This window comes from Acidovorax sp., assembly GCF_047607405.1.
In the GTDB taxonomy this organism is placed as follows: Bacteria; Pseudomonadota; Gammaproteobacteria; order Burkholderiales; family Burkholderiaceae_C; genus Acidovorax.
The window spans coordinates 1-56,166 of record NZ_JASGDA010000098.1; the positions used below are offsets into that span (position 1 = coordinate 1).

56 protein-coding genes (1 of these 56 only partly in view) are annotated in these 56,166 nt (G+C 66.5%); 10 read left to right on the forward strand and 46 right to left on the reverse strand.

Annotated elements, in window-relative coordinates:
* The 4 genes from QM569_RS11490 to petA all read right to left on the reverse strand — a co-directional run.
* On the reverse strand, positions 1-181 hold a 181-nt coding region (locus QM569_RS11490), incomplete at its 3' end, for a glutathione S-transferase N-terminal domain-containing protein (protein ID WP_181244592.1).
* A gap of 100 nt (positions 182-281) precedes the next feature.
* Positions 282-1,037 (reverse strand): cytochrome c1, encoded by a 756-nt coding sequence (locus QM569_RS11495; protein WP_414987442.1) that lies wholly within the window; start codon positions 1,035-1,037, stop codon positions 282-284.
* A gap of 20 nt (positions 1,038-1,057) precedes the next feature.
* Positions 1,058-2,473: a cytochrome b gene (locus QM569_RS11500; protein ID WP_414987366.1), complete on the reverse strand. Its 1,416-nt coding sequence runs from the start codon at positions 2,471-2,473 to the stop codon at positions 1,058-1,060.
* A gap of 18 nt (positions 2,474-2,491) precedes the next feature.
* Positions 2,492-3,091: a ubiquinol-cytochrome c reductase iron-sulfur subunit gene (gene petA, locus QM569_RS11505; protein WP_414987367.1), complete on the reverse strand. Its 600-nt coding sequence runs from the start codon at positions 3,089-3,091 to the stop codon at positions 2,492-2,494.
* 134 nt (positions 3,092-3,225) lie between these two features.
* On the opposite strand from petA, the gene mscL reads away from it, so the two are divergent.
* On the forward strand, positions 3,226-3,654 hold the full coding sequence (mscL, locus tag QM569_RS11510) for a large conductance mechanosensitive channel protein MscL (protein WP_414987368.1): 429 nt from the start codon (positions 3,226-3,228) through the stop codon (positions 3,652-3,654).
* On the opposite strand, the gene pdxA is transcribed toward mscL, so the two are convergent.
* Both pdxA and QM569_RS11520 read right to left on the reverse strand, forming a co-directional pair.
* On the reverse strand, positions 3,644-4,657 hold the full coding sequence (gene pdxA, locus QM569_RS11515) for a 4-hydroxythreonine-4-phosphate dehydrogenase PdxA (RefSeq protein ID WP_414987443.1): 1,014 nt from the start codon (positions 4,655-4,657) through the stop codon (positions 3,644-3,646). The two genes, mscL and pdxA, sit on opposite strands and share 11 nt — an antisense overlap.
* A 61-nt stretch (positions 4,658-4,718) precedes the next feature.
* Positions 4,719-5,474: a Nif3-like dinuclear metal center hexameric protein gene (locus QM569_RS11520; protein ID WP_414987369.1), complete on the reverse strand. Its 756-nt coding sequence runs from the start codon at positions 5,472-5,474 to the stop codon at positions 4,719-4,721.
* A gap of 70 nt (positions 5,475-5,544) precedes the next feature.
* On the opposite strand from QM569_RS11520, the gene QM569_RS11525 reads away from it, so the two are divergent.
* Positions 5,545-6,699, forward strand: a complete 1,155-nt coding sequence (locus tag QM569_RS11525) for a S1C family serine protease (protein ID WP_414987370.1) — start codon at positions 5,545-5,547, stop codon at positions 6,697-6,699.
* 65 nt (positions 6,700-6,764) lie between these two features.
* On the opposite strand, the gene tatC is transcribed toward QM569_RS11525, so the two are convergent.
* From tatC to galE, 10 genes are all read right to left on the reverse strand, one after another.
* The gene (gene tatC / locus QM569_RS11530; protein WP_414987371.1) at positions 6,765-7,556 is read right to left on the reverse strand and encodes a twin-arginine translocase subunit TatC; all 792 of its coding nucleotides are present in this window, start codon (positions 7,554-7,556) and stop codon (positions 6,765-6,767) included.
* Positions 7,557-7,617: 61 nt separating this feature from the next.
* Positions 7,618-8,091, reverse strand: a complete 474-nt coding sequence (tatB, locus tag QM569_RS11535; RefSeq protein ID WP_414987372.1) for a Sec-independent protein translocase protein TatB — start codon at positions 8,089-8,091, stop codon at positions 7,618-7,620.
* Between the two features lie 10 nt (positions 8,092-8,101).
* Positions 8,102-8,332, reverse strand: a complete 231-nt coding sequence (gene tatA, locus QM569_RS11540; RefSeq protein ID WP_414987373.1) for a Sec-independent protein translocase subunit TatA — start codon at positions 8,330-8,332, stop codon at positions 8,102-8,104.
* Positions 8,333-8,367: 35 nt separating this feature from the next.
* Complete coding sequence (locus QM569_RS11545; RefSeq protein ID WP_414987444.1) at positions 8,368-8,724, reverse strand: histidine triad nucleotide-binding protein; 357 nt, start codon at positions 8,722-8,724, stop codon at positions 8,368-8,370.
* Between the two features lie 21 nt (positions 8,725-8,745).
* Positions 8,746-9,747 carry a patatin-like phospholipase family protein gene (locus QM569_RS11550; protein ID WP_414987374.1) on the reverse strand — a complete coding sequence of 334 codons (1,002 nt, stop codon included), beginning with the start codon at positions 9,745-9,747 and terminating at the stop codon, positions 8,746-8,748.
* Positions 9,740-10,126, reverse strand: coding sequence for a DUF4870 family protein (locus QM569_RS11555; RefSeq protein WP_414987375.1), 387 nt, complete (start codon positions 10,124-10,126; stop codon positions 9,740-9,742). The genes QM569_RS11550 and QM569_RS11555 overlap by 8 nt, the downstream gene beginning before the upstream one ends.
* On the reverse strand, positions 10,123-10,488 hold the full coding sequence (locus QM569_RS11560) for a phosphoribosyl-ATP diphosphatase (protein ID WP_414987376.1): 366 nt from the start codon (positions 10,486-10,488) through the stop codon (positions 10,123-10,125). Before QM569_RS11560 ends, QM569_RS11555 begins: the two co-directional genes overlap by 4 nt.
* A gap of 5 nt (positions 10,489-10,493) precedes the next feature.
* Entirely contained in the window at positions 10,494-10,883 is a 390-nt protein-coding gene (hisI, locus tag QM569_RS11565; RefSeq protein WP_414987377.1) for a phosphoribosyl-AMP cyclohydrolase, read from the reverse strand.
* Positions 10,884-10,945: 62 nt separating this feature from the next.
* A complete protein-coding gene (gene hisF, locus QM569_RS11570; protein WP_414987378.1) occupies positions 10,946-11,707 on the reverse strand; it encodes an imidazole glycerol phosphate synthase subunit HisF in 762 nt (253 codons plus the stop codon).
* A gap of 39 nt (positions 11,708-11,746) precedes the next feature.
* Entirely contained in the window at positions 11,747-12,760 is a 1,014-nt protein-coding gene (gene galE, locus QM569_RS11575) for a UDP-glucose 4-epimerase GalE (protein WP_414987379.1), read from the reverse strand.
* A gap of 159 nt (positions 12,761-12,919) precedes the next feature.
* Between galE and QM569_RS11580 the strand changes: the two genes are divergently transcribed.
* The 8 genes from QM569_RS11580 to QM569_RS11615 are packed head-to-tail and all read left to right on the forward strand — an operon-like array spanning position 12,920 to position 26,658.
* Positions 12,920-15,718 carry a bifunctional glycoside hydrolase 114/ polysaccharide deacetylase family protein gene (locus QM569_RS11580; protein WP_414987380.1) on the forward strand — a complete coding sequence of 933 codons (2,799 nt, stop codon included), beginning with the start codon at positions 12,920-12,922 and terminating at the stop codon, positions 15,716-15,718.
* Positions 15,678-19,544: a tetratricopeptide repeat protein gene (locus QM569_RS11585; protein ID WP_414987381.1), complete on the forward strand. Its 3,867-nt coding sequence runs from the start codon at positions 15,678-15,680 to the stop codon at positions 19,542-19,544. The genes QM569_RS11580 and QM569_RS11585 overlap by 41 nt, the downstream gene beginning before the upstream one ends.
* A 22-nt stretch (positions 19,545-19,566) precedes the next feature.
* Complete coding sequence (locus QM569_RS11590; RefSeq protein ID WP_414987382.1) at positions 19,567-20,118, forward strand: penicillin-binding protein activator LpoB; 552 nt, start codon at positions 19,567-19,569, stop codon at positions 20,116-20,118.
* Between the two features lie 22 nt (positions 20,119-20,140).
* Positions 20,141-21,529, forward strand: a complete 1,389-nt coding sequence (locus QM569_RS11595) for a PelD GGDEF domain-containing protein (protein ID WP_414987383.1) — start codon at positions 20,141-20,143, stop codon at positions 21,527-21,529.
* Positions 21,522-22,541 (forward strand): hypothetical protein, encoded by a 1,020-nt coding sequence (locus tag QM569_RS11600; protein WP_414987384.1) that lies wholly within the window; start codon positions 21,522-21,524, stop codon positions 22,539-22,541. The genes QM569_RS11595 and QM569_RS11600 overlap by 8 nt, the downstream gene beginning before the upstream one ends.
* Positions 22,538-24,085: a GT4 family glycosyltransferase PelF gene (gene pelF, locus QM569_RS11605; protein WP_414987385.1), complete on the forward strand. Its 1,548-nt coding sequence runs from the start codon at positions 22,538-22,540 to the stop codon at positions 24,083-24,085. The genes QM569_RS11600 and pelF overlap by 4 nt, the downstream gene beginning before the upstream one ends.
* Before the next feature lies 1 nt (position 24,086).
* On the forward strand, positions 24,087-25,460 hold the full coding sequence (pelG, locus tag QM569_RS11610; RefSeq protein WP_414987386.1) for an exopolysaccharide Pel transporter PelG: 1,374 nt from the start codon (positions 24,087-24,089) through the stop codon (positions 25,458-25,460).
* A gap of 22 nt (positions 25,461-25,482) precedes the next feature.
* A complete protein-coding gene (locus QM569_RS11615) occupies positions 25,483-26,658 on the forward strand; it encodes a spherulation-specific family 4 protein (protein ID WP_414987387.1) in 1,176 nt (391 codons plus the stop codon).
* A gap of 39 nt (positions 26,659-26,697) precedes the next feature.
* On the opposite strand, the gene QM569_RS11620 is transcribed toward QM569_RS11615, so the two are convergent.
* The 30 genes from QM569_RS11620 to QM569_RS11765 form a co-directional block, all read right to left on the reverse strand.
* On the reverse strand, positions 26,698-27,537 hold the full coding sequence (locus tag QM569_RS11620; protein ID WP_414987388.1) for a D-hexose-6-phosphate mutarotase: 840 nt from the start codon (positions 27,535-27,537) through the stop codon (positions 26,698-26,700).
* Entirely contained in the window at positions 27,530-28,270 is a 741-nt protein-coding gene (gene hisA, locus QM569_RS11625) for a 1-(5-phosphoribosyl)-5-[(5-phosphoribosylamino)methylideneamino]imidazole-4-carboxamide isomerase (protein WP_414987389.1), read from the reverse strand. Before hisA ends, QM569_RS11620 begins: the two co-directional genes overlap by 8 nt.
* A gap of 8 nt (positions 28,271-28,278) precedes the next feature.
* Positions 28,279-28,932, reverse strand: coding sequence for an imidazole glycerol phosphate synthase subunit HisH (gene hisH / locus QM569_RS11630; RefSeq protein ID WP_414987390.1), 654 nt, complete (start codon positions 28,930-28,932; stop codon positions 28,279-28,281).
* Between the two features lie 52 nt (positions 28,933-28,984).
* Entirely contained in the window at positions 28,985-29,623 is a 639-nt protein-coding gene (gene hisB, locus QM569_RS11635; RefSeq protein WP_414987391.1) for an imidazoleglycerol-phosphate dehydratase HisB, read from the reverse strand.
* Positions 29,620-30,714: a histidinol-phosphate transaminase gene (gene hisC, locus QM569_RS11640; RefSeq protein WP_414987392.1), complete on the reverse strand. Its 1,095-nt coding sequence runs from the start codon at positions 30,712-30,714 to the stop codon at positions 29,620-29,622. The genes hisB and hisC overlap by 4 nt, the downstream gene beginning before the upstream one ends.
* On the reverse strand, positions 30,711-31,163 hold the full coding sequence (locus tag QM569_RS11645; protein WP_414987393.1) for a PIN domain-containing protein: 453 nt from the start codon (positions 31,161-31,163) through the stop codon (positions 30,711-30,713). Before QM569_RS11645 ends, hisC begins: the two co-directional genes overlap by 4 nt.
* Positions 31,135-31,374 carry a CopG family transcriptional regulator gene (locus QM569_RS11650; protein ID WP_414987394.1) on the reverse strand — a complete coding sequence of 80 codons (240 nt, stop codon included), beginning with the start codon at positions 31,372-31,374 and terminating at the stop codon, positions 31,135-31,137. The genes QM569_RS11645 and QM569_RS11650 overlap by 29 nt, the downstream gene beginning before the upstream one ends.
* A gap of 66 nt (positions 31,375-31,440) precedes the next feature.
* A complete protein-coding gene (locus QM569_RS11655; RefSeq protein ID WP_414987395.1) occupies positions 31,441-32,589 on the reverse strand; it encodes a nuclease-related domain-containing protein in 1,149 nt (382 codons plus the stop codon).
* A gap of 10 nt (positions 32,590-32,599) precedes the next feature.
* Positions 32,600-33,967: a histidinol dehydrogenase gene (gene hisD / locus QM569_RS11660; RefSeq protein ID WP_414987445.1), complete on the reverse strand. Its 1,368-nt coding sequence runs from the start codon at positions 33,965-33,967 to the stop codon at positions 32,600-32,602.
* Between the two features lie 2 nt (positions 33,968-33,969).
* Positions 33,970-34,971, reverse strand: a complete 1,002-nt coding sequence (locus tag QM569_RS11665) for a PDDEXK nuclease domain-containing protein (protein WP_414987396.1) — start codon at positions 34,969-34,971, stop codon at positions 33,970-33,972.
* Positions 34,972-34,975: 4 nt separating this feature from the next.
* Positions 34,976-35,611 carry an ATP phosphoribosyltransferase gene (gene hisG, locus QM569_RS11670; RefSeq protein ID WP_414987446.1) on the reverse strand — a complete coding sequence of 212 codons (636 nt, stop codon included), beginning with the start codon at positions 35,609-35,611 and terminating at the stop codon, positions 34,976-34,978.
* A 2-nt stretch (positions 35,612-35,613) separates the two neighbouring features.
* A complete protein-coding gene (gene murA / locus QM569_RS11675; RefSeq protein ID WP_414987397.1) occupies positions 35,614-36,891 on the reverse strand; it encodes a UDP-N-acetylglucosamine 1-carboxyvinyltransferase in 1,278 nt (425 codons plus the stop codon).
* 67 nt (positions 36,892-36,958) lie between these two features.
* Positions 36,959-37,198, reverse strand: coding sequence for a BolA family protein (locus QM569_RS11680; RefSeq protein ID WP_414987398.1), 240 nt, complete (start codon positions 37,196-37,198; stop codon positions 36,959-36,961).
* A 2-nt stretch (positions 37,199-37,200) separates the two neighbouring features.
* Positions 37,201-37,956, reverse strand: a complete 756-nt coding sequence (locus QM569_RS11685; protein ID WP_414987399.1) for an ABC transporter permease — start codon at positions 37,954-37,956, stop codon at positions 37,201-37,203.
* Positions 37,953-38,858, reverse strand: a complete 906-nt coding sequence (locus tag QM569_RS11690; protein WP_414987400.1) for an ABC transporter ATP-binding protein — start codon at positions 38,856-38,858, stop codon at positions 37,953-37,955. The genes QM569_RS11685 and QM569_RS11690 overlap by 4 nt, the downstream gene beginning before the upstream one ends.
* Before the next feature lie 52 nt (positions 38,859-38,910).
* The gene (locus QM569_RS11695; RefSeq protein WP_414987401.1) at positions 38,911-39,183 is read right to left on the reverse strand and encodes an STAS domain-containing protein; all 273 of its coding nucleotides are present in this window, start codon (positions 39,181-39,183) and stop codon (positions 38,911-38,913) included.
* 4 nt (positions 39,184-39,187) lie between these two features.
* The gene (locus tag QM569_RS11700) at positions 39,188-39,829 is read right to left on the reverse strand and encodes an MlaC/ttg2D family ABC transporter substrate-binding protein (RefSeq protein ID WP_414987402.1); all 642 of its coding nucleotides are present in this window, start codon (positions 39,827-39,829) and stop codon (positions 39,188-39,190) included.
* A 12-nt stretch (positions 39,830-39,841) separates the two neighbouring features.
* A complete protein-coding gene (locus QM569_RS11705) occupies positions 39,842-40,600 on the reverse strand; it encodes a VacJ family lipoprotein (RefSeq protein WP_414987403.1) in 759 nt (252 codons plus the stop codon).
* Positions 40,597-41,064, reverse strand: coding sequence for an outer membrane lipid asymmetry maintenance protein MlaD (mlaD, locus tag QM569_RS11710; RefSeq protein ID WP_414987404.1), 468 nt, complete (start codon positions 41,062-41,064; stop codon positions 40,597-40,599). The genes QM569_RS11705 and mlaD overlap by 4 nt, the downstream gene beginning before the upstream one ends.
* 14 nt (positions 41,065-41,078) lie before the next feature.
* The gene (gene mlaE, locus QM569_RS11715; RefSeq protein WP_414987405.1) at positions 41,079-41,861 is read right to left on the reverse strand and encodes a lipid asymmetry maintenance ABC transporter permease subunit MlaE; all 783 of its coding nucleotides are present in this window, start codon (positions 41,859-41,861) and stop codon (positions 41,079-41,081) included.
* Positions 41,858-42,676 (reverse strand): ABC transporter ATP-binding protein, encoded by an 819-nt coding sequence (locus QM569_RS11720; protein ID WP_414987406.1) that lies wholly within the window; start codon positions 42,674-42,676, stop codon positions 41,858-41,860. Before QM569_RS11720 ends, mlaE begins: the two co-directional genes overlap by 4 nt.
* Positions 42,677-42,893: 217 nt before the next feature.
* Positions 42,894-44,369: a glutamate synthase subunit beta gene (locus QM569_RS11725; protein WP_414987407.1), complete on the reverse strand. Its 1,476-nt coding sequence runs from the start codon at positions 44,367-44,369 to the stop codon at positions 42,894-42,896.
* A 28-nt stretch (positions 44,370-44,397) separates the two neighbouring features.
* Complete coding sequence (locus QM569_RS11730; protein ID WP_414987408.1) at positions 44,398-49,140, reverse strand: glutamate synthase-related protein; 4,743 nt, start codon at positions 49,138-49,140, stop codon at positions 44,398-44,400.
* Between the two features lie 170 nt (positions 49,141-49,310).
* A complete protein-coding gene (locus QM569_RS11735; RefSeq protein WP_414987409.1) occupies positions 49,311-50,024 on the reverse strand; it encodes a transposase in 714 nt (237 codons plus the stop codon).
* 92 nt (positions 50,025-50,116) lie between these two features.
* Positions 50,117-50,962: a class I SAM-dependent methyltransferase gene (locus QM569_RS11740; RefSeq protein WP_414987410.1), complete on the reverse strand. Its 846-nt coding sequence runs from the start codon at positions 50,960-50,962 to the stop codon at positions 50,117-50,119.
* Complete coding sequence (locus tag QM569_RS11745; protein WP_414987411.1) at positions 50,959-51,522, reverse strand: DUF1415 domain-containing protein; 564 nt, start codon at positions 51,520-51,522, stop codon at positions 50,959-50,961. The genes QM569_RS11740 and QM569_RS11745 overlap by 4 nt, the downstream gene beginning before the upstream one ends.
* A 55-nt stretch (positions 51,523-51,577) precedes the next feature.
* Positions 51,578-52,753: a deoxyguanosinetriphosphate triphosphohydrolase gene (locus tag QM569_RS11750; protein ID WP_414987412.1), complete on the reverse strand. Its 1,176-nt coding sequence runs from the start codon at positions 52,751-52,753 to the stop codon at positions 51,578-51,580.
* A 43-nt stretch (positions 52,754-52,796) separates the two neighbouring features.
* Positions 52,797-53,912: a 3-dehydroquinate synthase gene (aroB, locus tag QM569_RS11755; RefSeq protein WP_414987413.1), complete on the reverse strand. Its 1,116-nt coding sequence runs from the start codon at positions 53,910-53,912 to the stop codon at positions 52,797-52,799.
* A 166-nt stretch (positions 53,913-54,078) separates the two neighbouring features.
* Positions 54,079-56,154 (reverse strand): type IV pilus secretin PilQ, encoded by a 2,076-nt coding sequence (pilQ, locus tag QM569_RS11760; protein ID WP_414987414.1) that lies wholly within the window; start codon positions 56,152-56,154, stop codon positions 54,079-54,081.
* Positions 56,151-56,166 carry the final stretch of a pilus assembly protein PilP gene (locus tag QM569_RS11765; protein ID WP_414987447.1) on the reverse strand. 527 nt of this gene lie beyond the right edge of the window, so 16 of the gene's 543 nt are visible here — the last part of the coding sequence; its start codon lies beyond the right edge, outside the window; its stop codon occupies positions 56,151-56,153. Before QM569_RS11765 ends, pilQ begins: the two co-directional genes overlap by 4 nt.

Here is a 56,166-nt window from a genome sequence, read left to right on the forward strand (position 1 = left end):
ACAGGATCAGGTCGCGCTCGACCAGGATGGGCACCTGGCCGTAGGGGTTCATCACGCTGATGTCTTCGGGCTTGTTGTACAGGTCCACATCGCGGATCTCGAAGTCCATGCCCTTCTCGAACAGGACGAAACGGCAGCGGTGGGAGAAGGGACAGGTCGTACCCGAGTAAAGCACCATCATGGCGGGAGGCTCCTAAAAATCAAAAGAGTGGGACGCCGAAAGCGCCCACTCCACAAAATGTCTGGCTGCGCCCCTTACAGGGGCGCTGGCTGGCAAAGGGTTATTTCACGTCTTTCCAGAAGGCAGCGTTGAGCCTCCAGGCAATGACGGTGAAAAAGCCCAGGAAAATCAGCACCCACACACCCACACGGGTGCGGGTGTTCTGCGCGGGCTCGCCCATCCATTGCAGATAGTTCACCAGGTCGCCCACGGTCTGGTCGTATTGCAGCGGCGTCATGGTGCCAGGCTTGACCTGTTCCCAGCCCTTGAACACCTCGGTCTTGTGGCCGTGGCTTTCATGCTCCTCGAACACGGGGCGGCGGTCGCCTTGCAGCTCCCACAGCGCATGGGGCATGCCCACGCTGGGGAAGGCCAGGTTGTTCCAGCCGGTGGCCTTGGTCTCGTCGCGGTAGAAGGTGCGCAGGAAGGTGTAGAGGTAGTCAGCGCCCGTGCCGCCGTGGCCGGCGCGCGAACGGGCGATCACCGTCAGGTCGGGCGGGTTGGCGCCGAACCATTCCTTGGCCTGCTTGGGGTCGATGGCGGCCTTCATGGTCTCGCCGACCTTGTCGGTGGTGAACAGCAGGTTGTCCTTGATCTGCTGCTCGGTCAGACCGATGTCGCGCAGGCGGTTGAAGCGCATGAACGCGGCCGAGTGGCAGCTCAGGCAGTAGTTGACGAACACCTTGGCGCCGTTTTGCAGCGAGGCCAGGTCGTTGGTCTTGTTGGGCGCCTTGTCCCAGGCGATGCCGCCTTCGGAAGCCTGCGCGCCCGACACGATACCGACGGCGGTGACCAGCGTGAGGATGAGTTTTTTCATCATTGTTGTTGTCTCCAGGCTCAGTGCGCGGCAAAGGTCACGCGGTCGGGCACGGGCTTGGTTTCGCCGATGCGGCTCCACCACGGCATCAGCAGGAAGAAACCGAAGTAGAACAGCGTACCCGCTTGCGACACCCGCTCGCCGATGGGGGACGGCGGCTGCACGCCCAGGTAGCCCAGGATCAGGAAGACGATCACGAAGATGCCGTACAGGTACTTGTGCCAGTCGGGGCGGTAGCGGATGGACTTGACGGGGCTGGCGTCCAGCCAGGGCAGGAAGAACAGAATGATGACCGCGCCGCCCATGACGACCACGCCCCAGAACTTGGCGTCGATCGACAGCATCATGGCGATGACCACCACCGCCGCAACGGCGATGCCCGCCTTGACGAAGCTGGGCAGCCGGGCCTTGAGCACACCGAAGCCCGCGCCCGCCACCACGCACAGCACCAGCACGTACATCATCTCGGTGGTGATGGCACGCAGCATGGAATAGAACGGCGTGAAGTACCACACGGGCGCGATGTGCGCGGGGGTCTTGAGCGGATCGGCCGGGATGAAGTTGTTGTACTCCAAGAAATAGCCGCCGAACTCGGGCGCGAAGAACACGACTGCGGTGAACGCCATCAGGAACATGCTCAGCGCGAAGATGTCATGCACCGTGTAGTAGGGGTGGAAGGGCACGCCGTCCAGCGGCTTGCCGTTGGCGTCCTTGGGCGCGTTGGGGCCCTTGATTTCCACGCCGTCGGGGTTGTTGGAGCCCACGTCGTGCAGCGCCAGCAAGTGCGCCACCACCAGGCCCAGCAGAACCAGGGGCACGGCGATGACGTGGAAGCTGAAGAAGCGGTTCAGCGTGGCGTCGCCCACCACGTAGTCGCCGCGGATCAGCAGGGCCAGGTCGGGGCCGATGAAGGGAATGGCGGCGAACAGGTTCACGATCACCTGGGCGCCCCAGTACGACATCTGGCCCCAGGGCAGCAGGTAGCCCATGAAGGCTTCGGCCATCAGGCACAGGAAGATGGCGCAGCCGAAGATCCAGACCAGCTCGCGCGGCTTGCGGTAGCTGCCGTAGATGAGGCCACGGAACATGTGCAGATAGACCACCACGAAGAACGCGGATGCGCCGGTGGAGTGCATGTAGCGGATCAGCCAGCCCCAGGGCACGTCGCGCATGATGTACTCGACCGAGGCGAACGCGAGGTTGGCGTCGGGCTTGTAATGCATGACCAGGAAGATGCCGGTCACGATCTGGATGACCAGCACCACCAGGGCCAGCGAGCCGAAGATGTACCAGAAGTTGAAGTTCTTCGGAGCGTAGTACTCCGACATGTGAACCTTGTAGGCGTCGAAGGCGGTGGGGAACCGGTTCTCGAACCAGTTCGTGACCTTGGCGCTGATCGGGGCGTTGGGGGAGATGTCTTTGAATTCGTGGGCCATGTCGTTCTCCGTCCTCGGTCAAGCCTTCTTGTCCTCGCCGATCAGCAGGCGCGTGTCGGACAGGTACATGTGCGGAGGCACTTCGAGGTTGTCGGGAGCAGGCTTGTTCTTGAACACTCGGCCCGCCATGTCAAAGGTGGAGCCGTGGCAGGGGCACAGGAAGCCGCCCTTCCAGTCGTCGGGCAGCGAGGGCTGGGCGCCGGGCTGGAACTTGTCGGACGGCGAGCAGCCCAGGTGCGAACAGATGCCCACGCCGACGAAGATCTCGGGCTTGATGGAGCGCGCCTCGTTGCGGGCGTATTCGGGTGTCAGCTCGGACGGCTTGCGCTCGGACTTGGGGTCGGCCAGTTGGCCGTCGAGCTTGGGCAGCTCGGCGAGCTGCTCGGGCGTGCGTTTGATGATCCAGACGGGCTTGCCGCGCCACTCCACGGTGAGCTTCTCTCCGGGCTTCAGGGCGGAGATGTCCACCTCGACCGCCGCCCCGGCGGCCTTGGCGCGCTCGGAGGGCTGGAAGGTGCTCACGAAAGGTACGGCAGTTGCCACGCCGCCCACCGCACCAGCGCATGCCGACGTGATGATCCACGTCCGCTTGCTGGAGTCGATTGGAGTGTCACTCATGGGGATCCTCGATTTACATCGCTATTGGGGTCAACCGCGAATTGTAGCGGAGTGAAAATGGGTATTCACGTCGCGCCCGACCGCCTTGGCGGGGAGCAATAATCCGGCATCGCCATTCAGCAAAGGAGCGCAACATGGGAATGCTGCAGGAGTTCAAAGAGTTCGCCGTCAAGGGCAACGTGATCGACCTCGCGGTCGGGGTGATCATCGGCGGGGCCTTTGGCAAGATCGTGGACTCGGTGGTGTCCGACCTCATCATGCCGGTGGTGGGCATGGTGTTCGGCAAGCTCGACTTTTCCAACCTGTTCCTGGTGCTGGGCCAGGTGCCCGAGGGCACGGCGCACACGCTGGACGCGCTGCGCAAGGCCGGGGTGCCGGTGTTCGCCTATGGCAGCTTCATCACGGTGGCCGTCAACTTCTTCATCCTGGCGTTCATCATCTTCATCATGATCCAGCAGATCAACCGCTTGAAGCGCGAGGCGCCCGCCGAGCCCGAGGCCCCCGCAGAGACCCCGGAAGACGTGCAACTGCTGCGCGAGATCCGCGACAGCCTCAAGCGCTGAGTTTGCGGGCCATCCGGACGGCCTCGATGAGGCTGTCCGCATCGGCCAAGCCCTGCCCCGCGATGTCGAACGCCGTGCCGTGGTCGGGGCTGGTGCGCACCAGGGGCAGGCCCAGCGTCACGTTCACGCCCTTGTCCACCCCGAGGTACTTCACGGGGATCAGGCCCTGGTCGTGGTACATGGCCACCACCACGTCAAAGGCGCCCGCGCGGGCGCGCATGAACACCGTGTCGGGCGGGTGCGGGCCGTCCGCATAGATGCCCTCCGCGCGCGCCTGCGCGATGGCGGGGGCGATGTGCTCGACTTCCTCACGCCCGAACAAACCGCCCTCGCCCGCGTGCGGATTCAGCCCCGCCACGGCGATGCGCGGCCTCCGTCCCAGGCTGCGGGACAGCGCGGCGTGGGTGATGCGCAAAGTCTGCAGCACATTCGTTTGCGTGACGGCCTCGATGGCGGCACGCAGCGATACGTGGATGCTGACCAGCACCGTGCGCAGTTCGTCGTTCGCCAGCATCATGCGCACGGGCATCTCCGCCAGCGGCACGCCCGCGTGGGCCGCCGCCTCGGCCTGCAGCAGCTCGGTGTGGCCGGGGTAGTCCACGCCCGCCGCCGCCAGCGCCTCCTTGTGCAGCGGTGCGGTGACCAGCCCCGCCACCTCGCCCGCGAGCGCCGCCCGCGCGGCCCATACCACGCTGTGCGCCGCCGCGCGCCCGGCCTCGGCGTTGACGCGGCCCCAGGGCTGCGGGCCGGGGATGCCGGGCAGTTGCAGCACAGGTACGCAGCGCGGCGGTGCGTCCAGCGCGGCGGCGGGCGTGGTGATCTGTGCCACGGGCAGGCTGGGCACTCCAGGCCGCGCGATGGCCTGGGCGGCGCGCCGCAGGGTCGCCACGTCGCCCGCCACGAAGCTGCCGCGCAGGTCATCCGGCGCGTCGCGGAACGCCTTGGCGACGATCTCGGGGCCGACGCCCGCAGGGTCGCCCTGGGTGATGGCCAGCAGTGAAATATGGGTCAAATCGGCCTCTAGCGCTTATCCAGCAAGCACGAGCAGCTATCAAAACAGTAGTTCACGCGGGGTTGTCGATCTCGATGAACTCGTGCGCCAGCCCGAGCTGCTGTGCCACATGCGCCGCTACGGCGGGCGCACCGTAGCGCTCGGTGGCGTGGTGGCCCGCCGCGATGAAGACCGTACCCGTCTCGCGCGCCAGGTGGGCCTGGGGTTCGGAAATCTCGCCGGTGATGAAGGCGTCGGCCCCGGCGGCGATGGCCGACTCGAAGTAGCCCTGCGCGCCGCCCGTACACCAGGCCACGCGGCGGATGGGCCGCGCCTCGTCAGGCTGCGCCAGCGTGACGGCGCGGCCCAGGGCGGCGGCCACGTGGTCGGCCAGCGCCTGGCCGCTGGCAAAGCTGGCGGGCGCGGCAAAGCCCACATCCTGCTCGCCAAAGCGCGCATCGGCCTGCAGCCCCAGCACGCGGCCCAGTTGGGCGTTGTTGCCCAGCTCGGGGTGCGCGTCCAGCGGCAGGTGGTAGGCGAACAGGTTGATGTCGTGCGCCAGCAGCCGCTGCAGGCGCTGCTTCATCCAGCCGGTGACGCGCCCGTCCTGCCCGCGCCAGAACAGGCCGTGGTGGACGAAGATCGCGTCTGCCCGGGCCGCAATCGCCGCGTCGATCAGCGCCCGGCTGGCGGTGACACCGCTCACGATGCGCGTGATTTCGGGCCTGCCCTCGACCTGCAGGCCGTTGGGGCCGTAGTCCTTGAAGCGCTCGGGTTGCAGCAGGCGGTCGAACGCCTGCAAAAGCTCGGTGCGGGAAATGCTGCTCATGCGGGGTATTGTCGCGCCGCCTTCCCGCCCCTAGATAAGATAGCCCATCACATCCCCCATCCGAATCTCCATGAAGCGCATCTGGCTGCTGTTCTCCCAGGCCGTGACCGTGTTCGTCGCAGGCTATTTCGTCGTCGCCACCTTGCAGCCCGGTTGGCTGGGCCGGGGCGCCACGCGCTCGGGCGCGGGCATTTCGCTGATCGAGGCGCCCGCCCCGCAGCCCGGCCAGCAGGGGCAGCCGGCGGCGGGCAGCTTCAGCGCGGCGGCGCGCAAGGCGGCGCCTGCGGTGGTGAGCATCAACACCAGCAAGACGGTGCGCCACCCGCGCAGCAACGACCCGTGGTTCCAGTTCTTCTTTGGCGACCAGGCGGACCAGGCCCAGTCCGGGCTGGGCAGCGGCGTGATCCTGAGCACCGACGGCTACATCCTGACCAACAACCACGTGGTGGAAGGCGCCGACGAGATCGAGGTCACCCTCACCGACAGCCGCCACGCGCGTGCCCAGGTGATCGGCACCGACCCCGACACGGACCTGGCCGTGCTCAAGATCGAGCTGGACAAGCTGCCCGTGATCGTGCTGGGCAATTCCGACCAGCTCGCCGTGGGCGACCAGGTGCTGGCGATTGGCAACCCCTTCGGCGTGGGGCAGACGGTGACCAGCGGCATCGTGAGCGCGCTGGGCCGCACGCAGCTGGGCATCAACACCTTCGAGAACTTCATCCAGACCGACGCGGCCATCAACCCCGGCAACTCGGGCGGCGCGCTGGTGGACGTGAACGGCAACCTCATGGGCATCAACACCGCCATCTACTCGCGCTCGGGCGGCAGCATGGGGATTGGCTTTGCCATTCCTGTCTCGACCGCGCGGCTGGTGCTGGACGGCATCGTGAAGGACGGTCAGGTGACGCGCGGCTGGATCGGCGTGGAGCCCAACGAACTCTCGCCCGAGCTGGCCGAGACCTTCGGCGTGAAGGCGACCGAGGGCGTCATCATCACCGGCGTGCTGCAGGACGGCCCCGCCGCCCAGGCGGGCATGCGGCCCGGCGACGTGATCGTGCAGGTGGACGGGAAGAAGGTGGGCACCGTGCCCGAACTGCTGACCGCCGTGGCGGCGCTCAAGCCCGGCGTGAGCGCGCCCTTCCAGGTGCAGCGCGGCGACAAGGTGGTGGAGCTGGGCATCAGCCCCGGCGTGCGGCCACGGCCCCAGCGCAACGTGCGCAGGTAAGCCTCGAATACTACCAAAATGATAGCTGCCAGCGCTTGTCCATCAAGCGCTGGCGGCCATTTTGGCTATGCAGATTTCTCGGCTTCTTCTTCGGCAGGCGCCTGGGTGTGCTTGATGAACAGCTGCGCGGCCCAGATGCCTACCTCGTAGAGCAGGCACATGGGAACGGCCAGCGACAGCTGCGAGACCACGTCGGGCGGCGTGACGACGGCGGCGACCACGAAGGCCAGCACGATGAAGTAGCCGCGGAACTGGCGCAGCTTCTCGACGCTCACGATGCCCATGCGGGCCAGCACGACCACGGCGATGGGCACCTCGAACGCCAGCCCGAAGGCCAGGAACATGGACAGCACGAAGCCCAGGTACGCCTCGATGTCCGGCGCGGCAGTGATGCTCTTGGGCGCAAAGCTCTGGATGAACGCGAACACCTGGCCGAACACCAGAAAGTAGCAGAACGCCACGCCCACGAAGAACAGCAGCGTGCTGGAGATGACCAGCGGCAGCACCAGCTTCTTCTCGTGCGAATACAGGCCCGGCGCCACAAAGGCCCACACCTGCCACAGCACGAAGGGCAGCGCCAGCAAAAAGGCCGCCATCAGCAGAATCTTGAGCGGCACCATGAACGGCGAGATGACCGAGGTGGCGATCAGCGTGGCGCCCGCAGGCAGGTGCGCTACCAGCGGCGCCGCCAGAAAGTCGTACAGCGCGCCAGGGCCGGGAAAGAAGAACAGGATGGCCGCCGCGATGCCGACGGCGATCAGGGCCTTGATGAGCCGGTCGCGCAGCTCCATGAGGTGCTGCACGAAGGGCTGTTCGGTGCCAGCCAGTTCGTCTTCGGGGGTGTGGTTTTCAGACATGTGGGGGGGTGCGCGCCGCGCGGGTCACGAGCGCCGCAGGCTGTGGCGGCGCGCGGCGGCGTCAATGGAATTTCTGCGGACGGTAGCGGGCCACGCGGGCCGCGCCGGACAGCGCCTTGGTGCGCACGCCGCTTTTGGCCTTGTACCACTGGGGCACGGCGCCGCGCTTCACGCGCCAGTTCTTGCCGGGGTGCTTGTAGGCGGGCACCACGGCGGCCTGGGGCTCCTGCGGATCGGCATCGGCAGAGCCGCTGAAGTCGGTGGCGGCGGCCCAGTCCTTCTCGAACGCGCTGGCGCTGGTCTGGATGGAGTTCTGCACGTCGCGCGCGGCGCTCTCCACCGAGTCCTTCATCTTCTTGAGCTCGTCCAGCTCCATGGAGCGGTTGACCTCGGCCTTCACGTCGGCGACGTAGCGCTGGGCCTTGCCCAGCAGCGTGCCGACGGTGCGTGCCACGCGCGGCAGCTTCTCGGGGCCGATGACGATCAGCGCCACCGCGCCGATCATCGCCATCTTGGACAGGCCGATGTCGATCATGGCGTGGCGATCAGCTCTTTTGCTTGGCTTCCACGTCGATGGTGGTCTTGTCGGCGGCCTGGCTGCCGTTGGCGACCTGGCCTGCGGGCGGCGCATCGGCCGCGCCGTCCTTCATGCCGTCCTTGAAGCCCTTGACCGCACTGCCCAGATCGGAGCCCATGTTCTTGAGCTTCTTGGTGCCGAACACCATGACGACGATCAGCAGCACGATCAGCCAGTGCCAGATGGAAAAGGAACCCATGAATTTCTCCTGATGAATGCGGTGATTTTAAGGCGTCAGCCCTTGAGCCACGGGCGCGGGCCGCCCATGACGTGGATGTGCAGGTGGTGGATCTCCTGCCCGCCTTCCGCGCCGGTGTTCGTCACGATGCGAAACCCCCCGTCCGGGTACGGGTTGCAGCCCTGCGCCAGCGCCAGTTGCGGTGCCAGCGCCATCATGCGCCCGAGCAGCGGCGCGTCCTGCGCAGTGACCTGGGCCATGGAAGGGACATGGCGCTTGGGGATCATCAAGAAATGCACCGGCGCCCAGGGGTGGATGTCGTGGAAAGCCAGGATTTCGTCGTCCTCGTGGACTTTGCGGGACGGGATCTGGCCCGCGACGATCTTGCAGAAAAGGCAGTTCGGGTCGTGCATGGTGGGTGGTTTCAAGGCGTTTCAGGCATTGTCGGCGATCTGGATGCTGGGGCGAACGCCCACGTCCCGGGCGTGCGCGGCCAGCCATTCCTGGCCCGCCGCGCGGCCCAGCGCGAACAGCTTGCGCACGAAGGCCAGGTCCGCGCGCGCCTTGCTGTCCGCACCGAAGGGCGCGAGCACCGCGCCGCCGTCGATGCGGTGCATGCGCACGCTCTTGTAGCGGCGCGGGTCCAGCTTGCCCTCGGCCAGCAGGCGGCGCACGAACTCGATGGCGCGCAGCTCGGCCAGCAGGCTGGCGTTGAAGGTGATCTCGTTCATGCGCTCGACGATCTCAGGGCCGGACTGGGGCAGGTCCAGATGCTCGATGGGGTTGATCTGCACGAGCAGGATGTCGCTGGCCTGGGCCTGGTAGATCAGCGGGTACAGGGCGGGGTTGGCCGAGTAGCCGCCGTCCCAGTAGTGCTGGCCGTCGATCTCGACCGCCTGGAACATCAGCGGCAGGCAGGCGGACGCCATCACGGCGTCGGCGCTCAGGCGCGGGCCGCTGAAGATCTCGCCGCGCCCGGTGCGCACGTTGGTGGCGCACACAAAAACCCTTGGCTCGGCGCTGCCCAGCAGGCTGAAGTCCACCTCGCGCTCCAGCAGTCGGCGCAGCGGGTTGATGCCCAGCGGATTGGTCTGGTAGGGCGAGAACCACTGCGACACCATGCCCATGACCGGGTTGGCCGACCCCCAGGCCAGGTTGCCCAGCGTGCCCACGCCTTCCCACAGGCGGGTGAGCGTCTCGCGCGCCCGGGCGCAACCGGCCTGGTGCGCGTCGCGCGGGTCCTTGTGCTCCTGGGCGGCCTGGGCGAAGCCGTGGGCCAGCGCCACGGCGTTCATGGCGCCCGCGCTGGTGCCGCTCACGCCGTCCAGGCGCCAGCGGCCGTCTTCGAGCAGCGCGTCCAGCACGCCCCAGGTCAGCGCGCCGTGCGAGCCGCCGCCCTGCAGGGCCAGGCTCAGGCGCGGCGGGGTCTCAGGCATCCAGCGCCTGGCTCTTGTTCATGGCGACCATGCCGCGCACGATGCGGTACAGGAACCAGATGGAGATCAGCCCCCAGGCGATCCAGCCGGGCGCGAAGAACAGCAGCCACAGCGGCGCCGTCACCACGTACAGCACGCCCGCCCAGACCACGGTGCGGATGCGCCACGAGAAATGGCTGGCCTGCCAGGTGCCCTCGGCCTCGCCCTTCTTCACGAGGTCGATGACCAGCGCGATGACCAGCAGCGCCGCGCCGGGCTGCGCGCCCGGGATGACCGCGCCCACGGCGACGATCAGGTGCAGGATGTAGCTGACCCAGCCGACGGCCTTGAGGTCCTCGGCCTTTTGTTCGTGGGTCTGAATGTCGATGATGTCGCTCACGGCGAGCCCTCCTCGGTAGCGCGCGCAACGGCCTTGCGCAAGGCTTTCTCCTCGATGCCGCTGGTGCCCTCGCGGCGCTCCAGCTCGGCGATCACGTCGGCGGGCGCGAGGCCGTAGTGGGCCAGCGCGACCATGGAGTGGAACCACAGGTCGGCCACCTCGTACAGCAGCTTGGCCTTGTCGGCGCCGTGGTCCACGTCCTTGGCCGCCATGACGACCTCGGTCGCCTCCTCGCCAATTTTCTTGAGGAAAGCGTCCGGGCCCTTATGCAACAAGCGGGCCACGTAGCTTTTCTCGGGGTCGCCTGCCTTGCGGCTTTCGATGACGGCGGCCAGGCGCGCCAGGGAGTCGTTGGAATTCATGGGGCTTATTTGTAGATGGTTTCGGGGTCTTTCAAGACCGGATCGACGGCCTGCCATGCACCATCCTTGAGCACACTGAAAAAGCAGCTATGGCGGCCCGTGTGGCAGGCGATGCCGGGCTCGTGGCCCTGCTGCGTCACCTTGAGCAGCACCACGTCGTTGTCGCAGTCCAGGCGGATCTCGTGCACCGTCTGCACGTGGCCCGACTCCTCGCCCTTGAACCACAGCTTGCCGCGCGAGCGGCTGTAATAGACGGCGCGGCCCAGTTCGGCCGTCTTGGCGAGCGCCTCGCGGTCCATCCAGGCGAACATCAGCACGTCGCCCGTGGCCTGCTCCTGCGCGATGGCGGGCACCAGCCCTTGCGCGTCCCATTTGACTTGATCGAGCCAGTTCATAGGATTACTACTATTTTGATAGCTGCTCGCGCTTGCCAGATAAGCGCTAGAGGCCAATTTGGCTATAAACGCACGGGAATACCGCGCTCGGCCATGCGCTGCTTGGCCTGGCCCACGGTGTATTCGCCGTAGTGGAAGATGCTGGCGGCCAGCACCGCGTCGGCGCCGCCCTGCTGCACGCCGTCGGCCAGGTGGTCGAGGTTGCCCACGCCGCCCGAGGCGATGACGGGCACGCCGACGGCGTCGCTCACGGCGCGGGTCAGGCCCAGGTCGAACCCGGCCTTGGTGCCGTCGCGGTCCATGCTGGTCAGCAAGATTTCGCCCGCGCCGCGCCGGGCCATCTCGGCGGCCCACTGCACGGCGTCCAGGCCAGTGTTCTTGCGACCGCCGTGGCTGTACACGTCCCAGCCGGAGCCGTCCTCGCGGCGCTTGGCGTCGATGGCGACGACGATGCACTGCGCACCGTACTTGTCGCTGGCGGCGTTGATGACATCGGGGTTGGCGATGGCGGCGGAGTTGAAGCTGGTCTTGTCCGCGCCCGCGTTGAGCAGGCGGCGCACGTCCTCGACGGTGCGCACGCCGCCGCCCACGGTGAGGGGAATGAACACCTGCGAGGCCACGGCCTCGATGATGGGCAGGATCAGGTCACGCCCGTCGCTGGTGGCCGTGATGTCGAGAAAAGTGAGTTCGTCCGCCCCTTGGGCGTTGTAGCGCGCGGCGATCTCCACCGGGTCGCCCGCGTCGCGCAGTTCGACGAAGTTGACGCCCTTGACGACGCGGCCCCCGGTCACGTCCAGGCAGGGAATGATTCGTTTGGCAAGCATAGGCGCGCAAGATACCACGCGGCCCGGCGTCAATTGCCGCTACCCGCGCAGGCTCCGGGCCACGCCGTCCTGCCAGCGCCAGGCGTCCGTGCAGATGCTGTCCAGATCGCGGCTGGCGCGCCAGCCCAGCAGCCGCTCGGCCAGCGACGGGTCGGCCCAGCACGCGGCCACGTCGCCGGGGCGGCGCGGTGCGATGCGGTAGGGCACGGGGCGGCCGCTGGCGCGCTCGAAGCCGCGCACCATCTCCAGCACCGACACGGGCCGCCCCGTGCCCAGGTTCACCGTGAGCAGGCCGGGGTGTGCGCGCAGGTAGCGCAGCGCGGCCACGTGGCCCTCGGCCAGGTCGCACACGTGGATGTAGTCGCGCACGCCGGTGCCGTCGCTCGTGGGGTAGTCGTTGCCATAGACGCTCAGGGCCTCGCGCCAGCCCGCCACCACCTGGGCCACGTAGGGAGCGAGGTTGTTGGGCACGTCCTGCGGGTCCTCGCCGATCAGGCCGCTCGCGTGCGCGCCCACGGGGTTGAAGTAGCGCAGCCGGGCGATGCGCCACTGGCCGGGCTCGGACGCATCCACGTCGGCCAGCACCTGCTCCATCATCAGCTTGGACCAGCCATAGGGGTTGGTGGCGCTGGTGGGAAAGTCCTCGCGCACCGGCAGCGAGGCCGGGTCGCCATACACCGTGGCCGAGGACGAGAACACCAGCGTGCGCACGCCCGCCGCCTGCATGGCGCGCAGCAATGCCACGGTGCCCGCCACGTTGTTGTCGTAGTAGCGCAGCGGCTGCGCCACCGACTCGCCCACGGCCTTGAAGGCGGCGAAGTGGATCACGCCCGTGATGGCGTGGTCAGCCAACACGCGGGCCAGCAGGGCTTCGTCGCGCACGTCCCCCTCCACACAGGGCACGGGAGCGCCGGTGATCTGCGCCAGCCGGTCGAGCACCGAGCGGCGGCTGTTGCTGAAGTTGTCGAAGATGAGAAACGGCTGGCCCGCCTGGGCCAGCGCCACGCAGGTGTGGGAGCCGATGAAGCCGGCCCCGCCGGTAACGAGTATCACGGGATGAATCCTTGTGCTGAAAAGCGACCGACCCGGCAGGGGCGGCGCCAGCACGCCACTGTAGTCGCTATCGTTGCCAAGCCCGTACGGAAAGATTCTTTGACAATCGTTTCTATCGGTTAACTGGATAATTCATGGCTTTGCGACATCGCCTCCTCCATGGCTTTCATGCGTTTCCTATCCATTGTGTCGATGGTCACGCTGCTGCAAAGCGCGGCCCTGGCCCAAGCCCTGCCCGCCATCGCGCTGCACTACGGCAGCGCCGCTCCGCTGGCAGAACTGCGCGTCTTCGACACCGTGGTCGTCGAGCCCGGCCACGGCCATGATCCGCAGCAAGCCCGCGCGATGGGCACCGAGCTGTATGCCTACGTCTCGGTCGCCGAGGTGCAGGCGTCGCGCCCGTACTACGCGCGCATTCCTGCTGAATGGAAGATGGCGCGCAACGGCGCATGGAACTCCGAGGTGATCGACCAGACGCCCGCAGCCTGGCCCGAGTTCTTTGCCACCGAGGTGGTCGCGCCGCTGTGGCAGCGCGGCTACCGCGGCTTCTTCCTGGACACGCTCGACTCCTACCGCCTGGCGGCCCAGTTCGACGAGGCCGCGCAGCAGGACGGCCTGGTGCGCGTGATCGAGACGCTGCACGCGCGCTTTCCGGGCATCCAGCTCATCCAGAACCGGGGCTTCGACATCGTCCCGCGCGTGAAGGACAAGATCCGCATGGTGGCCGCCGAATCGCTGTTCCGCAGTTGGAACGCGAAGGCGCGCCGCTACGAAGAAGTGAGCGCCGCAGACCGCGAATGGCTGCTGGGCCAGTTGCGCACCATCCGCGACCAGCATGGCCTGCCCGTGCTCGCCATCGACTACGTGCCGCCGCACGACCGCGCGCTGACGCGCCAGACCGCTGCCGACATCGCCGCGCTGGGCTTTACGCCCTACGTGGCGGACGCGAAGCTGGAGACCACCGGCATCGGCAGCATCGAGGCCGTGCCGCGCCGGGTGCTGGTCGTCTATGACGGCACGGACAGCCCGGCGCTGAACTACACGGGAGCGCACCGTTTCCTGCAAATGCCGCTGAACTACCTGGGCTACACGGTGGACTATGCCGACGTTCGCGATGGCGCGCCGCCCTCCGTGTTGGCGGACCGCTACGCAGGCATCGTGATCTGGTTCACCGGCTACATGGCCGAGACCCACGTGACGGCATTCAACCGCTGGCTGAATGCGCGGCTGGACGAGCGCATCCCCCTGCTGGTGCTCGGCAGCTTCGGTTATGCCGCGCCGCCGTCGCTCTACACCCGGCTGGGCATCGAACCTGCGGTGGCCACGTCCCGACAGCACATCACGCGCCAGAGCCCATTGCTGGGCTTCGAGGCCCCGCCCCAGCCACTGGCCGGTCCCCGCTACACCTGGAGCGCCACCAACCCACCCGCACCCGGCAGCGCCGAGCCCCTGGTCGAACTGCGCGACGAACGCGAGCGGGCCCTCATCGGCGGCGCGCTCATGCCCTGGGGCGGCTTCCTGATCAATCCCTTCGTGATGACCGAGGTCTTTGGCACCGGCCTCATGAACTGGGTGGCAGACCCATTCGCGCTGCTCACGCGCGGCCTGCGCCTGCCCCTGCTGCCCGTGCCCGACGTGACCACCGAAAACGGCCGTCGGCTGCTGTTCACCCATATCGATGGCGACGCCTTCCCCTCACGCGCCGAGCTGCCGGGCAGCCCGTTTGCAGCAGACGTGATGCGCCAGATCATCGCAAAGTACCCCACCATCCCACACGCCGTATCGGTCATCGAAGGCGAGGTCGCGCCCCACGGCCTGCACCCCGACCTCAGCCCGCAGCTCGAAGACATCGCACGCAAGATCTTCCAGCTGCCCCACGTGGAACTGGCCAGCCACACCTACTCACACCCCTTCCGCTGGGACACCAGCGTGCGCCACGGCATCTTCGGCGGCGAGTCCGAGGCGGCAGACAACCTGCCCGTACCCGGCTATACCATGGACCTGACGCGCGAGATCGTGGGCTCCACCCAGTACATCAACGACCGCCTGGCCCCGCCCGACAAACGGGTCAATATCCTGCTGTGGTCCGGCGACACGGCGCCGAACGCCCAGGCGCTGGAGATCACCGAGCGCGCAGGGCTGCTCAACATGAACGGCGGCGACACCTCCATCCGCGCCACCGCCCCCACGCTGACCAAGGTGGGCGCCCTGGGCATCGTCAAGAACGGCTACCTGCAGGTCTATGCACCCGTCACCAACGAGAACATCTACACCAACCTCTGGAAAGGCCCGTTCTACGGCTTCCAGGACGTGCTGCAGACCTTCGCCATGACCGAAGCGCCGCGGCGCATCAAGCCGGTCGGCATCTACTACCACACCTACATCGCCACCAAGCAGGCGGGCATCACCTCGCTGCACAAGGTGTACCGCTGGGCTGCCGCGCAGCCGCTGCACCCGGTGTTCCCGTCGGAGTACATCCGCAAGGTGCGCGATTGGCACAGCATGGCCATTGCCCGCGAAGGCGACGGCTGGCGCATCCGGGGCGACGGCGAGCTGCGCACGCTGCGCCTGCCGACCGCACTGGGCCTGCCCAGCCTCGCCGCCAGCCAGGGCGTCGCAGGCTGGCACGAGGCCCCCGAGGGCACCTACGTACACCTGACCGGCGCCAGCGCCTGGCTGCGCACCGGCACGGCGCCTGGCGCCACGCGCCCCGCGCTCTACGAAGCCAATGCGCGGCTCGCCGCCTGGTCGCCGCGCACAGACGGCACCGGCGTGGATTTCTCGTTGCGCGGCCATGCGCCGCTGCAGTGGAGCCTGCTGAACGCCGAAGGCTGCCAGGTTCGCTCCGAAGGCCGTATCCTGCCCGCCACCCCTTCTCGCGCCTCCGCCACACCGTCCCGCGCCTACCGACTGCCCCATGCTGCTGCCGATATCCAGATCCTATGCCCGGCCCGCTGAGCGTCCTGTCCTCACCCCCGCATGGCTGATCGCGCTGCTGGCTGGGCTGGTAGGCGGCGGTCTGTGGCTGCTGTACCCGCGCCAGGACCTGGAGCGGCGCCTGGCCACATCCACCGCCAGCGCCGACATTGCGCTGTCCGTGGCCTACCTGCGCAACCTGCTGCGCAGCGACCCCGGCAACGCCGAACTGCACCTGCTGCTGGCACGCCAGCACGTACTGCTGGGCGAATACCCCGAGGCGCGCGAAGCGCTCAAGCCCGTGGAGGTCAATCAGGATCCGCAGATCGTGCGCGAGCGCGCGTGGGTCACCTGGGAGATCGACTACGCCGAATTCATTGCCATCCCTGTCGATGACGAAGAACACCGCGCGCCCCGGCGCGAAGTGCTCAGGCAGAAACTGCGAGCACTCGGTCAGTTCAGCTGGCCCACCGAACGCCAGGTGCAATTGGGGCTGTGGGCCGCGCAGTTTCAGGACCGCGCGCTGGTGGCACAAGGCGGTCGTGAACTGGCCGAGAACCAAACCGACCCGAACGAAGCCGCTCGCCTGTACGAGCAGGCTGCACGCAACGCGCTGGGTGTGTCGGACTACCAGGGCTGCGCCGACCTGTACCTGATGGCGCGGCGCGCCACGCCCGACCCGCAGCGCGCCAAGGCGTACTTCCTGGCCGCGCTGGACGCCCTGCAATCAGGCAACCGTCCGGCGGACGCGCTTGCGCTGGGCGATCGCGAGATCGGCCCTCTCGCCAGTGACCCGCAGGTGCTGCTGCGCATGACGCAGCTCGCGCGCGCCGCCGCGCGGCCCGATGTGGCCGACCGCTACATGCGCATGCTGCTGCGCATCGCGCTGATCCAACCTGCAAACGATGGCACCGCATCGCAGCTGGCCCGCTTTGATGACGGAGCACACTGGTTGCTGCCACCGCAGTTCGCCATGCAGGCAGCCCCGGGCGCTTGGCGCGCCGTTCCCGTCGCGCAGGCGGAAAACAAAACCCCGCACATTCCCGCGCCCACCCTGCCGTTCGACGACAAGGTCTATACGCTGGCCTATGAGGTCTTCCTGGAAAACCGCAAGCAGGACGATGCCTGGGCCGTTGCGCGCGCCGCCGTGCAGCAGCGCCCGCAGGACATCGCATGGCGCGAGCGCCTGGCCAAGGTGTCCGAATGGACGGCGCGTCCGGCCGTCGCCCTGGAGCACTGGCTGTACATCGCCCGCCAGACACAGCGCGACGACGCCTGGCAGGCCGTGTTGCGCATAGCGCCCGGGCAGTTCGACGACCAGGCATTGGTGCAAGCCCTGCATTACCAGTTGCGTGGCAACCCCACGAACATGGAACTGGTTCGAGAGCTGGTCGATGCCTACGAGCGCCTGGGCGAGCCTCAGCCCGCCATTGACTACCTGGAAAAGCATGGCACCTCCATCGAAGCACGCGAACTGCTGGCGCGACTGTGCGAGCGCGCGGGCCAGCCAGAGAGGGCCCTGCGGCATTGGCGCGACCTGTTGGCACGACCCGGTGCTCTGACGCCTGGGCGTGCGCTGCAGGCCGCCGTGCTGGCCATGACGCTGCGCCAACCGCAGCTCGGGCTGCCCTGGCTGGAGGCCGCGCGAAGTGGTGACATTCCCGAGGCCGACGCGCAGGACTACTGGCGCACGACAGGCCATCTCGCCGAAGGCCGCCAGCGCCATGCCCTGGCGGTGGAAGCGTACCGCAAGCTCATCGACCTGCCCCACGCCGAGGCAGACGACTACGACGCGCTGATCCGCCTGCTCAAGGACGAGCATCCGCTCGAAGCCGCGCGCATCAACGAACTGGCATGGCAGCGGGTGCCCGACCCCTCACACCTCATCGAGGCACTGTCCTTCCATGTCAGCCGCAGCCGCTGGGCCGACGCCACGCGCCTCATCCGCAGCGTCGAATCCCCCACCGCCGCGCAGCAGCCTGCCGCAGCCGCCCTGCAGGCCCTGCCGGAATACCTGCGACTTGTCGGCACGTACTACCAGAACCAGGGTCAAGGTGAGCGCGCCCGCCGCTTGTACGAGGCCGGACTGCGTCTCGCGCCTGACTCGGCGGACATGCGCAGCGCCCTGCTCTGGCTGTTCATCGACAGCAACGATGCCACGTCGCTGCGCCAGTTGCTCGCCAAGCACGAAGCCCGCTGGAGCCAGGACGAGGGAATGCACGATACATTGGCCTCGGCCTGGCAAGCGCTGTCGCTGCCCCAGACCGCTCTCGACCGCTATCTGAAACCGCGCGTGCGCAGCCATGCGAACGACTTCCTGTGGCTCATGAATTACGCGGATGCGCTGGACCAGAACCAGCAGTCCGACCAGGCATGGCGGCTGCGGCGCAGCCTGATGGCACAGCAGCGCCAGCAGATGCGGGCCGCCACCCCCACAGAGGTACGTCAGCGCTGGCTGACCGAAGAGGGGCTGGACACAGCCCGCCGTCTGGCGCGCGCCCGGCTCGCGCTGATGCAGCGCCCCGGCGATCCGGCGCTGGACGTGCTGCGCGAACTGTTGCGCCTGGACCGCGATGCGCAGGGCAGCCTGTCCAACGCCGCCGCCGAAACCGCCATCGGGTGGCTCCAGGACGCGGGCGAGTACAACGCCGAGCGCGGCTTCCTGTGGCACCAGTACGCACGATCCCAGGGCCTGCGCGCCAACCGCCCGCTGTGGGCCGACATCACGCTGGCCCTGGCCGAGGACGACAAGGCAGCCACCGGCCAATTGCTCGACACCTTCGACGAACGGCTGCCGCGCTACGACCGCGTCAACGCAGCCCGCGCCGTCGACGACGTGCGTCTGGCGCAAAGCGCCGCCTTCGAGGGGCTGGAACATCAATATGGCGACGAGACCCTGCACTTGCAATTGACCGAGACCCTGCTGTCCTTCAGTGACCACGCGGGCGGCACGTTGCGCGCGCAGCGCCTGTCGGGCCTCGACGAACGGGCGCTGGAGGAAACCGCCCACGTCGCCTTCAGCCCGCGCCTGTCCGTCGATCTGAGCCACGCCCGCATCCTGCGTGATGGCACCCGCGCCGACGTGGTGACGAACCCGCCCAACGAAACCGCCGCCCAGGCCCGCCTGAACTGGCGCCATGCCGACGGCGAAACCCGCTTCACCCTGGCCGAGCGCAGGAGCTTCGCCACCTACCACCCGGTGGAGGTGGAGCACGAGCAACGCATCGACAACCGGCTGAAACTGCGCATGTCCTTCGGCCTGAACCTGCCCACGCAGGACAGCCTGGCGCTGCGCATCGCGGGCATGAAGGACCGCGTGTCCGCCGCCCTGCGCTACCAGCCTACGCGCCAGGACGCCGTCACCATCACGCTGTGGGGCGAGCGCTACCAGTTGCAGACCGGCGGCGCCCTGGGCAGCGGACGCCACGCCATGGCGTACTACACCCACACCTACCGGCAGGACGCGCCACAGCTGGAGTTTGGCGCCTTCGCGTCGTACCACGGCTACCGCCGCGCCGACCTGTCCCGCCTGTCCGCACGCGACGAGGGCTATCGCCGCTACCTGCCCGACACGTCGGACGGACCGGGCATCGACTACTTCCTGCCCGACAGCTTCTACTTCTACGGCCTGCAGGCTTCCACCAACATGCGCTTCGAGGAGGAGTACAGCCGCAAGCTGCGCCCCTACGCCCTCGCCAGCCTCACCTGGCACAGCCGCTACGGCGCGGGCTACGGCCTGCGGCTGGGCCTGGCCACCAGCGTGCTGGGCGCCGATCACCTGCGCTTTTCCTGGGGCTACGAGAAGGCGGGACTCAAGACGGACGGCCCGTCGCGCGAGCTCGAAGTCTCCTATCGCCTGCACTTTTAACCCATCCACGAGGACCATCGCCATGCGCTCCACCACACACTTCCTGCGCCGCTGCACCCTTCTGGCCGCCACTGCCACCCTGGCCCTGCTGACCGCCTGCACCACCACCGACCGAGGCCGCGCCCCGGCGCTCGAACGCCAGGCCACCTGGGCCGTGCTGCCCTTCGCCAACCACACCGAGACCCCGCTCGCGGGCAATCGTGCCGAATCCATCGCCGAGGCGCTGCTGCACGCCCAGGGCGTGGGCCGCGTGGTGCGCTACCAACCCGCCGCCCAGCAGGAGGCGTTGTTCGATGCGGGCGACGCCAAGCGCCAGCAGGAAGCCCTGGCCTGGGCGCGCGAGCAACAAGTGCGCTACGCGCTCACGGGCGCGGTCGATGAATGGCGCTACAAGGTCGGCGTGGACGGTGAGCCAGCGGCGGGCGTCACTCTGCGCATCATCGACGTGGCCTCGGGCGACACGCTGTGGTCGGGCGCGGGTGGCAAGAGTGGATGGAGCCGCGAAGCCCTCTCCGCCGTAGCCCAGAAGCTGATCCGCGACCTGCTGGGCACGGGCCTGTCGTCCGCGCGCTGACCCTCTACCCGCCACCGCCCCCATGTCTCCTCCTCCACCCCAGACCGCCACAGGTACACGCCGCACGGTTGCACAACCCACGCCCACTGCGGGCGGCGGCAAGCACCTGCCCGCCACGCTGCTCGGCAAGCTGGCCATTGCCGACACCCGCCCCGCAGTGATGCTGGGCGAGACGGTGCTGCTGCCCGTGATTGCCATCGCGCTCGGCCTGCTGGTCAACCCGCAAGACGCGCTGTGGGCCAACGCCGCCTTCCCCTGGGCGTGGCTGGCGCCAGTGATCCTTGCATTGCGCTACGGGCCGCTGTCTGGCCTGGGCGGCGCATTCGTGCTGCTGGCGGGCTGGCTCGCGGTGAATCTGGGGCACTGGCATCAGTTCCCGCAGGTTTACTTCCTGGGCGGACTGATCCTGGTCATGCTGGTCGGCGAGTTTTCCAGCCTCTGGCGTGCTCGCACACGCCGCGCCGAAATCACTCAGGGCTACCTCGACCAGCGGCTGGAGCACCTGGTGCGCCAGCACTACCTGCTGCGTCTGTCGCACGACCGGCTGGAGCAGGAACTGATAGGCCGCCCCATGTCCATGCGCGACGCGCTGGCGAGTCTGCAAAGCACCAGCGGCAGCGCGCAAGGCCCGGCCACGCTGCTGCGGCTGCTGGCCCAGTACTGCCAGCTGGAATCGGTGGCACTGTACCCAGCCACGGACGAAGGCATCGACGAAACACCGCTGGCCCAGACCGGTCGCATGCCCGCCCTGCGCGCCAGCGACCCACTGGTCATGCAAGCACTGGAAACCCGCAAGCTCTGCCATATCAGTCAGGCTCTGGCCAACCAGCAGAACAGCCAGTACCTCGTGGCGGCGCCGCTGCTGGACCTGGGCGGCGACATCTACGGCATGCTGGTGGTGGACGAGATGCCCTTCTTCTCGCTGCAGGACGAGAACCTGCAGACCATCAACCTGCTGCTGGGCTACTACACCGATGGCCTGGCCACCCAGGCGCTGGCCGCTCCCATCATCGAGGCCCTGCCCCAGTGCCCTCCCGGCTTCGCCTTCGAAGCCCAGCGTCTGGCCCACGTCTACCGTAGCACCCAGGTCGGCAGCGTGATCGTGGCGCTGGAATTTTTGCCCCGCAGCATTGAGCGCAGCCTGCCCGAACAGATCCTGCGCCTGAAGCGCGAGTTGGACGAAACGTGGCTGTGCGAAGGCGGCGAGCGCCAGGTGCTGGCGCTGCTGATGCCCTTGGGTAGCCGTGCAACTGCCGAGGGCTACATCGCGCGCATCGAGCAGTGGAGCCAGCAGAGCACCGGCCAATCGCTGGCCGAGGCGGGCGTGTTTCCGCACGTGATCGTGCTCGATGACGGCAAACCGCTGGATGCCCTGCAGCGCATCGTGCGCATCGCGGAACACCATGCTTAACATCAAGTTCGGCCTCTCCGCGCTGTTGCTCGAAATTGGCGCCTGGACGAGCCAGGCCCTTTTGCAGGGCCATTCTGACGCTGCCCTCTCCGCCTACCTGGCCGCCCATGCGGGCGCCAGCGTGCTGCTGTCATTGGCTGTGCTGCCGCTGATGGCCTCGGCGCGCGCGCGCCCGCGCTGGGCCGTGATCGCACTGACCGCGGTGGTCAGCTTCGCCGTGCCCGTGGCGGGCTTCATCAGCATCCTGCTGGCCGTCGTGGTGGTGCGCATTTACCAGACACCGGTGCGGCCCGAGGATTTCGGCTCGCTGCAACTGCCCGAATTCGACCTGCACCAGCGCATGCAGGGCAATTTTCGCCAAGCGGGCCTGCGCTCATTCCTGAGCAACCCGCAGGCCCCCGCACAGGCGCGCATGAGCGCCATGGTGGCGCTGCAGTTCGTCTCGGGCCGCGTGGCCTCGCCGCTGCTGCGCGCCGTGCTCAGCGACGCCAGCGAAGATCTGCGCCTGCTGGCCTACGGCATGCTCGACTCCCTGGAAAAGCGGGTCAACCGCGCGATAGACGCAGAGCTGGCGGCACTGCGCGAAGCCCAAGCCGATGAAGGCGGGCACACACCCGGACCGCGCACGCTCGAAGCTGCACACCGCCTCTCCGATCTGTACTGGGAACTGGTGTACCAGCAACTCGTGCAAGGCGATCTCCGCGACCACGCCATTCGGGAATCGCTGCGGTATTGCGACCTGGTGTTGCAACACCACCCCGCACATCCGCAACTCACCCTGCGGCGAGGGCGCCTGCTGCATGAGCAGGGCCACTTGCAAGAAGCGGTCGACGCATACGCCCGTGCCCGCGCCCAGGGCCTGCCCGCCACGCGCGTGCTCCCCTACCAGGCCGAGTTGGCCTTCAAGCGACGGGATTTCTCCGAAGCTCAGGCCCTGGTGCGCGAGCTGGGGCAGTGGGATGCACTGCCCCGCTTGCGCCCCCTGATCGACTACTGGGACATAGCGCAATGAGCCCTGACGCCCACCCCAAGGCCGCCGACGCCGACATCGCCCTGGTACTCGAAGGCACCTTCCCTTATGTGAGCGGCGGCGTATCGAGCTGGATCAACCAGATCATCCGCGCCTACCCCGAGTACCGCTTCGCCATCGTCTTTCTGGGCAGCCGACGCGAGGACTACAGCAACTTCCGCTACAAGTTGCCGTCCAACGTGGTGCATTTCGAGGAGCATTTCCTCTACGACCACCTCCAGGCCGATGGCCTGCCGACCAGACGCCGGGGCGACCCGGCGGCCTTCGAGCTGGTGCGGTCGCTGTTCGGGATGTTCGAGCGCAAGGCTCCGGTCGAACAAGCCCTGCCCCTGCTGCAGCAGGTGGTGCGCGAGATGCAGCCCGGCGGAGCGCTGGAACTGGATGACTTCCTGTACAGCGAGCGCGCCTGGGAACTGATTTGCGACGGCTACCGCTGGCATTGCACGGACCCGTCGTTCGTGGACTATTTCTGGACGGTGCGCATCATGTACCGCCCGCTGTGGCTGCTGGCGAGCGTGGCGCGCAATCTGATCCCGGTGCGTGTGGCACACAGCGCGTCCACGGGCTACGCAGGCTTTCTGGGCGGCATCCTGAACCAAACGCGCGGCACGCCGCTCATCCTGTCGGAGCACGGCATCTACACCAAAGAACGCAAGATCGACCTGTTCAAAAGCGAGTGGATACGCGACAACCGCAACGTGTTCCAGCGCGATCCGACCGAGCTGTCGTACTTCCGCCAGATGTGGGTCTGGTTCTTCGAGTGGCTGGGCCATTACTGCTACGCAGCGGCCGACCCGATCATTGCGCTGTACGAGGCCAACCGCCAGCGCCAGATCGCCGACGGCGCGCAGGCCGAACGCACCTTCAACATCCCCAACGGCATCGCCCTGCAGCGCTTCGCGCCGCTGCGCGCTCAGCGTCCGGCCGAGCCACCTCCCGTGCTGTGCCTGATTGGCCGCGTAGTGCCCATCAAGGACATCAAGACCTTCATCCGCGCCATGCGCCGTGTGGTGAACCAACTGCCGAGCGCCGAGGGGTGGATCGCGGGCCCCGCAGAAGAAGACCCAGCCTACGCCCAGGAATGCGAGAACCTCGTGCGCAGCCTGGGGCTGGAGAACCACGTGCGCTTCCTCGGCTTTCAGAAGGTGGAGGATCTGATGCCGCGCATCGGCCTTGTCGTGCTGTCATCCATCAGCGAGGCTCTGCCCCTGGTGCTGCTGGAGGGCTACGCCGCAGGCGTGCCCACCGTGACCACCGACGTGGGCTCGTGCCGCCAGCTGGTGGAAGGGCTGGGCGAGGAGGACCGGGCCCTCGGCCCTTCGGGCCGCGTGGTGCCCATTGCCGAGCCGCAGCAGTTGGCAGACGCCGCGCTGGAGCTGCTGCAGGACACGGATGCGTGGCAGGCCGCCAGCCAAGCAGGCATCGCGCGCGTGGAGCGCTACTACACCGACACCATGATGTTCGACCGCTATCGCCGCGTCTATGAAGACGCCTTCGCGCGCGCACCTGGCCAGGAGGCGCACTGACATGGCCGGCATAGGTTTCGAGCTGCGCCGCATGCTGCGCAGAAATACCCTGGTGAGCCTGGTGCAGGCCTACACCTACGCGAGCGTCATCGGCTCCGGGCCTTGGGTGTTCTCCATCGTGGGCATCCTGCTCATCGGTATCTTCAGCGCCAGCGTAGTCATCCCCTCGGTGCTGGTCACGCAGTTCCAGACCTCGGTCACCTACCTCGTCGCCAGCAGCCTGATTCTGACCGGGCTGGTGCAGCTGGCCTTCACCCGCTACGTCTCCGACCGCCTGTTCGAGAAACGGCGCGACCGCATCCTGCCCAACCTGCACGGCCTGCTGCTGGTGGTCATGTTGACGGCCAGCGCCCTCGGCACGCTCGCGCTGTTCGTGGTGCTGCCGGGCGAGGGGCTGCTGTACCGCATGCTCATGCTCGCGGGCTTTGTGGTCATGTGCGGCGTGTGGGTGCTGACCATCCTGCTGTCGGGCATGAAGCGCTACAAGGTCATCGTGGCGCTGTTCGCCGGGGCCTACGCGCTCATCGTCGCCGCCGCGCTGCTGCTGCGCCCGTGGGGGCTGGAGGGGCTGCTCGCCGGCTTCACCATCGGCAATTTCGTGCTGCTGGCGGGCATGTGGGTGCTGATCGTGCGCGAGTTCAACCCCGAGGGCCGCCTGATCGCCTTTGACTTCCTGCGGCGCGATTTGCTCTATCCCTCGCTGATGGTCGTCGGCCTGCTCTACAACCTGGGCATTTGGGCGGACAAGTTCATGTTCTGGTACTTCCCGCCCACCTCGGACGGCATCATCGGCCACCTGCGTGCGTCCATCATCTACGACCTGCCCGTATTCTTGGCCTATCTGTCCATCATCCCCGGCATGGCGGTGTTCCTGGTGCGCATCGAGACCGATTTCGTCGAGTTCTACGACAAGTTCTACGACGCGGTTCGCAGCGGCGGTTCGCTGGAATACATCGAGTCCATGCGCGACGAAATGGTTTACTCCATCCAGCAGGGCCTGTCAGAGATCGCAAAGATCCAGACCCTGGCCGTCCTCATTACGCTGGTGGCGGGTCCGTCCATTCTCTCGCTGCTGGGCATCTCGCGCCTGTACCAGCCGCTGCTGAACGTGCAGGTGGTGGGCGCCGGGCTGCAGGTGGGGTTGATGGCCGTGCTCAACGTGTTCTTCTATCTCGATCAACGTCGCATCGTGCTGCTGCTGTGCCTGCAGTTCGTGCTGCTCAACGTCGCGCTTACCGGCCTGACGCTTTGGGCGGGCGCTGCGCTCTATGGCTATGGCTTCGCGGTGGCCACGCTGTTGACACTTTGTACGGGCTTGCTGCTGCTGTCGCGGCAGCTCAACCGGCTGGAGTACGAGACTTTCATGCTCCAATGAGCCTTTTTCGCCGCCGCCCACCATGCGCCTACTCCTTGCCACCGCCTTCGCCCTGTCCACCCTTCTCACCGCCTGCGGCGGCGGCAGCAGCGGCGGTAGCGGAGGCGATGCCAACGAGCAGGCCCCATCAGGCAGCAACCGTGTGAGCGTGCAGTTCACCGAACCGGAGGCAGGAGTCGTCTTCACCACCGGCCAGCCTCTGGCCGTGGCCGCGCGTGTGACAGCGGATGGCGCCAATGCCGCCGACGGTACCGCCGTGCAATTCAGCACCGCATCTGTGTCCGCCAGCGGCATGACGAGTGCGGGCCTGGCCACGGCCAGCCTGAGCGGCGTACCCGCCGGGCGTCAGTCGCTGCAGGCCACCGCCGTGGCGGGCGGCAGCACGGCCAGCACCACGCGCACCGTGTACCTGCGCCCGGCGCCCTCGGCTCTGCAGGTGCTCCTGCCCGCCTACTTCTACCCGACAGGCAGCGGCGCCACGGCGTGGGCGGCCATGATCGCGGGCGCGGCGGCCTACCCGGGCGCACGCATTACGGCCATCCTGAACCCATCCAACGGCCCGTCCAGCAGCGCCGATTCCATCATTGCCAGCACCGCCAGCAGCTTCGTGAACGCGGGTGGCCAGCTGGTTGGCTACGTCAAGACTGGCTGGGGCCAGCGCTCGGCCAGCACCGTCAAGAACGAAATCGACGCCTACTTCAGCTACTACCCAGGGCTGATCCGGGGCATCTTTCTGGACCAAATGGCCGCCACCAGCACCGAACTGGCCTTCTACGAGGACGTTTACCAGTACATCAAGGCCAAGGATTCCAGCCTGCTTGTGATCGGCAACCCCGGCGCCATTCCGGTGGCAGACTATGCCCAGGCGACCGACGTGCTGGCCACATTCGAGGGCAAGGGGAGCACCTACGCCAGCTATGACCCACGCACGCTCGCGACCGACTGGGTCTATACCCAGTCCAACGCCAAGCAGGGCGCACTGATCCATAACGTCGCCGACTGCGCGGCCATGCAGACGGCGCTGCAGGCCGCCGCCTCGGCGCGCAACCAGGCGGGTTGGGTGTACATGACCGACCGCGAGTACGAGCCCAGCACCGGCGTGGGCAACCCCTGGGGCGGCCTGCCCACGTACTGGACCGCTCTGCTGGACGCGGTGCAGCGCACCAACGCAGGGCAGGCACTGGCGCCCTGCGCCTGATGCTCTGGCCAGAATGGCGTCAATGGCAGGCGGCTGGGTTCAGCGCAGGCTCAGGCGCTGCCAGCCCTGCCACTGCCCGCCCGGCGCCACGGTGATGGGCGTCATCACCTGGGCCGCCTCCACGCACAGCATGCGGGCATGCCCGCCGGTCGGCAGGTCGGCCAACGCCTTGTCTCGGCCAGGATTCCAGACAACGGTCTGGGCCCAGCTCGGGCTTTGCGCGATGGACAAGGCGTGCGCCCCGTCGCGCAGCAGTAGCGGCTCGGGCGTGGCCTGGTAAACGCGGTCGAATTCGGCGTCGAAACGCAGGGGGCTGACTCCCGTGGCGTGGCTATCCGTCACGGCGTCCCATTCGGGCTGGCCCTGCAGACCTTCGAGCCGGACATGCGCGATGTCGTCCACGGCGAAATAGGTGTGGAGAGCCCCGGTGAAGGTCAGCGGCTGCGCATCGGTGTTGCGCACGTCCAGGGTCAGCTGCAACTCGCCCGGGGTCAGTTCCAGCCGCAGCCGGGCTTCAAAGTCCTGCGGCCAGTAGGCGCGCGTGGCGGGGCCAGCGGCCAGGCGCAGCACCAGGCGCCCTTGCCCAGCCTCCAGCACCTGATCTTCGAGCGCCCAGGGCAGGTTGCGCGCGAAACCGTGCTTGGGCAGCGCACCGCGCAGATTGAACTGAGGAAAGCAAACCGGCACGCCGCCGCGGATGGCGCTGCGGCCATCGAAGGCGCTGGCCGGGCTGAGGTAGAGCCTCTCACGACCGCCCGCGACCCAGGACACGGCGTGCGCGCCATGCCGCAGCACGCGCAGGCTGTCGCCGCAGGGCAGGCTCAGGACGATGGCAGGCTGGCCGCGAAAGGCTTCGTGGCGCAGCGTGGCTTCAGCCATTGAGTTCGTCGGCGCGCGCCTGCGCTGCGGCGAAGTCCAGGTCGCCGCTGTAGATGGCGCGGCCGCAGATCACGCCTTCCACGCCCTCGTCTTCCACGGCGCAGAGCTGCTCGATGTCGGCCATGTTCGACAGCCCGCCCGAGGCGATGACGGGGATGGACAGCGCCTGCGCCAGCTTGACCGTGGCCTCGATGTTGATGCCAGAGAGCATGCCGTCGCGGCCGATGTCGGTGTAGATGATGGACTCGACGCCCCAGTCCTCGAACTTCTTGGCCAGGTCGATGACCTCGTGGCCGGTGAGCTTGCTCCAGCCGTCGGTGGCGACCTTGCCGTCCTTCGCGTCCAGGCCCACGATGATGTGGCCGCCGAAGGCGCTGCAGGCGTCCTTCAGGAAGCCGGGGTTCTTGACCGCCGCCGTGCCGATGATGACGTAGCGCAGGCCGCCGTCGATGTATTTCTCGATGGTGTCCAGGTCGCGTATGCCGCCGCCCAGTTGCACGGGGATGTCGTCGCCCACCTCTTTCAGGATGGACTTGATGGCGCTGTAGTTCTTGGGCGTGCCCGCGAAGGCGCCGTTCAAATCCACCAGGTGCAGGCGGCGCGCGCCCGCATCCACCCACTTGCGCGCCATGGCGGCGGGGTCTTCGCCGAAGGTGGTGGATTGGCCCATGTCGCCTTGCTTGAGGCGTACGCAGTGGCCGTCCTTGAGGTCGATGGCGGGGATGAGCAGCATGGTGGACTTCAGGGGTTCCAGTGGAGGAAGTTGCGGTAAAGGGCGAGTCCGTGCTCGGCGCTCTTTTCCGGGTGAAATTGCGTGGCAAAAATATTATCGCGTGCGATGGCGCAGGCAAATATCGCGCCATAGTCCGCCTCGCCCGCGACGTGCGCCGCGTCGTGCGGGCGCACGTAGAAGCTGTGGACGAAGTAGTAGTAGCTGTTGTCCGGCACGCCTGCCCAGACGGGGTGGGCTTTTTGCCGCACCTGGTTCCAGCCCATCTGCGGCACCTTGTAGCGGCTGCCGTCGGGCTGGGTGCGGCCTGCCAGGTCGAACTTGTGGACCTCGCCATGGATCAGGCCCAGGCCCGGCGTATCACCCTCGGCGCTGTGGTCCAGCAGCATCTGCATGCCCACGCACACGCCGAACAGCGGCTTGGACGCCGCCGCTTCGAGCACCGATTCGCGCAGGCCCGAATCGCGCAGCTCGCGCATGCAGTCGGGCATGGCGCCCTGGCCGGGCAGCACGATGCGCTGGGCGGCACGCACCTCTTCGGGGCGCTGGGTGACCACCACGGTCCAGCCGCTGCCCTGCGCGGCGGCCTGCACGGCCTGCGAGACGGAGCGCAGGTTGCCCATGCCGTAGTCCACCACGGCGACGGTTTTTGCTTCTATATTCATAGCTGCCAGCGCTTGCCAGATAAGCGTTAGAGGCCGATTTGGCTTGAAATTTTTACAAAGAACCCTTGGTGGACGGGACGACGCCCGCCGAGCGCGGGTCGCGCTCCAGCGCGGCGCGCAGCGTGCGGCCGAACGCCTTGAAGATGGTCTCGCACTGGTGGTGGGCGTTGAAGCCCTTGAGGTTGTCGATGTGCAGCGTCACGCCCGCGTGGTTCACGAAGCCCTGGAAGAACTCATACACCAGCTGCGTGTCGAGCTGGCCGATGCTGCCCGCCGTGAACTTCACGTCCATGTGCAGCCCCGGACGACCCGAGAAGTCCACCACCACGCGGCTCAGGGCCTCGTCCAGCGGCACGTAGGCATGGCCGTAGCGGCGGATGCCCTTCTTGTCGCCCACGGCGCGCGCGAACGCCTGGCCCAGGGTGATGCCCACGTCTTCCACCGTGTGGTGGCCGTCGATGTGCAGGTCGCCCTCGCAGTCGATGCTGAGGTCGATCAGGCCGTGCCGCGCGATCTGGTCGAGCATGTGGTCGAAGAAGCCGATGCCCGTGTGCAGGCTGGCCTGGCCCGTGCCGTCGAGGTTGACGCGCGCGGTGATGCGCGTCTCGGCGGTGTTGCGGCTGACCTCGGCGATGCGGTCGGCCAAGGAGTCGGGCGTTGCTGCGGAAGGGACGAGTGCGGATGAAGTCATAACGAGGCTTGCAGGGCAGCCAGCATCTGTGCGTTGTCTTGAGCGCTGCCTACCGTGAGGCGCAGGCAATTGGCCAGCAATGGGTGCATTGTAGAAACGTTCTTGACCAGCACCTTGCGGTTTTTCATGCCTTCGTGGGTTTTCGCAGCGTCTGGCACGCGCACCAGCACCATGTTGGCCTCGCTGTCCCACACCTTCTGGATGCCCGGCATGCGGCGAAGCTGCTCGACCAGGGTCGTGCGCGCGGCGCGCAGTTCCGCCGCCTGCGCGGCGAACACGTCGACGTGCTCCAGCGCGAACAACGCGGCCTCGCAGTTGAGCACGCTCACGTTGTAGGGCGGGCGCACCTTGTCGATCTCGGCCACCAGCGCGGTCGGGCCAATGAGGTAGCCCAGGCGCACGCCTGCCAGGCCGAACTTGCTGAGCGTGCGCATCAGCAGCACGTGGCCATGGCGCGCGGGCTCGGCGCGGATGTTGTCCAGCCAGCTGCGGCGGGCGAAGGGCTGGTACGCCTCGTCCATCACCACGATGCCGCCCTGCGCGGCCACGGCGTCGATGATGCGCTGCACCGCGCCCTCGTCCCACAGCGTGGCCGTGGGGTTGTTGGGGTAGGCGATGTAGGTGATGGCGGGCTTGTGCTCGCGGATGGCGGCGAGCATCGCGGCCTCGTCCAGCTCGAAATCCGCCGTGAGCGGCACGCCCACGAAGTCCAGCCCCTGCAACTGCGCGCTCATCGGGTACATCACGAAGCCCGGCATGGGCGCAAGCACCACGGCACGCTGGCCAGGCTGCGCGCAGGCCGTGGCCAGCAGGGTGATGATCTCGTCCGAACCGTTGCCCAGAATGATGGCGCTGCCTTCGGGCGCGCCCGCATGGGTAGCCAGCGCAGCCTTCAGGTCGTTCTGCCGCGCGCCAGGGTAGCGGTTGACGGGCAGCGCGCCCAGCCGCTCGCCCAGCGCCTTTTGCAGCGCGGGGGGCAGGCCGAAGGGGTTTTCCATCGCGTCCATCTTCAAATAGCCGGTGGCGTCGGCGACGGAGTAGGCGTGCATGGCGCGCACGTCGGGGCGGATGCGGTCTAGCGGAGAAGTCATGGGGCTGCGGGCAGTTCGTCCGGGGTGGACAGAAAGGGGTTGAGGATGGTGAGCGAATCGACCTGCTGGCCGTGCTGCAGGTCTTCGGTCAGCAGGTAGGCGCAACCTTGCTCTTGCGCGGCGGCCAGCATCAGGCAGTCCCAGTAGCTATAGGCGGTGTCGTCCTGAATGGCCCATGCCAAGTCCACCGTGGCCTCGTCCACCGCAAGCGGTTGCCAGCGGCGATAGCTGCTGACCAGGGCGCGGGCCTCTTTGACCGGCAAGCTGGGGGCCACGCGGCGGAGGTTGGCGTACAGCTCATGCAGCACCTGCGTGCTGATGCGGCCCGCACGGGACTGCCAGCACCACGCGAGCCATGCGGAGGCAGCGCTTTGCTTGGCGGGGTCGCGGGGGTCCTGCGCGTAGAGCAGGACGTTGGTGTCAACGAAAACGGTCGAGTCGCTCGGCATAGATCTCATCGCGCCGCAGGTAGGTTCCCTCGAACGGCAGGGGCTTGAACTTCAGCGCCTCGCGCATGGCCTGCCCGTAGGCATCGTCACGGCGCATCTTCTCGGCCAGCATCTCGCCCACCAGCCGCGACACGCTGGTATTGCGCTTCGCCGCCTCGATGCGCGCCCATTCGAGCGCGCTGTCTTCGACGGTGATGGTGACGTTTTTCATGGAAATCAGTTTACACGAACTTCGTGTTACACGAAATTCGTGCTTGCTAATGCCAGTTGCATGCCTTTACCGATAGTCCACTTGATGCGTGCGGCAGTACTGCAAGCCGCCAAAGCGGCGCTCGCTGCCCCAGCAGAATCGACCCTCCGCATAACTGATCTTGGCATCACAGGCACAGCAGACCAACTTGCCCTTGCGCGGATCAGTCAGTCCTTGAGGCATGGTTTTGACCTCAGCATGCGATGTTGTGGGCAAGGGCTTTTGATCCTTCGCCTTTGCCTTTGCCTGCCGGTATTCCTTCTGATGAGCCATGCAAAGCATCGCGCCATCAAACCTGTCGGCGTTGTTGGTACAAAACGCCTGCTCGGCAGCAGAAAGAGGTTTAGCGCAGGTTGCGCAAACGGTCTGATGAGCAACAGGCTTTGCTACTTGTGGCTGCCTTGCCGCAGATGACAAGGGAACCACCGCCGCGTCCACCTTTTCACGCGGCTTCATGAATTCAGGCAACGCCAGCAAATCCTGCGACCGATGCTGTCGACACAGCAACTGTGCCCACTCCTTGACCGTATCGGCCCCACGCACATTGGCAAACAAGCTCAACGTCTTGATCACCGAAAGCTCGCCGTGTACATACTTCTCGCGCCATGATGCAAACTGATCTGCTTTGATCACATTGGACGAGTCAAACACATCCCGCACAGGGCGATGGATATGCGCCTTGGGATTGACGAGCACTACATGCCGGAACTCAGGCTCCTTCTGGATACGTCCGCTAATGCCCAGCCGAGCCAAAAGTTTGACCAGCACGTTTTGGTGTCTGCGGCTTTGCTCCAGTGGTGAAGGAATCCCCCAGGGCTTTCCCTTGCCATACGAAACGGAGAATTCACCAAACTCATTGATGTGAAGATCGCCGTTGTATTGCTTGGTCTCCAACAGATAGAAAACGAAACCACGCGAAATCAGCAAGTGGTCGATCTGCGCCACGTCTCCGTCAACATTCAGGCGCAGATCGTGAATGACCGCAAGGTTGTCATCTGATGCGAAGTGGTTGTCGAGGTAGTGCGCGGCATCACGCTCGCCGCGTATGCCTTCTCTCAGTGCCCACAACTCTCTCACTAACCAAGCCTGCTGATCGCTGTCCAGCATGGGGGATTCCTGCAAAGACTCCAGCAGCGCCAGACGCTTGCTCTTGTCGTCTGCGGACTTGATAAGCATCCAACTCTCCTCAGCCTTTCAACCGCATCTCCGCAGCCTGCGCGTGCGCCTGCAAACCTTCGCCGTAAGCCAGTTCGGCAGCGATGGTGCCCAGCACTTGCGCGCCCTGTTCGCTCACTTCGATGAGGCTGCTGCGCTTCTGGAAGTCATAGACACCCAGCGGCGACGAGAACCGCGCCGTGCCGCTGGTGGGCAGCACGTGGTTGGGGCCTGCGCAGTAGTCGCCCAGGCTTTCGGACGTGTACGCGCCCAGGAAGATCGCGCCCGCGTGGCGCAGCAGCGGTTCCCAGCGGTGCGGGTCGCGGCTGCTGACCTCCAGATGCTCGGGCGCGATGCGGTTGCTGATGGCGCAGGCTTCTTCCATATCGCGTGTCAGGATCAGCGCGCCCCGGCCTGTGAGGCTCTTGGCGATGATCTCGGCGCGGGGCATGGTGGGCAGCAGGCGGTCGATCTCGCGCTGCACGGCTTCGATGTATGCGGCGTCGGGGCACAACAGGATGGACTGCGCCAGTTCGTCGTGCTCGGCCTGGCTGAACAGGTCCATCGCCACCCAGTCGGGCGGCGTGGTGCCGTCGGCCAGCACCAGGATTTCAGACGGCCCCGCGATCATGTCGATGCCCACGGTGCCGAACACGCGCTTCTTGGCGCTGGCGACGTAGGCGTTGCCGGGGCCGGTGATCTTGTCCACCTTCGGGACCATGGCGGTTCCGTAGGCCAGCGCCGCCACGGCCTGCGCGCCGCCGATGGTGAAGGCGCGCGTGACGCCCGCCACGTAGGCGGCGGCCAGCACGAGTTCGTTGCGCTCACCCTGCGTGGCGGTGGCGTCGCCCGTGCCCCCCGTAGCCACGCTGCCGCGCACGGGCGTGGGCACGACCATGATGATTTCCTGCACGCCGGCCACGTGCGCGGGGATGGCGTTCATGAGCAGGCTGGACGGGTACGCAGCCTTGCCGCCGGGCACGTAGATGCCCACGCGGTCGAGCGGTGTGACCTTCTGGCCGAGCAGCGTGCCGTCTTCGTCGCGGTAGCTCCAGCTCTCGCCGCTGGCCTTCTTCTGCGCCTCGTGGTAGCTGCGCACGCGCTGGGCGGCGGCTTGCAGCGCGTTGCGCTGGGCGGCGGGAATGGCGTCGAACGCGGCCTTGAAGTCGGCCTGGGTCAGCTCCAGCGCGGCCATGGACGGGGCGCTGAGGCCGTCGAAGCGGGCCGTGTATTCGAGCACCGCCGCGTCGCCGCGTTTTTGCACGTCGGCCAGGATGTCGGCCACGCGCTGCTCGATGGCGGCGTCGGTGTCGGCGGACCAGTGCAGGCGCCGGGCAAAATCTTGCTCAAAAGTGGCGCTGGCGGTTGATAGACGGGCGGGAGCAGCTACTAATTTCATAGTCATTCAATCTCCAGATCAGAGGCGTTCTGCACGTAGAACTCGTGCAGCTTGGCCCGCAGCAGGGCCTTGTCGGGCAGTTGGGTCTGGTATTCGGCGATCAAGGCGGGCGAGGTGCTGCGGCTCAGTGCGTATTCGACGACTTCGTCGTCCTTGCTGGCGCACAGCAGCACGCCGACGGCGGGGCGCTCGTGGGGCTTTTTCACGTCGCGGTCGAGGGCTTCGAGGTAGAAGTTGAGCTTGCCCAGGTATTCAGGCTCGAAACGGCCTACCTTGAGTTCGATGGCGACCAGGCTGTTCAGGCCGCGATGGAAAAAGAGCAAGTCCAGCGCGAAGTCGCGCCCGCCGACCTGCACGGGGTATTCGCTGCCGACGAAGCAGAAGTCGCGGCCCAGCTCGATCAGGAAGTCCCGGAGCCGGGCCAGCAGGCCACGGTGCAAGTCGGCCTCGGCGTGGCCTGGGGGCAGGCCGAGGAATTCGACGACGTAGCTGTCTTTGAAGACGCTGGCAACGTCGGAATGAATTTGTCTCGCCAATGGTGAGACTTTTGCGGGAGTCAAAACAGTGCGCTCGAACAGGGCTGTCTTGAATTGCCGCTCAAGTTCTCGGCTACTCCATTTCTCCTGCGCGGCCATCCGCAGATAAAACTCGCGCTCCTCGGGGCGCCTGCTCTGGCCCAGGATGATGAGGTGATGCGTCCAGGACAATTGTCTCGGCAGTGATGAGACAAATTCCCCATGGGGGTATGCCTCGTAAAACTGCCGCATCCGGAACAGGTTGGCACGGGTGAATCCCCGCAACCCTGGCTGCGTCTGCGCCAGATAGCGCGCCAGTTGATCGACCACCCCATCGCCCCATTCCGCCGCCGCGATCTTGCGGCTGATGCGCTCTCCGATCTGCCAGTACAGCCCGATCAGCGCGGTGTTGACCGCCTGCACGGCCTGCTGCCGGGCGGTGGCGATCAGGCCCGCGATATCGGCGAAGTCGGCTGGCGGCTGGGTCATGGCCTTAGCTGACGGCCCCGGCAAAGGCGTCGATGATGCGCCGCAGCGGGGCCTGCTTCAGCTTCAAAGCGGCCTGGTTGACGACGAGGTGGGAGCTGATGTCCATGATGCGCTCCACCTCGACGAGGTGGTTGGCCTTGAGCGTGTTGCCGGTGGAGACCAGGTCCACGATGGCGTCGGCCAGCCCGGTGAGCGGCGCCAGCTCCATGCTGCCGTACAGCTTGACCATGTCCACGTGTACGCCCTTGCTGGCGAAGAAGTCGCGGGCGATGGAGGTGTACTTGGTGGCCACCTTCAGGCGCGAGCCCTGCTTGACGGCGCGCTCGTAGTCGAAGTCGCTGCGCACGGCCACGCTGACGCGGCACTTGGCGATGCGCAGATCCAGCGGCTGGTACAGGCCCTGGCCGCCGTGCTCGATGAGGGTGTCCTTGCCGGTCACGCCCAGGTCGGCGCCGCCGTACTGCACGTAGGTGGGCACGTCGGTGGCGCGCACCAGCACCACGCGCACGTCGCTCTGGTTGGTGGGCAGGATGAGCTTGCGCGACTTTTCGGGGTCTTCCAGTACCTCGATGCCTGCGGCGGCGAGCAGGGGCAGGGTTTCGTCGAAGATGCGGCCCTTGGAGAGGGCCAGGGTGATCATCGTCATGCTGTTGTGATCCGTTCAATGTCGGCGCCGATGCCGCGCAGCTTGGCTTCCATGCAGTCGTAGCCGCGGTCCAGGTGGTAGATGCGGTCCACCACGGTCTCGCCCTCGGCCACCAGGCCCGCGATGACCAGGCTGGCCGAGGCGCGCAGGTCGGTGGCCATGACGGTGGCACCCGAAAGGCGTTGCCCGCCCTCCACCACTGCGACTTTGCCGTTGGTGATGATGTGCGCGCCCAGGCGGACCAGTTCGGCCACGTGCATGAAGCGGTTCTCAAAAATGGTTTCAGTGATCGTGGAACCGCCCTGCGCCACGCAGTTCAGCGCCATGAACTGCGCCTGCATATCAGTCGGGAAGCCGGGGTATTCGGTGGTGCGGAAAGACTGGGCCTTGAGCGCACCGCCCAGCGCGCCGGGCGAACGCACACGCACGCCGTCAGGCACGGACTCCACCGCCACGCCAGCCTCGCGCAGTTTCTCGATCACGGCGTCGAGGTGGTCGGCACAGCCATGGCGCAGCAGCACGTCGCCGCCCGCAGCGGCCACAGCGCACAGGAAGGTGCCAGCCTCTACGCGGTCAGCCACCACGCGGTGGGTGCAGCCGTGCAGCCGCTCCACGCCCTGGATGTGGATTCGACTGGTGCCGTGGCCTTCGATCTTTGCGCCCATGGCGATGAGCATTTCGGCCAGGTCGGAGATTTCGGGCTCCTGCGCGGCGTTTTCGAGCACCGTCTCGCCTTGCGCCAACGTTGCGGCCATGAGCAGGTTTTCGGTACCAGTGACGGTGACCATGTCGGTGGTGATGCGCGCACCCTTGAGCCTCTTCGCGCGGGCGACGATGTTGCCGTGCTCGAACTCGATGCTCGCGCCCATCATTTTCAGTCCCTTGAGGTGCTGATCCACAGGGCGCGCGCCGATCTCGCAGCCGCCGGGCAGCGATACGTTGGCCTCGCCAAAGCGCGCCACCAGCGGCCCCAGCACCAGGATGGAAGCGCGCATGAGCTTCATGAACTCATAGGGTGCCTCGTGCGAGCGCAGGTCGCTGGCATCGAGGACGAGGCGCGAGCGGGCTTCATCCTCGAACCGGCTGCGCGCGCCCATGTGGTCGAGCAGGCGCAGCGCGGTCTTCACGTCCTGCAGACCGGGCACGTTGGTGAGCGTGACGGGGTCCGCCGTAAGCAGGCTGGCGAAGATTTCCGGCAGGGCGGCGTTCTTGGCGCCGGAGACGTGTACCTCGCCCTGCAAGGTGCGACCGCCGCGGATCAGGAGTTTGTCCATAAATATTGGTTAAATTGGCCTCTAGCGCTTATCCATAAAGCACCAGCAGCTATCAATAAGTGAGTAACTACGACTGCGCCGCCCATTCGGCGGGGGTGAAGGTCTTCATGGACAGCGCATGCACCTCGTCCGTCTGCATCCTGCTGCCCAGCGTGGCATAGACGCGCTGGTGGCGCGCAATGGGGCGCTGGCCCTCGAACTCGGCGGAGACGATGGTGGCGTACCAGTGGCGGCCATCGCCTTCCAGCGCGATGTGCTCGCAGGCCAGGCCCGCGCGGATGAGGTCTTTGAGTTGGTCGGCGGTCATGGTCAGTTCCGAATCTTGTAGCCGGTGCGCAGCAGGTACACCGCCAGCGCGCTCACGGCCAGCCAGGCCGTGCCGACGATGGCGAGACTGAGCCACGGCGAGGCGTCGCTCTGCCCGAAGAAGCCGTAGCGGAAGCCGTCGATCATGTAGAAGAACGGGTTGAGGTGGCTCACCGCCTGCCAGAACGGCGGCAGCGACTGGATGGAGTAGAACACGCCCGACAGAAAGGTCATGGGCATGATGAGGAAGTTCTGGAACGCCGCGAGTTGGTCGAACTTGTCGGCCCACAGCCCCGCCACCAGCCCCAGCGTGCCCAGCAGCGCCGCGCCCAGCACGGCGAACACCAGCACCCATGCCGGTGCGGCAAACTCGGGCCGCGCAAACGCCAGCGTGACGATGAACACCCCCAGCCCCACCACCAGCCCGCGCAGGGTGGACGAACCCACGTAGGCCCAGAACCAGGCCCAGTGCGACAGGGGCGTGAGCAGCACGAACACCAGGCTGCCCATGATCTTGCTCTGGATGAGGCTGGACGAGCTGTTGGCAAAGGCGTTCTGCAGCACGCTCATCATCACCAGGCCGGGCACCAGGAAGGCGGTGTAGCTGATGCGGTCATAGACCTTCACGTGGTCTTCGAGCACGTGGCCGAAGATCAGCAGGTACAGCACCGCCGTGAGCACGGGCGCGGCCACGGTCTGGAAGCTCACCTTCCAGAAGCGCAGCACTTCCTTGTGGAACAGGGTCTGCCAGCCGGTCATGCCGCCTGCCCCATGACTTGCAGGAACACGTCTTCCAGGTCGGGGCGGCGTATCTCCATGTCGTGCACATCCACGCCCGCCACGCGCAGGGCGGCCAGGTGGCGCTCGGTCTCGGCGGCGTCGTGCGCGGGCAGTTGCACGATGCGGCCCGTGACCCGCGCCACGGCGGCCAGCGGCGGCGGCAGGGCGGTGTCGGTCTTGAACTGCAGCACGCTGCCGGATGCGGCCTGCAGCAGCTCGCTGGTACGGTTGAGCGCGACGATGCGGCCCGACTTGAGCATGGCGATGCGCCCGCACAGCGCCTCGGCTTCTTCCAGGTAGTGCGTGGTCAGCAGCACCGTGTGGCCCTGCTTGTTCAGGCGCGCGACGAAGTGCCAGAGCGTCTGGCGCAGCTCCACATCGACCCCCGCCGTGGGCTCGTCGAGCACGATGATGGGCGGCTTGTGCACCAGCGCCTGCGCCACCAGCACGCGGCGCTTCATGCCGCCCGAGAGCTGCCGCATGTTGGCCGTGGCCTTGTCGGCCAGGCCCAGGTTTTCCAGCAGCTCGTCGATCCAGGCGTCGTTGTTCTTCACGCCGAAGTAGCCCGACTGGATGCGCAGCGACTCGCGCACGTTGAAGAAGGGGTCGAACACCAGCTCCTGCGGCACCACGCCGAGCTGGCGGCGGGCGGCCGCGTAGTCGGCCTGCACGTCGTGGCCCAGCACGGCCACGCGGCCGCTGGTGGCGCGCGACAGGCCCGCGAGGATGCTGATGAGGGTGGTCTTGCCCGCGCCGTTGGGGCCGAGAAGGCCGAAGAACTCGCCTTCCTCGATGTCCAGGCTGACATCGTTCAGTGCCTGGAAGGGGCCCTTGGGCGTGGCGAAGGTCTTGGAGACGGCTTGGAAGGAAACGGCAGGCATGAAGCCCGCGATTTTACGGCCTTGCACCCCGGCGCGCTGGCCGGTGCGCGCGTCAAGCCACGGGCGTGAGCAGCAGCCCCACGCCGTACAGGCCCGCCAGGCTGCGCAGGCTGGGGGGCAGGCCCTGCACGGCAAAGGTCTTGCCCTCGTCGATGGCCTCGCGGCGGCACTCCAGCAGCACCGCCAGCGCCGAGGTGTCGTACACCGCCAGCGCGTGCGCGTCCACCACCACGCCGGGCTCGCGGTGCGCCTTCAGGCCCTGCAGCAGCATGTGCAGGCAGGCGGTGGCCTGGCGGTGGGTCAGCTCGGCGGGCAGGACCAGCATGTCGTCAGCCCTTGGTGGCGGCGCTGTTGCTCTTGTTGCGCGCGGCCAGGGTCTCGATCAGGCCGTCGATGCCCTTGGCGTTGATCTCCTGCGCGAACTGGCCGCGGTAGGTCTCCACCAGCCACACGCCCAGCACGTTCAGGTTGTAGATCTTCCAGCCCGCGCCGTCGCCGGGCGTTTTCTCCAGGCGGTAGTCGAGCTGCACCGGGTCGCCGCGGCCCACGATCTCGGTGCGCACCAGCACGTCCTTGTCCTCGGGCGCGGCGCGCAGGGGCTTGACCTGGATGGTCTGGTCGTTCACCTGCGCCAAGGCGCCCGCGTAGGTGCGCACCAGCAGCACCTTGAATTCGTCCTGCAGGCGCTTTTGCTGCTCGGGCGTGGCCTGGCGCCAGCCGGGGCCCACGGCGGCGGCGGTCATGCGGCGGAAGTTGACGTTGGGCATCACCGTCTTGTCCACCAGCGCGACGATGCGGTCCACGTCGCCGCTGCGCAGTGCCTTGTCGGACTTGATGGTGGTCAGCACGTCGGTCGAAAGGCGCTTGATCAGCGCATCGGGCGCCTCGTCCGCCGCCAGGGCGGCGCTGGACAGCCCCCAGGCGGCGGCGGTGGCCAGGCACAGGGCAAGGGTGCGTCGGTTCAGGGTCATGGTCGCTTCCTTTCAGGGTTCTTTGGGTAGCACGCCGTCGTTGGAGTTCCCCTCCTCGCCGTCGTCCGCCCGTCCGTTCACCTGGTTGTTGCGCACCTGCAGGTACACGTCGCGGGTGAAGCTGTATTTGTCCAGCGCCGCGCTGTCGAGCACCGAGCTGGCGCGCAGCAGGTTGGCGCGCACGTCCACGGCGCGCAGCACGTGCAGGGCGTTGCGGTCCGACACCGGCGTCACCCGGCCCACCAGGTCGCCCTTCCAGTCCACGGGCAAGGCCAGCGCGTCGCGCACGGTGGACGGGCCCAGGACGGGCAGCACCACGTAGGGGCCTGTGCCCACACCCCAGTGCCCGAGCGTGAGGCCGAAGTCCTGCTTGTAGCGCTCAATGCCCATCTCGCTGGCCACGTCGAGCACGCCGCCCAGACCGAAGAAGGTGTTCACGTTCACGCGCATGAAGCTGGACGCCGCTGCCTCGCCCTGCAGCTGCAGCGCGTTGTTCACGAACGACCACACGTCGCCGATGTTGGCGAAGAAGTTGCCCACGCCGGTGCGCACGGGCGAGGGCACGGCGTTCCTGTAGGCCGTCGCCATGGGCTTGAGCACCATGGTGTCCACGTGCTCGTTGAAGCGGGTCATGCTGCGGTTGTAGGGCTCCAGCGGGTCGCGCGGGTCCGGGTGGGCCACGGTGGTGGCGCAGCCCGCGAGCAGGGCCACGGCCAGCCCGGCGAGCAGGCGCGCGGCGGCGCTGCGCAGGTTCATCGTCGTTGTCGTCATTTCTTGCTGCCTTCTTCGGCCTTGCCGTAGAGGAACTGGCCGATCAGATTCTCCAGCACCACGGCGGACTGCGTGGCCGTGACCAGGTCGCCTTCGGCCAGGTTCTTTTCGTCGGCCCCGGCCTCGATGCCGATGTACTGCTCGCCCAGCAGGCCGCTGGTCAGTATCTTGAACGAACTGTCCTTGGGGAAGGCGTAGCGGTTTTCGAGGGCCAGCGTCACGCGCGCCTGGTAGGTCTTGCCGTCGAACGCGATGGATTCCACGCGCCCCACCACCACGCCCGCGCTGCGCACCGCCGCCTGGGGCTTGAGGCCGCCGATGTTGTCGAAGCGCGCCGTGATGCGGTAGCCGGGCTGGAAGTTCAGGCTCAGCAGGTTGGCCGACTGCAGCGCCAGGAACACCAGCGCCGCCGCGCCCAGCATGACGAACAGCCCTACCCAGAGATCGTTCTTGCTTCGTTGCATTTTTTATCTACCTCTCAAATGCTGAACATCATGGCCGTGAGGACGAAGTCCAGCGCCAGCACGGCCAGCGACGCCATCACCACCGTGCGCGTGGTGGCGCGCGCCACGCCCTCGGGCGTGGGCCGGGCGGCGTAGCCTTGCAGCAGCGCCACGAAGGTGACGGTGAAGCCGAACACCACGCTTTTGAGCACGCCGTTGCCCAGGTCGCGCCACACGTCCACGCCGCCCTGCATCTGGCTCCAGAAGGCGCCGTGGTCCACGCCGATCATCAGCACGCCCACCACCCAGCCGCCCAGCACGCCCACGGCGCTGAACACCGCCGCCAGGAGCGGCATGGTGATGACGCCCGCCCAGAAGCGCGGCGCCAGGATGCGGTGTACCGGGTCCACGGCCATCATCTCCATGGCGCTCAATTGCTCGCCCGCGCGCATGAGGCCGATCTCGGCCGTGAGCGAGGTGCCCGCGCGCCCGGCGAACAGCAGCGCCGCCACCACCGGCCCCAGCTCGCGCAGCAGCGACAGCGCCACCATCAGCCCCAGCGCCTCGGACGAGCCGTAGCGCTGCAAGATGTAATAGCCCTGCAGCCCCAGCACGAAGCCCACGAACAGGCCCGACACGATGATGATGGCGAGCGAGTAGTTGCCCAAAAAATGGATCTGGTCGCGCACCAGCGCGGGCCGCGCCAGCGTGGGCCCGGCCAGCCGCAGCAGCTGCGCGAACAGGCGCGCCGCCATGCCGATGTCGGCCAGCTTGCTGCGCACCGCGAAACCCACGTCGGACGGCTTGTACCAGCTCATGGCGTGCGCCCCCCGAACCCGCCGAAGTCCTGCTCCACCGACGGCCCGGCGTAATGGAACGGCACCGGCCCCGTGGGCAGCGCGTTGACGAACTGGTGGACCAGCGGGTCGCTGCTGGCGCGCACCTCGTCGGGCGTGCCCTGCGCGGCCACCACGCCCGCGCCGAGGATGATGACGTGGTCCGCCAGGCGGAAGGTCTCCTCCAGGTCGTGCGAGACCACGATGCTGGTCAGCCCCAGCGCGTCGTTGAGCTGACGAATCAGCTGCGCGGCCGTGCCCAGCGAGATCGGGTCCAGCCCCGCGAAGGGCTCGTCGTACATCACCAGCTCCGGGTCCAGCGCGATGGCCCGCGCCAGCGCCACGCGCCGCGCCATGCCGCCGGAAATCTGGCTGGGCATGAGGTCGCGCGCGCCGCGCAGGCCCACGGCGTGCAGCTTCATCAGCACCACGTCGCGGATCAGCGATTCGGGCAGATCGGTGTGCTCGCGCAACGGAAAGGCCACGTTCTCGAACACCGAGAGGTCGGTGAACAACGCCCCGAACTGGAACAGCATGCCCATGCGCCGCCGCGCCGCGTACAGCTGCGCCGTGTCCATGCGGCCCACGTCCTCGCCGTTGAGCAGCACCTGGCCGCTTTGCGCCCGCCGCTGGCCGCCCAGCAGGCGCAGCACCGTGGTCTTGCCGCCGCCCGAGGCGCCCATGAGCGCCGTGACCTTGCCGCGCGGCACGGTCAGCGAAACGTCGCGCAGGATGTCGCGTTCGCCATACGAGAACGTGACGTTGCGCAGCTCCGCCAGGACGGGAGAAACAGACATGCGGGAGGGGATGGGTCGAAGAAGGAAAAGGGTATTGTCGCGGCTCGGGGCAACCCCTGGGTGTGCGATGGTAACCGAAACATACATTCACGTATGTTTGCTTTGATTTTGCTATTCTTTAGATAGCAGTATGCGCTTATACAGCAAGCTCTAGAGGCACTTTTGACCACAAAAAACAACGGCGCCCTGGGGCGCCGTCGTAGCCTGTGCCGGGCGATCAGCGCGGCAGGTCGGAGTAGCCCATCAGGAACTCGTCCACCGCCCGCGCGGCCTGGCGCCCTTCGCGGATGGCCCAGACCACCAGCGACTGGCCCCGGCGCATGTCGCCCGCCGCGAAGACCTTGGGTACGCTGGTGGCGTAGCCGCCGTCGAAGTCAGTCGTGGCCTTGGCGTTGCCGCGCGCGTCCTTGTCGATGCCGAAGGCGTCGAGCACGGCGGCCACCGGGCTGACGAAGCCCATGGCGAGCAGCACCAAGTCGGCCTTGTATTCCTTCTCGGTGCCAGGCACCTCGACGAACTTGCCGTCCTTGAATTCGACCTGCACGGTCTTCAGGCCCGTGACCTTCTTGCCGTCGCCGATGAATTCCTTGGTGGCGATGGCGAATTCGCGGTCGCAGCCCTCTTCGTGGCTGGAGCTGGTGCGCAGCTTGGTGGGCCAGTAGGGCCACACGAGCGGCTTGTTCTCCTGCTCGGGCGGCATGGGCATCAGCTCGAACTGCGTGACGCTGACCGCGCCGTGGCGGTTGCTGGTGCCCACGCAGTCGCTGCCGGTGTCGCCGCCGCCGATGACGATGACGTGCTTGCCGTCGGCGCGCAGTTGGCCCTTGAGCTTGTCGCCCGCGTTGACCTTGTTCTGCTGCGGCAGGAACTCCATGGCGAAGTGGATGCCGTCCAGGTCGCGACCGGGCACGGGCAGGTCGCGGCTTTGCTCGGCGCCGCCGGTCAGCAGCACGGCGTCGAAGTCTTTTTGCAACTGCTCGGGCGTGACCGTTTCCTTGGCCCAGTTGGTGACTTTGCTGCCTTTGCCCAGGCCGTCCTTGCCCGCCACCAGCACGCCTGTGCGGATGGTGACGCCTTCGGCTTGGAGCTGCTCCACGCGGCGGTCGATGTGCGACTTTTCCATCTTGAAGTCAGGAATGCCATAGCGCAGCAGGCCGCCCACGCGGTCGTTCTTCTCGAACAGCGTCACGTCGTGGCCTGCGCGGGCGAGCTGCTGCGACGCGGCCAGGCCTGCGGGGCCTGCGCCGACCACGGCGACTTTCTTGCCGGTCTTGTGCTTGGCAGGCAGGGGCTTGACCCAGCCTTCTTCCCACGCGCGGTCGATGATGGCGTGCTCGATGCTCTTGATGCCCACCGCGTCGTCGTTGATGTTCAGCGTGCACGCGGCCTCGCAGGGCGCGGGGCAGATGCGGCCCGTGAACTCGGGGAAGTTGTTGGTGCTGTGCAGCACGGCGATGGCGCTCTTCCAGTCCTGCTGGTAAACGAGGTCGTTGAAGTCCGGAATGATGTTGTTGACCGGGCAGCCGTTGTTGCAGAACGGCGTGCCGCAGTCCATGCAGCGCGCGCCCTGGATCTTGGCCTGCGCGGCGTCCAGCCCGATGACGAATTCCTTGTAGTGCTTCAAGCGCTCGCCCACGGGCTTGTAGCCCTCTTCGATGCGCTCGTACTCCATGAAGCCGGTGGTCTTGCCCATGATCGTGGTGTCCTTGTTCTCGTGGGTTTTACTTGGCGGCGACGGCGACAGGTTTTGCTACTTCTTTGGTAGCTGCTGGCGCTTGTCCAGCCTGCGCTAGAGCCATTTTTTGCTCATGAATTTCGCCCAGGGCGCGCTTGTACTCGGTGGGGAACACCTTCACGAACTTGGCGCGGGACGCGGCCCAGTTGTCCAGGATTTCGCGGGCGCGCTTGCTGCCCGTCCAGCGGTTATGGTCTTCCAGCAGCTTCTTCAGTTGCGCCTCGTCGGTCTGCCCGCGGTGCCAGATGCCGGGGGACATGGTGGCGGTCTGCTCATCGGCGGGCAGCACGCGCTCCAGCGTCACCATGGACAGGTTGCAGCGGGTGTGGAACAGGCCGTCCTCGTCATACACGTAGGCCACGCCGCCGCTCATGCCCGCGGCGAAGTTGCGGCCCGTCTTGCCCAGCACGGCCACGGTGCCGCCGGTCATGTATTCGCAGCCGTGGTCGCCCGTGCCTTCCACCACCGCCGTGGCGCCCGACAGGCGCACGGCAAAGCGCTCGCCCGCCACGCCGCTGAAATACGCCTCGCCGCTGGTGGCGCCATACATCACCGTGTTGCCCACGATGGTGTTGCGCACCGCGTCGCCACGGAAGTCGATGCTGGGGCGCACGACCACGCGGCCGCCCGACAGGCCCTTGCCCGTGTAGTCGTTCGCGTCGCCGATCAGGTACAGCGTGATGCCGTTGGTGAGGAAGGCGCCGAACGACTGCCCGCCCGTGCCTTCGAGCTGGATGCGGATGGTGTCGTCGGGCAGGCCCTCGGGGTGCACGCGCGTCACGGCGCCCGAGAGCATGGCACCCACGGAGCGGTTGACGTTGCGCGCCACCTCGATGAACTGCACGCGCTCGCCGTTCTCGATGGCGGGCTTGGCGCGCTCGATGAGCTTGCGGTCCAGCGTGTTCGTGATGTTGTGGTCCTGGACATGAACGTGGTAGCGCGGCACGTCGGCGGGCACGTTGGGCTGCGCGAACAGACGGCTGAAGTCCAGGCCCTTGGCCTTCCAGTGGGCGATGCCCGCGCGCATGTCCAGGAGGTCGCTGCGACCGATCATGTCGTCGAACTTCTTGATGCCCAACTGGGCCATGATCTGGCGCACTTCCTCGGCGATGAAGAAGAAGTAGTTGACCACGTGCTCGGGCTTGCCCGAGAACTTGGCGCGCAGCACCGGGTCCTGCGTCGCCACGCCCACGGGGCAGGTGTTGAGGTGGCACTTGCGCATCATGATGCAGCCCTCCACCACCAGCGGCGCGGTGGCGAAGCCGAACTCGTCCGCGCCCAGCAGCGCGCCGATGGCCACGTCGCGGCCCGTCTTCATCTGCCCGTCGGCCTGCACGCGCACGCGGCCGCGCAGGCGGTTGAGCACCAGGGTCTGCTGCGTTTCGGCCAGGCCGATCTCCCACGGGCCGCCCGCGTGCTTGATGGACGACCAGGGCGATGCGCCCGTGCCGCCGTCGTGGCCCGCGATGACCAGGTGGTCGCTCTTGCACTTGGTCACGCCCGCCGCGATGGTGCCCACGCCCACTTCGGACACCAGCTTGGTGCTGATGCTGGCGTGCGGGGCGACGTTCTTCAGGTCGTGGATGAGCTGGGCCAGGTCTTCGATGGAGTAGATGTCGTGGTGCGGCGGCGGCGAGATCAGGCCCACGCCGGGCACGCTGTGGCGCAGCTTGCCGATGTAGTCGGACACCTTGCCGCCGGGCAGCTGCCCGCCCTCGCCGGGCTTGGCGCCCTGGGCCATCTTGATCTGGATCTGGTCGGCGGACGACAGGTATTCCGCCGTCACGCCGAAGCGGCCCGATGCCACCTGCTTGATGCGCGAACGCAGCGAGTCGCCGTCCTGCAGGGGCAGGTCCACCTCGACGTTTTCCTCGCCGATCACGCTCTTCAAGCTATCGCCCTGCTTGATGGGGATGCCCTTGAGTTCCTGGCGGTAGCGGCGCTGGTCCTCGCCGCCCTCGCCGGTGTTGCTCTTGCCGCCGATGCGGTTCATGGCGACGGCCAGCGTGGCGTGGGCTTCCGTCGAGATGGAGCCCAGCGACATGGCGCCGGTGGCGAAGCGCTTGACGATCTCCTTGGCGGGTTCCACCTCGTCGATGGAGATCGCCTTGGACGGGTCGATCTTGAACTCGAACAGGCCGCGCAGCGTGAGGTGGCGGCGGCTCTGGTCGTTGATGATCTGCGCGTATTCCTTGTAGGTGTTCCAGTTGTTGGCGCGCGTGGAATGCTGCAGCTTGGCGATCGCGTCGGGCGTCCACATGTGGTCTTCGCCGCGCGTGCGCCAGGCGTATTCGCCGCCCGCGTCCAGCATGGTCTCCAGCACCGGGTCGTCGCCGAACGCGGCCTTGTGCATGCGGATGGCTTCCTCGGCGATCTCGAACACGCCGATGCCTTCCACGCGGCTCGCGGTGCCGGTGAAGTACTTGCCCACCGTCTCGGTGTTCAGGCCGATGGCCTCGAACAGCTGCGCGCCGCAGTAGCTCATGTAGGTGGAGACGCCCATCTTGGACATGATCTTGGACAGGCCCTTGCCGATGGCCTTGACGTAGTTGTAGATGGCCTTGTCGGCCGACAGGTCGCCGCCCAGGTCCTTGTGCATGTCGGCCAGGGTTTCCATGGCCAGGTAGGGGTGGACGGCCTCGGCGCCGTAGCCGCCCAGCACGGCGAAGTGGTGTACCTCGCGCGCCGTGCCCGTCTCCACCACCAGGCCCGCCGTGGTGCGCAGGCCCTCGCGCACCAGGTGCTGGTGGATGGCCGACAGCGCCAGCAGCGCGGGGATGGCGACCTGCGTGGGGCTCACGGCCCGGTCGCTGATGATGAGGATGTTGGCGCCGCCCTTGATGGCGTCCACCGCCTGCGCGCACAGGGACGCGAGCTTGGCCTCGACGCCCTCGCGGCCCCAGTCCAGCGGGTAGGTGATGTCGATGGTGGCGCTCTTGAACTTGCCCTGGGTGTAGTGCTCGATGTGGCGCAGCTTGGCCATGTCGGCGAAGTCCAGCACGGGCTGGCTCACTTCCAGCCGCATCGGCGGGTTGACCTGGTTGATGTCCAGCAGGTTGGGCTTGGGGCCGATGAACGACACCAGGCTCATCACGATGGCCTCGCGGATCGGGTCGATCGGCGGGTTGGTCACCTGCGCGAACATCTGGCGGAAGTAGTTGAACAGCGGCTTGTTCTTGTCCGACAGCACGGCCAGCGGGCTGTCGTTGCCCATGGAGCCGATGCCCTCCTCGCCGTTCTTGGCCATGGGGGCGAGCAGGAACTTGATGTCCTCCTGCGTGAAGCCGAACGCCTGCTGGCGCTCCAGCAGCGGCAGGGGCGCGGACTCGGGGCCGTTGGCGACGCTGCCGCCCACGCTGTCGAGCTTGATGCGCAGGTTCTCGATCCACTGCTTGTAGGGCTTGGTGTTGACGACGTTGGCCTTGAGCTCGTCGTCGTCGATCATGCGGCCCTGCTCCAGGTCGATCAGGAACATCTTGCCCGGCTGCAGGCGCCACTTGCGCACGATCTTGTTCTCGGGCACGGGCAGCACGCCCGACTCGGACGCCATGATGACCAGGTCGTCGTCGGTGATGCAGTAGCGCGAGGGGCGCAGGCCGTTGCGGTCCAGCGTGGCGCCGATCTGGCGGCCGTCGGTGAACACGATGGACGCGGGGCCGTCCCACGGCTCCAGCATGGCGGCGTGGTACTCATAGAAGGCGCGGCGGCGCTCGTCCATGGTGGTGTGCTGCTCCCACGGCTCGGGGATCATCATCATCACGGCCTGGCTGATGGGGTAGCCCGCCATGGTCAGCAGTTCCAGGCAGTTGTCGAAGGTGGCGGTGTCGGACTGCCCCGCGAAGCTGATGGGGTAGAGCTTCTTCAGGTCCGGCCCCAGCACGGGCGAGGCCATCACGCCCTCGCGCGCCTTCATCCAGTTGTAGTTGCCCTTGACGGTGTTGATCTCGCCGTTGTGCGCCACGTAGCGGTACGGGTGGGCCAGCGGCCACTCGGGGAAGGTGTTGGTGGAAAAGCGCTGGTGTACCAGGCCGATGGCCGAGACGCAGCGCTCGTCCTGCAAATCGAGGTAGTAGGCGCCCACCTGGTCGGCCAGCAGCAGCCCCTTGTAGACCACGGTGCGGCTGCTCATGCTGGGCACGTAATACTCTTTGCTGTGCTTGAGCTTGAGGTTCTGGATGGCGGCGCTGGCCGTCTTGCGGATGACGTAGAGCTTGCGCTCCAGCGCGTCCTGCACGATCACGTCGTTGCCGCGACCGATGAACACCTGGCGCAGGATGGGTTCCTTCTTCTTCACGGCGGGCGACATGGGCATGTCGCGGTTCACCGGCACGTCGCGCCATCCCAGCAGCACCTGGCCCTCGGCCTTGATGGCGCGCTCCATCTCCTGCTCGCAGGCCATGCGCGAGGCGTGTTCCTTGGGCAGAAAGATCATGCCCACGCCGTATTCGCCTGCGGGCGGCAGGGTCACGCCCTGCCTGGCCATCTCCTCGCGGTACAGCGCGTCGGGGATTTGGATGAGGATGCCCGCGCCGTCGCCCATCAGCGGGTCGGCGCCCACGGCGCCACGGTGGTCGATGTTCTCCAGGATCTTGAGCGCCTGGGTCACGATGTCGTGCCGCTTCACGCCCTTGATGTGGGCCACGAAGCCGAGCCCGCAGGCGTCGTGCTCGTTGCCCGGTGAGTACAGGCCGTGCTGTTGCAGGTGCTGGATTTCGGCAGCCGTGGTCATGGCGCTCTCCTCAGATTGTTTTCGCAGGGAGCGCAAGAATAGTGCAGTGCAGCAGGCGCAGCAAGCAGTTTAATCGGGGTCAGATTCCAATTAATTCACGCACAATTTTGGTGCCTTTTAATTGAGGGACACATCAAAATCAATAGCTGGTAGCGCCCACTGGATAAGCGCTAGCTGCCGATTTCACCTGGTTTTTCACTCCCCAAAACAGGCCGCCCGGGGCGCCCCCGGGTCAGGCGGCGGGGCGTGGCCTGTTGCAGCGTGTGGACAAATTCCGCGTCGCCCAGGGCCCATCCGCCCAGCAACGATGCGTTGAGCGCCGCCTCGTCGGCGCTGTCCACGCCCTCGTCCACCCGCGCCGCATAGGCCGCGTCGCGCGCGAAGGGGGTGTTGCCCAGCTCCCAGTACAGCCGGTGCGGGGTGATGAGCCTGTCGCTGCGCAGGCCCGCGTAGTGCCCGTGGCTGGACCAGCGAAAGCCCGCGGGCGAGTCGCACATGCCCTCGCGCACGGGAAGCAGGTCGAAGTGCGCCATGCACGGCAGCAGCCAGCGCTCGGCCTGCAGCACGGCGCTGCGGTAGCGCCCTTCCCACAGCGTGCCCGTGCGGTCGTGCCGCCGGTTGAAGTAGCGCACGTAGGCGCGGCCCACGCCCTGCATCAGCAGCGACAGGCCCTCGCCCGTCTGCGGGGTGGCGAGCAGGTGCAGGCTGCTGTCCATGAACACGTAGGCGTGGATGGCGACCTGCTGGCGGCGCGCGTGCTCGGCCAGCAGGGTCCACAGCGTCTCGCGGTCCGCCGCGTCGAAGAAGACGATCTGCCGGTTGTTGCCGCGCTGCACGACCTGGTGCGGGTGTCCGGCGAGGGCAAGGCGGGGAAGGCGGGCCATGGTTACTATGATTTCAGGAGCTGCCTGTGCCGTTCACACCTTGGTTTCAATACGTTTTTACATTGAAAGCAAGATATGACAGGCGCAAGCAGCTATTCTTTTTGAAGCAACCCGAAGCGGGCCGACAGCGCCCCGTCCAGCCCGAATTCCGCCAGGATGGCGGCCAGCCGCTCGCGCGCGCTGCGCTTTTTCTGGCCGGTGTGGCGCGCCACGATCAGCTCGTTCTTCATGCTGTGCTCCCAGCCCACCAGCTCCGTCACCGTCACCTGGTAGCCGCTGGCCTCCAGGTGCAGGCAGCGCAGCACGTTGGTGATCTGGCTGCCCATTTCGCGGGTGTGGATGGGGTGGCGCCACAGCTCGGCCAGGGGCGTGCGCGACAGGCTCAGGGCCTTGTTCTGGCGCAGGCACGCGGCCACCTCGGCCTGGCAGCAGGGCACGAGCACCATGGCGCGGGCGTGCTTCTCCAGCCCGAAGGCGATGGCGTCGTCGGTGGCGGTGTCGCAGGCGTGCAGGGCCGTGACGATGTCGAAGCGCTCGGGCATGGCATGGGCCCGCGCCGACTCGGCCACCGACATGTTCAGAAACCGCATGCGCTCGAAGCCCAGGTCGGCCGCGAGCTTCTGCGACGCCTCGACCAGCGGCGCGCGCGTCTCGATGCCGTAGATGCTGCCGCGCCCAAGCTGCTTGAAGAACAGGTCGTACAGGATGAAGCCCAGGTACGACTTGCCCGCGCCATGGTCGGCCAACAGCGGTGCATGGCCGCCCGTGGACAAGTCCTGCAACAGCGGCTCGATGAACTGGTACAGGTGATAGACCTGCTTGAGCTTGCGCCGCGAGTCCTGGTTGATGCGCCCGTCGCGCGTGAGGATGTGCAGGGCCTTGAGCAGCTCCAGCGACTGGCCCGGGCGCAGGTCGAGCTGCTCGGCGGCGGGCTTCATGCGCACCCCCTGCCCACGCCCAGCGCCGCCCAGCCCTCGGCGCCCAGGTCTTGCAGCACCTGCATGTTGCGCTCGTAGATCGCCTCGGCCTCGGGGAAGGCATGTACCGCGCGGTCGATGCTCTCCTCGCGCAGCAGGTGCAAGGTGGGATAGGGAGAGCGGTTGGTGCAGTTGGTCACGTCATCCGCCTGCGTGCCCGCGAACTGGAATTGCGGGTGGAAGCTGGCGATCTGGAGCACGCCGTCCAGGTCCAGTTCTTCCAGCAGGGCATCCGCGCGGCCCAGGAGGTCGTTGAACTCCAGAAAGTCCTGGAGGCAGTCCGGCACGATCAGCAGCGTCGTATCCCGCTCGTCCGCAGGCGCCTGGGCCAGGGCCAGCAGCTCGGCCCGCAGGGCCGCCAGCACCGCGTCAGCATCGTGCGCGCGGCACACCGCGTAATGGATCTGCCCCTTGGCATGCACGCCCTTGGCAAACGGGCAGAGGTTCAGCCCGATGACCGCGCGCTCCAGCCAGCGCACGGTGTCCTCGATCACGGTCGGCAGTGGCAGGGGTGAAGGCATGGCGCGGGCAGCCGGTGGAGAAGCGGAAAAGGGGCCGATTCTACGGGCGGCCTTTTCAGGCCAGCAGTTGCCGCCCCGTGAGGCGCGCGTGCTCACGCGCCGCGTAGCGGTCGGTCATGCCCGCGATGAAGTCCGCCACCACGCGCGCGCGGGCGTCGGCACCTTCGGCCGCCTGGGCGCTGGCCGCAAAGCTCGGCTTCATGGCGCCGGGGTCGGCCACGTAGGCGGCGAACAGGTCGCGCACCACCTGCCGGGCGCGGCCCGTCATGTCCATCACCTGCGGGTGACGGTACAGGTTGCGGAACAGAAAGCGCTTGAGCTCCTGCGACTGCGCCCGCATGGGCGCGCTGAAACCCACGAGCGCGGGCGCGGCGCGCACGGCATCCGCGTCGGCAGGGCGGGCATCGTGCAGCGCGCGCTGCGTGGCGTCGATCACGTCGTACACCTGGTCGCTCAACATGCGGCGGATCGCCTCGTTCAGCAGGCGACGCTGCGCCCGGGGTTCGCGCAGCGCCGGGTATTCGGCCTGCGCGGCGCTGCGGTAGCGGTCGAACAGGGGCACGTCGCGCAACTGCGCCAGCGTGAGCAGGCCGGAGCGCACGCCGTCGTCGATGTCGTGCGCGTTGTAGGCGATTTCGTCGGCCAGGTTGCACAACTGGGCTTCCAGGCTGGGCTGCTGGCGCAGCAGAAAGCGCTGGCCCACGCCGCCGGGCTCCTGCGCCTCCAGCGCCCGCGCATGGGCCTGGGAGCAGTGCTTGAGGATGCCCTCGCGCGTCTCGAAGGTAAGGTTCAGGCCGTCGAAGGCCGGGTAGCGATCTTCGAGCAGATCCACCACGCGCAGGCTCTGCAGGTTGTGCTCGAAGCCGCCGTGCTCGGCCATGCAGCCGTGCAGCGCGTCCTGCCCCGCGTGCCCGAAGGGCGTGTGCCCCAGGTCGTGGGCGAGCGATATCGCCTCCACCAGGTCTTCGTTGATGCGCAGCGAGCGCGCGATGGAGCGGCCGAGCTGCGCCACCTCCAGCGAGTGCGTGAGCCGCGTGCGGAACAGGTCGCCCTCGTGGTTCAGGAACACCTGGGTCTTATAGACCAGCCGCCGGAACGCCGTGGAATGCACAATGCGGTCCCGGTCGCGCTGGTACTCGGTGCGCGTGGGCGCAGGCGCTTGGGCATGGCGGCGCCCGCGCGATCGCGCGGGGTCGCAGGCATAGGGGGCGAGGAGTGGGTTTGAGGTCAAATCAGGCTCCAGCGCTTATCCAACAAGCGCCAGCAGCTATCAATCAAGGAGCAGCGCAGCAATCGTCGATCACCGCCCGCACCAGTGCATCCGGCGCGGGCCGCACCACCGCCTTGCCCGGCCCGTCGATGAGCACGAAGCGGATTTCTCCCGCCTCGTTCTTCTTGTCCACGCGCATCAGCTCCAGGTAGCGCCCCGCGTTGTCCTGCGCGTCCAGCACGGCGCCGCGCACCGGCAGGCCCGCACGTTCAATCAGCGCCGTCAGCCGCTGCACGAAGGCCGCATCCACCAGCCCCAGCCGCTGCGACAAATGCGCCGCCATCACCATGCCCGCCCCCACGCCCTCGCCATGCAGCCAGGCGCCATAGCCCATGCCCGCCTCGATCGCGTGGCCGAAGGTGTGGCCGAAATTCAAAATGGCGCGCAGCCCGGACTCCCGCTCGTCCTGCCCCACCACCCAGGCCTTGATCTCGCAGCTGCGCCGCACCGCATGGGCCAGCGCCGTTCGGTCGCGCGCCATCAGGGCGTCGATGTTCTGCTCCAGCCAGTCGAAGAAGGCCATGTCCGCGATCGGCCCGTACTTGATGACCTCGGCCAGGCCCGCGCTGAACTCGCGCGGCGGCAACGTGTCGAGCACGTCGAGGTCGCACAGCACCAGTTGCGGCTGGTAGAACGCACCGATCATGTTCTTGCCCAGCGGGTGGTTGATGCCGGTCTTGCCGCCCACGGATGAATCCACCTGCGCGAGCAGCGTGGTAGGCACCTGCACGAACGGCACGCCCCGCATGTAGCTGGCGGCGGCGAAACCCGTCATGTCGCCGACCACGCCACCGCCCAGGGCGAAGAGCACCGTTTTGCGGTCGCAGCCGCTGGTAAGCAGGGCGTCGAAGATCTGCTGCAGGGTTTGCCAGTTCTTGTATTCCTCGCCGTCCGGCAGCACGACCTCCAGCACACGGGCGTAGCGCCCCGCCAGGGCGGACTTCAGCCGCTGCAGGTACAAGGGGGCCACCGTGCTGTTGGTCACAACCAGGGCTGCTACGGCCGCTGGCAGGGCGTCGTATTGGCGAGCATCCCCCAGCAAGGCCGACCCAATGGCAATGGGGTAGCTGCGCTCGCCCAATTCGATGAGGACGCTGGATGAAGTAGTAGTCACAGGCATGGCACAGGGAATTGTCCCCATTATGAAAGCAGGGCACCCATAAAAAAGACCACCCTCCTGCACAGGAGGGTGGTTCGCTCGGTCGAGCCTGAATCAGAGGCGAGCGCCGTCGCTGCCGATCACCCCAGTCGCTGTCTGCCCGACAATTTCTATCATCACCTTGCGGCTATCTTCTCGGACCATTGTCGGAAATGACCTTGGGCGTAATGAACACAAGCATTTCACGCTTGGTCGATTCTTTGGTCTTGCTCTTGAAGAGATTTCCGACGACAGGCACATCGCCAAGCACGGGGATCTTGTTTTCTTGATTGGTTTCTTCCAACTCAAAAATCCCGCCAATGACAACCGTTCCGCCATTCTCGACGAGGATTTGAGTTTTTATATGTTTCGTATCAATTGCAACGCCTTGGTCAGTAGTTTCACCTCGGCTATCCTTGTTCACATCGAGATCGAGAATGATATTTCCCTCAGGTGTAACCTGCGGAGTCACTTCCAGCTTGAGTACGGCCTTCTTGAATGAGATCGTCGTGGCGCCATTGGGGGCCGTGACAGAATAAGGATATTCGGTCCCCTGTTCAATCAGTGCCTTGGTTTGATCCGCCGTGATGAGGCGCGGGCTGGAGATGATCTTGCCCTGGCCGTCGGCTTCCATGGCGGACAACTCCAGCGACAGAAAGCGAGTGGCCGTCGAATTGAAGATCGACAAGGCAAACGAGCCGACGGACGAGACGCTCGACACCGACGCTGGCAGATTCACGAAACTGCCGGTGGTCTCCAGGGCGCCAGTGGTGCTGTTCAGATTGGTACCGACACTGACACGGCTGCCGGTGGAGCCCCCGCCCAGGCGCACGCCCAGCGAGCGACCGAAAGTGTCCCGTGCTTCTACGATACGCGCCTCGATAAGAACCTGACGAACGGCCACATCAAGGCTTGCAAGAAGCTTCCTGACCTCTTCAATTTTTTCGGAGGTATCCGTTACGAACAATTGATTGGTTCGCGGCTCAGCAATCGCACTGCCACGCTCGGACAAGAATCGTGTCGATGCGCCACCGGAACCGGTGGAAGTGCTTGCCAATTGGGTCAGGATATCAGACGCCTTCGCATAATTCATTTGAAATGCCTGCGTCTTCAGCGGCTCTAATTTCTGAATCGCCTGGGCTGCCTCATAATCTTTCTTGGTCCGGGCATCAATTTCATCCTTGGGGGCGATCCACAATACCGTGCCAGACTTGCGCATGCCAAGCCCCTTGGCCTCCATGATGATCTGGAGCGCTTGATCCCAAGGAACGTCCTGCAAGCGCAACGTCAGCGACCCCGTGACTGTGTCTGATGTAACAATATTGAAATTGGTAAAATCAGCAATCACCTGAAGAAGTGATCTCACTTCAATATTCTGGAAGTTCAGCGAGAGCCTCTCCCCCGTGAACCCAGGGCCCTGAGTCAGCTTGGTTGGGTCAGTCTTCTTCTGGCGAATTTCAACCACGAATTGATTATCGCTTTGGTACGCGCTGTGTACCCATTCACCAGTTGACTCGATGAACAAGCGAACACGCTCGCCGGTTTGCGAGGCAGTAATCATTTGAACAGGCGTGCCGAAGTCAGTCACATCAAGTTTTCGACGCAGCCCTTCAGGCAGAGATGAACGCAAGAATTCTACAACGACGCCCTTTGCCTGTTGCTGCAAATCAACCCCAACTTGACTGCCCCCCAGATTTACAACAACTCGCCCAGCACCATCCGCGCCTCTGCGAAAATCAATATCCTTCAGCGGCAAAATATCGCTGCCGAAATTTTTCGAAGCAGCTTCATTATTCACAGGCTGCGCTATTTTCGAAACAGCCACAGGCTCAAGATACAACAGCAGAGATTTACCTTGAATTTCAGCCCTGTAGGATGTAGGCGATTTCAAGTTGAGCACAACGCGCGACCTGTCGCCCGCCTGGACAACATTGATCGATTTCAGATTTCCCTGATTCACATCGAACACCGATCGACCGGTGGAGTTGCCTGTGGAGGGAAGATCTATCGCTATGCGCGCAGGGGATTGGATCGAAAACCCAGTAGGCAATTGAGCCGGAGCCTCCGTCAAATCAATTTTGACAATCTCAGCACCACCTTGGATGCTTCCAGTCACAGCACTAATGGCACCCTGCGCATAGCCAGCGGCGCAAGCAGAAGCAATGGATGCGGCAGCAAAAAGGTTGCGGCAGTATTTCGAGAACAAACCATTAATTTGTATCATTTTTTACCCTCT

Coding starts and splice junctions, on each gene's coding strand:
- QM569_RS11495 (WP_414987442.1), bottom strand. CDS start 1,037: ATGAAAAAACTCATCCTCACGCTGGTCACCGCCGTCGGTATCGTGTCG.
- QM569_RS11500 (WP_414987366.1), bottom strand. CDS start 2,473: ATGGCCCACGAATTCAAAGACATCTCCCCCAACGCCCCGATCAGCGCC.
- petA (WP_414987367.1), bottom strand. CDS start 3,091: ATGAGTGACACTCCAATCGACTCCAGCAAGCGGACGTGGATCATCACG.
- mscL (WP_414987368.1), top strand. CDS start 3,226: ATGGGAATGCTGCAGGAGTTCAAAGAGTTCGCCGTCAAGGGCAACGTG.
- QM569_RS11520 (WP_414987369.1), bottom strand. CDS start 5,474: ATGAGCAGCATTTCCCGCACCGAGCTTTTGCAGGCGTTCGACCGCCTG.
- QM569_RS11525 (WP_414987370.1), top strand. CDS start 5,545: ATGAAGCGCATCTGGCTGCTGTTCTCCCAGGCCGTGACCGTGTTCGTC.
- tatC (WP_414987371.1), bottom strand. CDS start 7,556: ATGTCTGAAAACCACACCCCCGAAGACGAACTGGCTGGCACCGAACAG.
- tatB (WP_414987372.1), bottom strand. CDS start 8,091: ATGATCGACATCGGCCTGTCCAAGATGGCGATGATCGGCGCGGTGGCG.
- tatA (WP_414987373.1), bottom strand. CDS start 8,332: ATGGGTTCCTTTTCCATCTGGCACTGGCTGATCGTGCTGCTGATCGTC.
- QM569_RS11545 (WP_414987444.1), bottom strand. CDS start 8,724: ATGCACGACCCGAACTGCCTTTTCTGCAAGATCGTCGCGGGCCAGATC.
- QM569_RS11550 (WP_414987374.1), bottom strand. CDS start 9,747: ATGCCTGAGACCCCGCCGCGCCTGAGCCTGGCCCTGCAGGGCGGCGGC.
- QM569_RS11560 (WP_414987376.1), bottom strand. CDS start 10,488: ATGAATTCCAACGACTCCCTGGCGCGCCTGGCCGCCGTCATCGAAAGC.
- hisI (WP_414987377.1), bottom strand. CDS start 10,883: ATGAACTGGCTCGATCAAGTCAAATGGGACGCGCAAGGGCTGGTGCCC.
- hisF (WP_414987378.1), bottom strand. CDS start 11,707: ATGCTTGCCAAACGAATCATTCCCTGCCTGGACGTGACCGGGGGCCGC.
- QM569_RS11580 (WP_414987380.1), top strand. CDS start 12,920: ATGGCTTTCATGCGTTTCCTATCCATTGTGTCGATGGTCACGCTGCTG.
- QM569_RS11585 (WP_414987381.1), top strand. CDS start 15,678: ATGCTGCTGCCGATATCCAGATCCTATGCCCGGCCCGCTGAGCGTCCT.
- QM569_RS11590 (WP_414987382.1), top strand. CDS start 19,567: ATGCGCTCCACCACACACTTCCTGCGCCGCTGCACCCTTCTGGCCGCC.
- QM569_RS11595 (WP_414987383.1), top strand. CDS start 20,141: ATGTCTCCTCCTCCACCCCAGACCGCCACAGGTACACGCCGCACGGTT.
- QM569_RS11600 (WP_414987384.1), top strand. CDS start 21,522: ATGCTTAACATCAAGTTCGGCCTCTCCGCGCTGTTGCTCGAAATTGGC.
- pelF (WP_414987385.1), top strand. CDS start 22,538: ATGAGCCCTGACGCCCACCCCAAGGCCGCCGACGCCGACATCGCCCTG.
- pelG (WP_414987386.1), top strand. CDS start 24,087: ATGGCCGGCATAGGTTTCGAGCTGCGCCGCATGCTGCGCAGAAATACC.
- QM569_RS11615 (WP_414987387.1), top strand. CDS start 25,483: ATGCGCCTACTCCTTGCCACCGCCTTCGCCCTGTCCACCCTTCTCACC.
- QM569_RS11620 (WP_414987388.1), bottom strand. CDS start 27,537: ATGGCTGAAGCCACGCTGCGCCACGAAGCCTTTCGCGGCCAGCCTGCC.
- hisA (WP_414987389.1), bottom strand. CDS start 28,270: ATGCTGCTCATCCCCGCCATCGACCTCAAGGACGGCCACTGCGTACGC.
- hisH (WP_414987390.1), bottom strand. CDS start 28,932: ATGAATATAGAAGCAAAAACCGTCGCCGTGGTGGACTACGGCATGGGC.
- hisB (WP_414987391.1), bottom strand. CDS start 29,623: ATGACTTCATCCGCACTCGTCCCTTCCGCAGCAACGCCCGACTCCTTG.
- hisC (WP_414987392.1), bottom strand. CDS start 30,714: ATGACTTCTCCGCTAGACCGCATCCGCCCCGACGTGCGCGCCATGCAC.
- QM569_RS11645 (WP_414987393.1), bottom strand. CDS start 31,163: ATGCCGAGCGACTCGACCGTTTTCGTTGACACCAACGTCCTGCTCTAC.
- QM569_RS11650 (WP_414987394.1), bottom strand. CDS start 31,374: ATGAAAAACGTCACCATCACCGTCGAAGACAGCGCGCTCGAATGGGCG.
- QM569_RS11655 (WP_414987395.1), bottom strand. CDS start 32,589: ATGCTTATCAAGTCCGCAGACGACAAGAGCAAGCGTCTGGCGCTGCTG.
- hisD (WP_414987445.1), bottom strand. CDS start 33,967: ATGAAATTAGTAGCTGCTCCCGCCCGTCTATCAACCGCCAGCGCCACT.
- QM569_RS11665 (WP_414987396.1), bottom strand. CDS start 34,971: ATGACCCAGCCGCCAGCCGACTTCGCCGATATCGCGGGCCTGATCGCC.
- hisG (WP_414987446.1), bottom strand. CDS start 35,611: ATGATCACCCTGGCCCTCTCCAAGGGCCGCATCTTCGACGAAACCCTG.
- murA (WP_414987397.1), bottom strand. CDS start 36,891: ATGGACAAACTCCTGATCCGCGGCGGTCGCACCTTGCAGGGCGAGGTA.
- QM569_RS11680 (WP_414987398.1), bottom strand. CDS start 37,198: ATGACCGCCGACCAACTCAAAGACCTCATCCGCGCGGGCCTGGCCTGC.
- QM569_RS11685 (WP_414987399.1), bottom strand. CDS start 37,956: ATGACCGGCTGGCAGACCCTGTTCCACAAGGAAGTGCTGCGCTTCTGG.
- QM569_RS11690 (WP_414987400.1), bottom strand. CDS start 38,858: ATGCCTGCCGTTTCCTTCCAAGCCGTCTCCAAGACCTTCGCCACGCCC.
- QM569_RS11695 (WP_414987401.1), bottom strand. CDS start 39,183: ATGCTGGTCCTGCCCGCCGAGCTGACCCACCGCCAGGCCACCGCCTGC.
- QM569_RS11700 (WP_414987402.1), bottom strand. CDS start 39,829: ATGACCCTGAACCGACGCACCCTTGCCCTGTGCCTGGCCACCGCCGCC.
- QM569_RS11705 (WP_414987403.1), bottom strand. CDS start 40,600: ATGACGACAACGACGATGAACCTGCGCAGCGCCGCCGCGCGCCTGCTC.
- mlaD (WP_414987404.1), bottom strand. CDS start 41,064: ATGCAACGAAGCAAGAACGATCTCTGGGTAGGGCTGTTCGTCATGCTG.
- mlaE (WP_414987405.1), bottom strand. CDS start 41,861: ATGAGCTGGTACAAGCCGTCCGACGTGGGTTTCGCGGTGCGCAGCAAG.
- QM569_RS11720 (WP_414987406.1), bottom strand. CDS start 42,676: ATGTCTGTTTCTCCCGTCCTGGCGGAGCTGCGCAACGTCACGTTCTCG.
- QM569_RS11725 (WP_414987407.1), bottom strand. CDS start 44,369: ATGGGCAAGACCACCGGCTTCATGGAGTACGAGCGCATCGAAGAGGGC.
- QM569_RS11730 (WP_414987408.1), bottom strand. CDS start 49,140: ATGACCACGGCTGCCGAAATCCAGCACCTGCAACAGCACGGCCTGTAC.
- QM569_RS11735 (WP_414987409.1), bottom strand. CDS start 50,024: ATGGCCCGCCTTCCCCGCCTTGCCCTCGCCGGACACCCGCACCAGGTC.
- QM569_RS11740 (WP_414987410.1), bottom strand. CDS start 50,962: ATGAAGCCCGCCGCCGAGCAGCTCGACCTGCGCCCGGGCCAGTCGCTG.
- QM569_RS11745 (WP_414987411.1), bottom strand. CDS start 51,522: ATGCCTTCACCCCTGCCACTGCCGACCGTGATCGAGGACACCGTGCGC.
- aroB (WP_414987413.1), bottom strand. CDS start 53,912: ATGCCTGTGACTACTACTTCATCCAGCGTCCTCATCGAATTGGGCGAG.
- pilQ (WP_414987414.1), bottom strand. CDS start 56,154: ATGATACAAATTAATGGTTTGTTCTCGAAATACTGCCGCAACCTTTTT.